Annotated in this window: 52 protein-coding genes and 1 riboswitch (1 of these 53 running past the window's edge); of the genes, 29 read left to right on the forward strand and 23 right to left on the reverse strand. The window is 59.3% G+C overall.

The genetic code is table 11. The features are described from left to right. Window positions 1-253 carry the 5' portion of a homoprotocatechuate degradation operon regulator HpaR gene (gene hpaR, locus PH5382_RS04320; RefSeq protein WP_058333132.1) on the reverse strand. The gene continues 182 nt to the left of window position 1, outside the view, so the window shows 253 of its 435 coding nt (coding positions 1-253); the start codon lies at window positions 251-253; its stop codon lies beyond the left edge, outside the window. A 117-nt stretch (window positions 254-370) separates the two neighbouring features. Here hpaR and PH5382_RS04325 point away from each other — a divergent pair, with 117 nt between their 5' ends. The 12 genes from PH5382_RS04325 to PH5382_RS04380 all read left to right on the forward strand — a co-directional run bounded on the left by PH5382_RS04325 (window position 371) and on the right by PH5382_RS04380 (window position 12411). Beyond that, the gene (locus PH5382_RS04325; protein WP_058333133.1) at window positions 371-766 is read left to right on the forward strand and encodes a 5-carboxymethyl-2-hydroxymuconate Delta-isomerase; all 396 of its coding nucleotides are present in this window, start codon (window positions 371-373) and stop codon (window positions 764-766) included. Beyond that, on the forward strand, window positions 763-2274 hold the full coding sequence (gene hpaE / locus PH5382_RS04330) for a 5-carboxymethyl-2-hydroxymuconate semialdehyde dehydrogenase (protein WP_058333134.1): 1512 nt from the start codon (window positions 763-765) through the stop codon (window positions 2272-2274). The genes PH5382_RS04325 and hpaE overlap by 4 nt, the downstream gene beginning before the upstream one ends. 45 nt (window positions 2275-2319) lie before the next feature. Next, window positions 2320-3300, forward strand: coding sequence for a 3,4-dihydroxyphenylacetate 2,3-dioxygenase (gene hpaD, locus PH5382_RS04335; protein WP_058333135.1), 981 nt, complete (start codon window positions 2320-2322; stop codon window positions 3298-3300). Window positions 3301-3376: 76 nt separating this feature from the next. Continuing rightward, a complete protein-coding gene (locus PH5382_RS04340) occupies window positions 3377-4789 on the forward strand; it encodes a pyridoxal phosphate-dependent decarboxylase family protein (RefSeq protein WP_058333136.1) in 1413 nt (470 codons plus the stop codon). Then, window positions 4789-5655, forward strand: coding sequence for a fumarylacetoacetate hydrolase family protein (locus PH5382_RS04345; protein WP_058333137.1), 867 nt, complete (start codon window positions 4789-4791; stop codon window positions 5653-5655). The genes PH5382_RS04340 and PH5382_RS04345 overlap by 1 nt, the downstream gene beginning before the upstream one ends. After that, the gene (gene hpaH, locus PH5382_RS04350; protein ID WP_058333138.1) at window positions 5652-6452 is read left to right on the forward strand and encodes a 2-oxo-hept-4-ene-1,7-dioate hydratase; all 801 of its coding nucleotides are present in this window, start codon (window positions 5652-5654) and stop codon (window positions 6450-6452) included. Before PH5382_RS04345 ends, hpaH begins: the two co-directional genes overlap by 4 nt. A gap of 13 nt (window positions 6453-6465) precedes the next feature. Continuing rightward, entirely contained in the window at window positions 6466-7236 is a 771-nt protein-coding gene (locus PH5382_RS04355; RefSeq protein ID WP_058333139.1) for an HpcH/HpaI aldolase family protein, read from the forward strand. A gap of 133 nt (window positions 7237-7369) precedes the next feature. Continuing rightward, window positions 7370-8545 carry a substrate-binding domain-containing protein gene (locus PH5382_RS04360; protein ID WP_058333140.1) on the forward strand — a complete coding sequence of 392 codons (1176 nt, stop codon included), beginning with the start codon at window positions 7370-7372 and terminating at the stop codon, window positions 8543-8545. Between the two features lie 190 nt (window positions 8546-8735). Further along, entirely contained in the window at window positions 8736-9512 is a 777-nt protein-coding gene (locus PH5382_RS04365; RefSeq protein WP_058333327.1) for an ABC transporter ATP-binding protein, read from the forward strand. After that, complete coding sequence (locus tag PH5382_RS04370) at window positions 9505-10230, forward strand: ABC transporter ATP-binding protein (RefSeq protein ID WP_058333141.1); 726 nt, start codon at window positions 9505-9507, stop codon at window positions 10228-10230. The genes PH5382_RS04365 and PH5382_RS04370 overlap by 8 nt, the downstream gene beginning before the upstream one ends. An 82-nt stretch (window positions 10231-10312) precedes the next feature. After that, window positions 10313-11344, forward strand: a complete 1032-nt coding sequence (locus tag PH5382_RS04375; RefSeq protein WP_058333142.1) for a branched-chain amino acid ABC transporter permease — start codon at window positions 10313-10315, stop codon at window positions 11342-11344. Further along, window positions 11341-12411, forward strand: coding sequence for a branched-chain amino acid ABC transporter permease (locus tag PH5382_RS04380; RefSeq protein WP_058333143.1), 1071 nt, complete (start codon window positions 11341-11343; stop codon window positions 12409-12411). Before PH5382_RS04375 ends, PH5382_RS04380 begins: the two co-directional genes overlap by 4 nt. 239 nt (window positions 12412-12650) lie before the next feature. Here PH5382_RS04380 and PH5382_RS04385 read toward each other — a convergent pair whose 3' ends face one another. The 4 genes from PH5382_RS04385 to PH5382_RS04400 all read right to left on the reverse strand — a co-directional run bounded on the left by PH5382_RS04385 (window position 12651) and on the right by PH5382_RS04400 (window position 17371). Continuing rightward, window positions 12651-14303, reverse strand: a complete 1653-nt coding sequence (locus tag PH5382_RS04385) for a DUF4139 domain-containing protein (RefSeq protein WP_058333144.1) — start codon at window positions 14301-14303, stop codon at window positions 12651-12653. Between the two features lie 287 nt (window positions 14304-14590). Continuing rightward, window positions 14591-14968 (reverse strand): hypothetical protein, encoded by a 378-nt coding sequence (locus PH5382_RS04390; RefSeq protein WP_058333145.1) that lies wholly within the window; start codon window positions 14966-14968, stop codon window positions 14591-14593. A gap of 128 nt (window positions 14969-15096) precedes the next feature. After that, window positions 15097-16119 carry an aspartate-semialdehyde dehydrogenase gene (locus tag PH5382_RS04395; protein ID WP_058333146.1) on the reverse strand — a complete coding sequence of 341 codons (1023 nt, stop codon included), beginning with the start codon at window positions 16117-16119 and terminating at the stop codon, window positions 15097-15099. Window positions 16120-16198: 79 nt separating this feature from the next. Then, on the reverse strand, window positions 16199-17371 hold the full coding sequence (locus PH5382_RS04400) for an MFS transporter (RefSeq protein ID WP_058333147.1): 1173 nt from the start codon (window positions 17369-17371) through the stop codon (window positions 16199-16201). A 224-nt stretch (window positions 17372-17595) separates the two neighbouring features. Here PH5382_RS04400 and PH5382_RS04405 point away from each other — a divergent pair, with 224 nt between their 5' ends. Further along, a complete protein-coding gene (locus tag PH5382_RS04405; protein ID WP_058333148.1) occupies window positions 17596-18753 on the forward strand; it encodes a DUF3095 domain-containing protein in 1158 nt (385 codons plus the stop codon). Between the two features lie 4 nt (window positions 18754-18757). On the opposite strand, the gene PH5382_RS04410 is transcribed toward PH5382_RS04405, so the two are convergent. Further along, window positions 18758-19408 carry a carbonic anhydrase gene (locus PH5382_RS04410; protein WP_058333149.1) on the reverse strand — a complete coding sequence of 217 codons (651 nt, stop codon included), beginning with the start codon at window positions 19406-19408 and terminating at the stop codon, window positions 18758-18760. Window positions 19409-19606: 198 nt separating this feature from the next. Here PH5382_RS04410 and PH5382_RS04415 point away from each other — a divergent pair, with 198 nt between their 5' ends. From PH5382_RS04415 to PH5382_RS04425, 3 genes are all read left to right on the forward strand, one after another. After that, a complete protein-coding gene (locus PH5382_RS04415) occupies window positions 19607-19945 on the forward strand; it encodes a hypothetical protein (protein ID WP_058333150.1) in 339 nt (112 codons plus the stop codon). Window positions 19946-20147: 202 nt separating this feature from the next. Then, window positions 20148-21551: a leucyl aminopeptidase family protein gene (locus tag PH5382_RS04420; RefSeq protein ID WP_058333151.1), complete on the forward strand. Its 1404-nt coding sequence runs from the start codon at window positions 20148-20150 to the stop codon at window positions 21549-21551. An 8-nt stretch (window positions 21552-21559) separates the two neighbouring features. Beyond that, window positions 21560-22387 carry a C40 family peptidase gene (locus tag PH5382_RS04425; RefSeq protein WP_058333152.1) on the forward strand — a complete coding sequence of 276 codons (828 nt, stop codon included), beginning with the start codon at window positions 21560-21562 and terminating at the stop codon, window positions 22385-22387. Between the two features lie 49 nt (window positions 22388-22436). Here the strand turns inward: PH5382_RS04425 and PH5382_RS04430 are convergent, their stop codons facing one another. The 4 genes from PH5382_RS04430 to PH5382_RS04445 form a co-directional block, all read right to left on the reverse strand. Beyond that, window positions 22437-22781 (reverse strand): DUF2794 domain-containing protein, encoded by a 345-nt coding sequence (locus PH5382_RS04430; RefSeq protein ID WP_058333153.1) that lies wholly within the window; start codon window positions 22779-22781, stop codon window positions 22437-22439. 58 nt (window positions 22782-22839) lie between these two features. After that, window positions 22840-23289, reverse strand: coding sequence for a YqfO family protein (locus tag PH5382_RS04435; protein WP_058333154.1), 450 nt, complete (start codon window positions 23287-23289; stop codon window positions 22840-22842). Beyond that, entirely contained in the window at window positions 23282-23983 is a 702-nt protein-coding gene (locus tag PH5382_RS04440) for an ArsR/SmtB family transcription factor (RefSeq protein ID WP_058333155.1), read from the reverse strand. Before PH5382_RS04440 ends, PH5382_RS04435 begins: the two co-directional genes overlap by 8 nt. An 88-nt stretch (window positions 23984-24071) precedes the next feature. Then, the gene (locus PH5382_RS04445; protein WP_058333328.1) at window positions 24072-25811 is read right to left on the reverse strand and encodes a Y-family DNA polymerase; all 1740 of its coding nucleotides are present in this window, start codon (window positions 25809-25811) and stop codon (window positions 24072-24074) included. A 146-nt stretch (window positions 25812-25957) separates the two neighbouring features. Here PH5382_RS04445 and PH5382_RS04450 point away from each other — a divergent pair, with 146 nt between their 5' ends. Further along, on the forward strand, window positions 25958-26446 hold the full coding sequence (locus PH5382_RS04450; RefSeq protein WP_156414832.1) for a c-type cytochrome: 489 nt from the start codon (window positions 25958-25960) through the stop codon (window positions 26444-26446). A 123-nt stretch (window positions 26447-26569) separates the two neighbouring features. On the opposite strand, the gene PH5382_RS04455 is transcribed toward PH5382_RS04450, so the two are convergent. From PH5382_RS04455 to PH5382_RS04470, 3 genes are all read right to left on the reverse strand, one after another. Then, on the reverse strand, window positions 26570-27652 hold the full coding sequence (locus tag PH5382_RS04455) for an FAD-binding oxidoreductase (protein WP_058333157.1): 1083 nt from the start codon (window positions 27650-27652) through the stop codon (window positions 26570-26572). Between the two features lie 5 nt (window positions 27653-27657). Next, on the reverse strand, window positions 27658-28890 hold the full coding sequence (locus PH5382_RS04460; RefSeq protein WP_058333158.1) for an aromatic ring-hydroxylating oxygenase subunit alpha: 1233 nt from the start codon (window positions 28888-28890) through the stop codon (window positions 27658-27660). A 119-nt stretch (window positions 28891-29009) separates the two neighbouring features. Next, window positions 29010-29209: riboswitch (cobalamin riboswitch) on the reverse strand. 186 nt (window positions 29210-29395) lie between these two features. Further along, on the reverse strand, window positions 29396-30019 hold the full coding sequence (locus PH5382_RS04470; RefSeq protein ID WP_058333160.1) for a TetR/AcrR family transcriptional regulator: 624 nt from the start codon (window positions 30017-30019) through the stop codon (window positions 29396-29398). Between the two features lie 482 nt (window positions 30020-30501). Here PH5382_RS04470 and PH5382_RS04475 point away from each other — a divergent pair, with 482 nt between their 5' ends. From PH5382_RS04475 to PH5382_RS04510, 8 genes are all read left to right on the forward strand, one after another. Continuing rightward, complete coding sequence (locus PH5382_RS04475) at window positions 30502-31431, forward strand: AEC family transporter (RefSeq protein ID WP_058333329.1); 930 nt, start codon at window positions 30502-30504, stop codon at window positions 31429-31431. Between the two features lie 133 nt (window positions 31432-31564). Beyond that, window positions 31565-32398: an S-formylglutathione hydrolase gene (fghA, locus tag PH5382_RS04480; RefSeq protein WP_058333161.1), complete on the forward strand. Its 834-nt coding sequence runs from the start codon at window positions 31565-31567 to the stop codon at window positions 32396-32398. Between the two features lie 27 nt (window positions 32399-32425). Beyond that, window positions 32426-33910, forward strand: a complete 1485-nt coding sequence (sthA, locus tag PH5382_RS04485; RefSeq protein ID WP_058333162.1) for a Si-specific NAD(P)(+) transhydrogenase — start codon at window positions 32426-32428, stop codon at window positions 33908-33910. Beyond that, window positions 33907-34365: a YaiI/YqxD family protein gene (locus PH5382_RS04490; protein ID WP_058333163.1), complete on the forward strand. Its 459-nt coding sequence runs from the start codon at window positions 33907-33909 to the stop codon at window positions 34363-34365. Before sthA ends, PH5382_RS04490 begins: the two co-directional genes overlap by 4 nt. A gap of 210 nt (window positions 34366-34575) precedes the next feature. Further along, the gene (locus PH5382_RS04495; protein WP_058333164.1) at window positions 34576-35538 is read left to right on the forward strand and encodes a DMT family transporter; all 963 of its coding nucleotides are present in this window, start codon (window positions 34576-34578) and stop codon (window positions 35536-35538) included. Between the two features lie 13 nt (window positions 35539-35551). Further along, window positions 35552-36172 carry an HAD family hydrolase gene (locus PH5382_RS04500; RefSeq protein ID WP_058333165.1) on the forward strand — a complete coding sequence of 207 codons (621 nt, stop codon included), beginning with the start codon at window positions 35552-35554 and terminating at the stop codon, window positions 36170-36172. Continuing rightward, a complete protein-coding gene (locus PH5382_RS04505) occupies window positions 36169-37086 on the forward strand; it encodes an ornithine cyclodeaminase family protein (RefSeq protein ID WP_058333166.1) in 918 nt (305 codons plus the stop codon). The genes PH5382_RS04500 and PH5382_RS04505 overlap by 4 nt, the downstream gene beginning before the upstream one ends. After that, on the forward strand, window positions 37083-38030 hold the full coding sequence (locus PH5382_RS04510; RefSeq protein ID WP_058333330.1) for an alpha/beta fold hydrolase: 948 nt from the start codon (window positions 37083-37085) through the stop codon (window positions 38028-38030). The genes PH5382_RS04505 and PH5382_RS04510 overlap by 4 nt, the downstream gene beginning before the upstream one ends. Before the next feature lie 123 nt (window positions 38031-38153). On the opposite strand, the gene PH5382_RS04515 is transcribed toward PH5382_RS04510, so the two are convergent. Then, a complete protein-coding gene (locus PH5382_RS04515) occupies window positions 38154-39398 on the reverse strand; it encodes an MFS transporter (RefSeq protein WP_058333167.1) in 1245 nt (414 codons plus the stop codon). Between the two features lie 233 nt (window positions 39399-39631). Here PH5382_RS04515 and zapE point away from each other — a divergent pair, with 233 nt between their 5' ends. After that, complete coding sequence (gene zapE / locus PH5382_RS04520) at window positions 39632-40708, forward strand: cell division protein ZapE (RefSeq protein WP_058333168.1); 1077 nt, start codon at window positions 39632-39634, stop codon at window positions 40706-40708. A 208-nt stretch (window positions 40709-40916) separates the two neighbouring features. On the opposite strand, the gene PH5382_RS04525 is transcribed toward zapE, so the two are convergent. The 4 genes from PH5382_RS04525 to PH5382_RS04540 form a co-directional block, all read right to left on the reverse strand. Beyond that, the gene (locus PH5382_RS04525; protein ID WP_058333169.1) at window positions 40917-42191 is read right to left on the reverse strand and encodes a bifunctional folylpolyglutamate synthase/dihydrofolate synthase; all 1275 of its coding nucleotides are present in this window, start codon (window positions 42189-42191) and stop codon (window positions 40917-40919) included. Window positions 42192-42281: 90 nt separating this feature from the next. Continuing rightward, complete coding sequence (accD, locus tag PH5382_RS04530; RefSeq protein ID WP_058333170.1) at window positions 42282-43226, reverse strand: acetyl-CoA carboxylase, carboxyltransferase subunit beta; 945 nt, start codon at window positions 43224-43226, stop codon at window positions 42282-42284. A gap of 61 nt (window positions 43227-43287) precedes the next feature. Then, window positions 43288-44178, reverse strand: coding sequence for a CPBP family intramembrane glutamic endopeptidase (locus PH5382_RS04535; protein WP_058333171.1), 891 nt, complete (start codon window positions 44176-44178; stop codon window positions 43288-43290). Beyond that, the gene (locus PH5382_RS04540; RefSeq protein ID WP_082645566.1) at window positions 44168-47356 is read right to left on the reverse strand and encodes an ABC transporter transmembrane domain-containing protein; all 3189 of its coding nucleotides are present in this window, start codon (window positions 47354-47356) and stop codon (window positions 44168-44170) included. Before PH5382_RS04540 ends, PH5382_RS04535 begins: the two co-directional genes overlap by 11 nt. A gap of 245 nt (window positions 47357-47601) precedes the next feature. Between PH5382_RS04540 and PH5382_RS04545 the strand changes: the two genes are divergently transcribed. From PH5382_RS04545 to PH5382_RS04555, 3 genes are all read left to right on the forward strand, one after another. Then, a complete protein-coding gene (locus PH5382_RS04545; RefSeq protein WP_156414833.1) occupies window positions 47602-48534 on the forward strand; it encodes a hypothetical protein in 933 nt (310 codons plus the stop codon). 160 nt (window positions 48535-48694) lie between these two features. After that, entirely contained in the window at window positions 48695-49456 is a 762-nt protein-coding gene (locus PH5382_RS04550; protein WP_058333173.1) for a DUF6478 family protein, read from the forward strand. Window positions 49457-49495: 39 nt separating this feature from the next. Continuing rightward, a complete protein-coding gene (locus PH5382_RS04555; RefSeq protein WP_058333174.1) occupies window positions 49496-49876 on the forward strand; it encodes a hypothetical protein in 381 nt (126 codons plus the stop codon). A gap of 56 nt (window positions 49877-49932) precedes the next feature. Here the strand turns inward: PH5382_RS04555 and PH5382_RS04560 are convergent, their stop codons facing one another. The 5 genes from PH5382_RS04560 to gpmI all read right to left on the reverse strand — a co-directional run bounded on the left by PH5382_RS04560 (window position 49933) and on the right by gpmI (window position 56411). After that, window positions 49933-50997, reverse strand: coding sequence for a bifunctional transcriptional activator/DNA repair enzyme AdaA (locus PH5382_RS04560; protein ID WP_058333175.1), 1065 nt, complete (start codon window positions 50995-50997; stop codon window positions 49933-49935). A 109-nt stretch (window positions 50998-51106) separates the two neighbouring features. Then, window positions 51107-52192, reverse strand: coding sequence for a ribosome small subunit-dependent GTPase A (gene rsgA, locus PH5382_RS04565; RefSeq protein ID WP_058333176.1), 1086 nt, complete (start codon window positions 52190-52192; stop codon window positions 51107-51109). 205 nt (window positions 52193-52397) lie between these two features. Further along, window positions 52398-53735, reverse strand: coding sequence for a S41 family peptidase (locus PH5382_RS04570; protein WP_058333177.1), 1338 nt, complete (start codon window positions 53733-53735; stop codon window positions 52398-52400). A gap of 7 nt (window positions 53736-53742) precedes the next feature. Then, complete coding sequence (locus tag PH5382_RS04575; protein WP_058333178.1) at window positions 53743-54897, reverse strand: murein hydrolase activator EnvC family protein; 1155 nt, start codon at window positions 54895-54897, stop codon at window positions 53743-53745. Then, window positions 54894-56411, reverse strand: coding sequence for a 2,3-bisphosphoglycerate-independent phosphoglycerate mutase (gene gpmI, locus PH5382_RS04580; RefSeq protein ID WP_058333179.1), 1518 nt, complete (start codon window positions 56409-56411; stop codon window positions 54894-54896). Before gpmI ends, PH5382_RS04575 begins: the two co-directional genes overlap by 4 nt. Window positions 56412-56460 lie beyond the last annotated feature (49 nt).

A 56460-nucleotide genomic window follows, 5' to 3' on the forward strand; every position in this document is an offset into this window, starting at 1 on the left:
TGCGATTGATCAGCCCCTTTTCATCCAGCTTTTGCAGGATGCGGGTCAGGCTGGGCAGCAGCAGGCAGGCCTCTTCGGCGATCTGCGTCGGGTCAATACCACCGTTCTCCTGCACCACCCGCAGAACCCGCCATTGTTGCTCTGTCAGGTTAGCATCGCTCAGCAGGTTTCGAATCGGTCCCATCACGCGTTCGCGGGCGCGCAAAAGTGCGATTGGCAGTGATCGGGAGGTGGATGGCAAAGTCTTTGTCATCCGTATTTATCACCCAATATCCACGGCAAAGGCAATTGCCGCTTGGCTTTTTCTACAATTTGACAGCCACATGAATTATTGCTACACATGTTAAGTAAATAAAGGGAGCCGTGCGTCATGCCGCATTTCACACTGGATTATTCGGCCAATGTAGAAACCCATACCGATATCTCGGGCCTGTGTGACTGCCTGCGCCTGGCTGCGATTGAAACCGGTGTTTTCCCATTGGCGGGGATCCGGGTGCGGGCCTTTGCCGCCAACCATGTGTCGATCGCCGATGGCGATCCCAAACATGGCTACATCGACATCTCCGTGCGCCTGCGGGCCGGCCGTGACCTGGAAACCCGCAAGGCCGCAACGCAAGCAATCTTTGACGCGGTGCGCAACTATCTGGCACCCGCCATGGACGCGCACTCCCTCGCGCTGTCCCTCGAGATGCGCGACATCGACCCAGCGCTTTCTCCTAAATGCGGCACAATCCGCGACCATATGCAAAAGGTGGACCAGCCATGAGCGATCTCAACCAAAACATCGAGACCCTGAAATCCCATCTGGCGCGGTTTCAGGACCGGGGTATTGAAAACCTGATTGATGGCTCCTCCTGCCCCGCAATAGACGGCCAAACCTTTGCCACCACATCGCCAGTGGATGAAAGCCATATCGCCCATGTGGCGCGCAGTGGCGCCGCCGATATCGATGCCGCCGCCCGCGCCGCCCGCGCCGCCTTTCCCGCCTGGCGCGATATGCCCGCGCTGGAGCGCAAGAAGATCCTGAACCGCATTGCTGATCTGATCGTTGAGCGCGCCGAAGAGATCGCCCTGTGCGAATGCTGGGACACCGGTCAGGCGCTGCGGTTCATGTCCAAGGCCGCCCTGCGTGGAGCCGAGAATTTCCGCTTTTTTGCCGACAAGGCTACATCCGCCCGCGATGGCCAGCAGCTGCAATCGCCAACGCTGATGAACGTCACCACCCGCGTACCAATCGGTCCAGTGGGCATCATCACGCCCTGGAACACACCCTTTATGCTGTCGACCTGGAAGATCGCCCCTGCTCTGGCGGCGGGCTGTACCGTGGTGCATAAACCGGCTGAATTCAGCCCACTTACTGCCCGTATTCTGGCCGAAATCGCCCATGAGGCCGGTCTGCCAGACGGAGTCTGGAACTTGGTCAACGGCATGGGCGAGGACGCAGGTAAGGCCCTTACCGAACATTCTGATATCAAGGCCATCGCCTTTGTCGGTGAAAGCAGTACCGGGTCACGGATCATGGCGCAGGGCGCGCCAACATTGAAACGGGTACATTTCGAATTGGGCGGCAAAAACCCGGTGATCGTCTTTGACGATGCCGATCTTGACCGCGCCCTGGATGCGGCGATCTTCATGATCTACTCATTGAATGGCGAGCGCTGCACCTCGTCGTCGCGGCTGCTGGTGCAAGACAGCATCGCCGATGCGTTTGAGGCCAAGCTGGTCGAGCGGGTGAACAACATCCGCGTCGGCCACCCACTGGATCCCAACACCGAAATGGGACCGCTAATCCACAAGGTGCATTTCGACAAGGTGACATCTTATTTCGACACTGCCCGCGAAGATGGCGCGGTGATCGCCGCAGGTGGCACGCGTCATGGCGATACCGGCTGGTTCGTACGTCCCACCCTGTTCACCCAGGCGCAAAACGATATGCGCGTCGCCCAGGAAGAGATCTTTGGCCCGGTGCTGACCTCGATCCGGTTCAGTGATGAGCAAGAGGCTCTAACATTGGCCAATGCGACCGATTATGGTCTCACAGCCTATCTCTGGACCAATGATCTGAGCCGCGCCATGCGTCTTACCAACAGCATTGAAGCCGGGATGATCTGGGTGAATTCGGAAAACGTGCGTCACCTGCCGACCCCCTTTGGTGGGGTCAAAGCCTCGGGTATTGGGCGCGATGGCGGCGACTGGTCGTTTGAATTCTACATGGAACAAAAACACATCGGCTTTGCCATTGGCCAACACAAGATCCCGCGTCTCGGCGCCTGATCGCTGAGCAAACACTGGAAACGCGCGCCCTTCGGAGGAAAGACAATGCCCGTACCTGCCCCTAATCTTTATCCTGCCTTCAACATCGTTCGCTTGTCCCATGTGGAATATGGGGTTACCGACCTTGCGGCGAGCCGCGCCTTTTATGTCGACACCCTTGGCCTGCAAGTCACGCACGAGGATGAAAACCGCATCTATCTGCGCGCCATGGAAGAACGTGGCCACCACTGCATTGTTTTGGTCCAGGTCGGCAAAGCCGAGGTCGGCGTGCTGGGGTTCAAGCTTTATGACGAGCCAGATCTCGACAAGGCGGCGGAGTTTTTTGCTGCCAAGGGCCTGCCCATCGAGTGGGTCGACCGCCCCCACATGGGGCGCACTCTGCGCACCCGTGACCCCTGGGGGATCCCACTGGAGTTCTACGTCAAGATGGATCGGTTGGAGCCGATCCATCAGAAATACAGGCTCTATAATGGGGTAAAACCGCTGCGCATCGATCATTTCAATATGTTCAGCGCCGATGTGGATGCCTCTGTCGCCTTTTACAACGAGATTGGATTTCGGGTCACCGAATACACAGAGGACGACGAAAGCGGCAAGGTCTGGGCGGCCTGGATGCACCGCAAGGGTGGCGTGCATGACGTGGCCTTTACCAATGGCTTTGGCCCACGCCTGCACCACACGGCATTCTGGGTGCCGACACCGCTGAATATCATTGATCTGCTCGACCTGATGTCCACCACTGGCTACGTAGACAATATTGAGCGCGGCCCCGGACGGCACGGAATTTCCAATGCATTTTTTCTCTATGTGCGTGACCCGGATGGCCACCGGATCGAGATCTACTGCTCGGATTACCAAACCGTTGACCCAGACCTTGAAGCGATCAAGTGGTCGCTCAAAGATCCGCAACGCCAGACCCTGTGGGGCGAGCCGGCACCGCGCAGCTGGTTCGAGGAAGGCTCCACCTTTGAAGGCGCCGAGCCACAGCAAAGCGCGCTCACAGCACAGCCGATCATTGCACCCTGACACATACAAGCTCGGCCCTCCCTAAAGGAGGATCGAGCGCGGCCCGAGCCGAGCTCGGGGCAAGGAGAGACAAGATATGAAATGGGATGAATTTTCCGACTGGGGCCGCCGGATTGCTGACTGGACGCAGGACTATCACCAGACCGTTGGTGAACGCCCGGTGCGCGCCAACACAGAACCGGGTGATATCCTGAACGCCCTGCCCGCCACGCCCCCCGAGGGCGGGACCGGTATGGAGGCGATCTTTGCCGATTTTGAAGAGATTGTGATGCCAGGTATCACCCATTGGCAACACCCACGCTTCTTTGCCTATTTCAACTCCAACGCTGCCGCTCCATCGGTGCTGGCTGAATTCCTTGCGTCCGCCATCGCGCCGCAGTGCATGCTGTGGCAGACTTCTCCGGCGGCGACCGAAATGGAAACCCGGATGATGGACTGGCTGCGTCAGGCGCTGGATCTACCCAGCGAATTCCAAGGCGTCATTCAGGACAGCGCATCATCAGCTACTTTGGCAGCGGTGCTGACCATGCGGGAAAAAGCGCTGAACTGGCAGGGCAACCAACAGGGACTGTTTGCGCAGAAACCACTGCGGATCTATTGTTCTTCAGAGGTGCATACCTCGGTGGATCGCGCCATCTGGGTGGCCGGTATCGGCCAGCAAAACCTGGTGCGCGTCCCCATCAAAGGCGACTGGCGCGGCATGGACCCCGCCGCACTGCGGGCAGCCATTGAGGCCGATCTCGCCGCCGGATTGCAGCCTGCCGGGGTGATCCTATGTGTTGGTGGCACCGGCACCGGCGCCACCGATCCGGTGGAGGACTGCCTGCAAATCGCCCAAGAATACGGACTCTATTCCCATGTCGATGCGGCCTGGGCAGGCTCTGCCATGATCTGCCCGGAATACCGCCATTACTGGCCCGGGATCGAAGGCGCAGACAGCATCGTTTTCAACCCGCATAAATGGCTGGGTGTGCAGTTCGACTGCTCCGCCCATTTCCTGAAGAACCCCGATGATCTAGTGCAAACGCTGGCGATCAGTCCCGAATATCTGAAGACCCACGGCAAGGATGGCATCATCAACTATTCCGAATGGTCGGTGCCGCTGGGTCGTCGTTTCCGCGCGCTCAAGATCTGGTTTTTGATCCGCACCTACGGGCTGGAAGGGCTGCGCGCGCGCCTGCGCAATCACATCAACTGGTCCAACCAGCTACATGAAAAACTCAAGTTAGAGCCTGATTTTGAGATCATAACCCCGCCCATGTGGTCGCTCTGGACCTTTCGCTATGCCCCCAAGGGCGCAACTGACCTGGACGATCTAAATCTGCGACTGGTCAACGCCATCAATGATGATGGCCGTATTTATCTGACCCAGACCCGCGTCGATGGCGATCTGGTGATCCGCTTTCAGGCCGGACAGTTTGAAACCACCGAAGATGATGTGATGATGGCCCATACCGTCATCACCGAAATAGCAAGAGGGCTTTCCTGATGCGCTTTGCCACCTATACCGCCGCAGGCGAAACCTTCTATGGTGCCGTCACAGAGGCGGGCATGATCGCCCTGTCGCCCCTGTTCCCGGAATGGTCGACACTGCGCGATGTGATCGCCGCACAAGGGCTCTCCAGCCTCGAAGGTTCTGCACAGGGTATGGCTGTCACCCATAGGGATTTCACCTATCAGATCCCGGTGCCCAACCCGGAAAAGATCCTCTGTGTTGGGGTGAATTTTCCTGATCGCAACGCGGAATACAAAGACGGCACAGCGCAGCCGAAACACATGTCGTTGTTTCCGCGCTTTGCGCGATCCTTTACCGGGGCGGAAAGCTCGCTGGTACGCCCGCCGGAAAACCACACGCTGGACTACGAGGGCGAGGTCGCCATTGTCATCGGCAAAGGTGGACGGCGTATCAAAGCGGAAGACGCTTATGAGCATATCGCGGCACTGACCCTGTGCAATGAAGGCACCATCCGCGACTGGGTGCGTCATGCCAAATTCAACGTCACGCAAGGCAAAAACTGGGACAATTCCGGCGCCATTGGTCCCTGGCTAGTGCCCTTCACCGATGCGGCGCAACTGGATGACGCTCGCATTGTCACACGGGTCAATGGCGAGGTCCGGCAGGATGATGTTCTCAGCCGCATGATGTTCCCGATCCGCGAAGAAATCGCCTATATTTCTACCTTCACCACGCTGGTGCCCGGCGACGTGATCATCACCGGCACGCCAACAGGTGCGGGCGCGCGGTTCGATCCGCCGAAATATCTGGTGCCCGGCGATGTGGTCGAAGTCGAAGTCGAAGGTATCGGGATCCTACGCAATACAGTCGCGGACGAGTTTGATGGGGGCCCCGCATGACCCCCGATCAGCACCAATCCGCCGCCGAAATGCTGCTGCAGGCCGAAGCCACAGGCCAGCAATGCGGGCTGCTCTCACTCGCCTATCCCGGCATGACATTGGAAGATGCCTATGCAGTACAACAGGCTCTAATACAGCTGAAATTGGCCTCGGGGCGTCGCAAGGTTGGCTGGAAGATCGGTCTGACCAGCCGCGCCATGCAGCAGGCGCTCAACATCACCACCCCGGATAGTGGCGTGCTGCTGGATGACATGGTGTTTGAAAACGGCGCCACTGTGCCCGCAGGCCGGTTTATCCAACCCCGCATCGAAGCTGAGATCGCCTTTGTGATGAAAGCGCCTCTTGCCGGGGCCGACTGCACGCGCGAAGACGTCATTGCCGCGACCGGTTTTGTGGCACCCTCTCTGGAAATTCTGGATACCCGCATTCTGCGCGCCGATCCCGAAACCAGGCAGGCCCGGATCATCACCGATACCATCAGCGACAATGCCGCAAATGCTGGCATCGTTCTGGGCGAAGCGCGCCACTCAACTGACGCGCACGACCTGCGTTGGGTCGGAGCTATTGTCGCCCGCAACAACGTAGTCGAGGAAACCGGACTGGGTGCAGGTGTGCTGAATGATCCGGTGACCTCTGTGCTATGGCTGGCACGCCGCATGGCCGAATATGGACAAGTGATCGAAGCTGGGGATATCGTCCTATCAGGGTCCTTTATCCGGCCCATTGAGTGCCCTTCCGGCAGCGAGATAAAGGCCGATTTCGGAGCCTTTGGCTCCGTTGCCATTTCATTTGAATAGAAAGCCGATTGCCATGCCCGCGCCCAAAAACACCTTCAAAACCGCTCTCGCCAACGGTGAACGTCAAATCGGCTGCTGGATGAGCTTTGCCGAAGGCTCGGTGGCCGAGATCATGGGCACCGCCGGATTTGACTGGCTGGTGATTGACGGCGAGCATGGCCCAAATGATATTCGCTCAATCCGCGATCAGCTGATGGCGCTGGCCGCATCCCCGAGCCACCCTGTCGTGCGCCTGCCAATTGGCGAGACCTGGATGGTGAAACAGGCGCTGGATGCCGGGGCGCAAAACATCCTGATCCCGATGGTGGAAACTGCCGAACAGGCGCGCGAGATGGTACGCGCCTGTCAATATCCGCCCCATGGCACCCGTGGCGTTGGTGCCACAGCAGCACGGGCAACCATGTTTGGCTCAGTATCTGACTATATCCAGACTGCCGATCAGGAAATCTGCCTGCTGTTGCAGGTGGAAAACCGCGCAGGTATTGAAAACCTTGATGAGATCCTTGCAGTTGAAGGCGTTGATGGGGTTTTCATTGGCCCCGCCGATCTGTCGACAGACATGGGCCATCAGGGCAACGCCGCCCATCCCGAGGTCCGCGCCGTCATTGCTGATGCTATTACCCGGATCAAGGCGGCCGGCAAGGCACCGGGTATTCTGGGCGTCAGCGATGAAGCCACCCAAGCCTATTTCGATATGGGGGCACAGTTCCTTGCTGTTGGCCTCGACGTGATGATCTTGGCACAAAACGCGCGCCACCTTGCTGCGACGTGGAAAGAAAAGTAGTCCCCTTACGGGGGAGTTGCGCGACGTACGTATTTCCCTGCAATTGACCAAAATATGAGGCCGCCGTTAGCCTGAAGGCACAGGAGCGTGACTGCGCCAGCCATGAATTGGCGCGCCCTCAGGGAGGAACGACATGAAACGTACTTTGCTCGCAGGAATGGTTTCTGCACTGGCGCTGGCTTCAGCCGCCGCCGCAGATATCAAGATTGCCCATATCTATGGCAAGACCGGCCCGTTTGAGGCCTATGCCAAACAGTCCCATGACGGGCTGATGCTGGGGCTGGAATATGCCACCGGAGGCACCATGGAGATCAACGGCGAAAAGATCGTCGTGATCGAAAAAGACACACAGCTAAAGCCGGAAAACGGCAAGGCGCTGCTTGAAGAAGCCTACGGTGACGACGAAGTTGATCTGGCCATTGGACCGGTCAGCTCGGGCGTGGCCCTGGCGATGCTTCCGGTTGCTGAAGAATATGAAAAAATCCTGATCGTCGAGCCCGCCGTGGCCGACAGCATCACTGGCGCCAACTGGAACCGCTATATCTTCCGCACTTCGCGCAACTCGTCGCAGGATGCGGTTTCCAGCGCCATTGCGCTGGCCGGTGACAATGTCAAAATCGCCACGCTGGCGCAGGACTACGCCTTTGGACGGGACGGCATTGCCGCCTTCCGCGAAGCCCTCGCCGCCAAGGGGATTGAGCTGGTCCACGAAGAATACGCCCCCACCGACACCACCGATTTCACCGCAGCCGGAGAGCGTATTTTCAATGCGATGAAAGATCTTGACGGTGAGAAAAAGCTCTTTGTGATCTGGGCAGGCGGTGGCAACCCGCTGGGCAAGATTCACGCTATGGATCCAAGCCGCTTTGGCATCGAATTTGCCGGTGTCGGCAATATCCTCGCCGCGCTGAAAGGCTTCAAGGACTATGAAGGCATGGAAGGTGGGACCTATTACTACTATGAGCTGCCCGACAACCCGGTGAACGACTGGTTGGTGAAAACCCATTTTGAGCGCTTTGACGGGCCGCCTGACTTCTTCACCGCTGGCGGCATGACCGCAGGTATCGCAGCAGTTGAAGCGATCAAAAAGGCGGGCTCCACCGACACTGAAGCACTGATCAGCACGATGGAAGGCATGGAGTGGGAAACTCCCAAAGGCACCATGCAGTTCCGCGCTGAAGATCACCAGGCACTGCAGCCAATGTATCACTTCAAACTGACTGTGCAGGACGGTGTGGAGTGGGCCGTGCCAGAACTGGTGCGCGAGCTGAGCATCGACGAGATGCCGGTGCCAATCCGCAATCAGTAACCCTGTTTGCACTCACAAATTATGGCCCGGGGACAGCTTTCCTGGGCCATAACTACAAGCTCCCCCTGGCTGCACCAATGCTGGCTGCAGAGCCACTCTTGCCCCGGTCCATCCCGCCACAAATGGCCAGCGAGCCGTCGTATCACCCTCGGCACCTTAGTGTTCCTGCGGCTGAAGATCAGAGATCATGATGACAGAACCAATCCTAAAAACCACCGGTCTGACAGTCCGTTTTGGCGGCCACGTGGCGGTTGATGCGGTCACTTGCGCCTTTAACGCCGGAGAGCTCACCGCGATTGTCGGCCCCAATGGCGCGGGCAAAACAACCTATTTCAACCTGATTTCCGGCCAGATCCCAGCCTCGGCTGGGCAAGTGCATCTGCGTGGCGCAGACATCAGCCGCGCCTCAGTCTCAAGCCGCACCAAGGCGGGCATCGGCCGCGCGTTTCAGCTGACCAACCTGTTTCCTGGCCTCACTGTATTGGAAAACCTGCGTCTGGTGGTGCAGGCGAAACAGGGTCGTGGTTTTAACCTCTGGTCGATGGTGTCGCGGCATCAGGATCTGACGGATGAGGCCGAAGCAATTCTCGCCCGCGTGCGCCTGCTGGATCAGCGCGATCAGGTGGTTTCGGAACTGTCGCATGGCAACCAGCGCAAGCTCGAAGTCGCACTGCTGATCGCACAGGACCCCGATGTCTATATGTTTGACGAACCAACGGCCGGCATGAGCGTCGATGAGGCCCCCGTGGTGCTTGACCTGATTGCCGAGCTGAAAGAGCAACAGGACCGCAGTATCCTGCTGGTCGAACACAAGATGGATGTCATCCGCACCCTCGCCGATCGCATCATCGTTTTGCACAATGGTGCCCTTGCCGCCGATGGTCCTCCGGCAGAAGTTATGGCTTCGGATGTGGTACAAGAGGCCTATATGGGGCGCGGACTCGAAGGGATCCTGGCTGATGTCTGATACTGCACTTCTGACGCTAGAAGGCGTTTACACCAACATCGCTCAGTATCACATTCTGCAGGGAGTCGATCTGGTGGTACCGCGTGGCGGTGTCACCATGCTGCTGGGACGCAATGGCGTCGGCAAGACCACGACCCTGCGCAGCATCATCGGCCACTGGCGTGCCCATCAGGGGCGTATTCTGTTTGACGGGCAGGACATCACCAAACTGGCCACCCCGGCCATTGCCCGGCTCGGCATAGGTTTCGTGCCCGAAGACATGGGTATCTTTGCCGACCTCACGGTTGAGGAAAACATGGTGCTGGCCGCCGTGTCTGGCCCGATCCATTCCGCCCGGCTCGACTGGATCTTCACCGCCTTCCCGCCACTCAAGACCTTTTGGAAATCACACGCGGGAAATCTGTCGGGCGGGCAGAAACAGATGCTGTCGATTGCCCGCGCCATGGTCGAAGAGCGCAAGCTTTATCTGATCGATGAACCCACCAAGGGCCTTGCCCCCGCGATCATCTCCACCATGGCCAAGGCTCTGAAAGACCTGAAAGATCAGGGATCATCAGTACTGTTGGTCGAACAGAATTTCGCCGTCGCAAAGGCGCTGGGAGACAGTGCCAATGTGATGGACGATGGCCGCATGATCTGGTCCGGCGAGATGGCAGAACTGGGGCGCGATGCTGCCCTGCAAGAAAGGCTCATGGGCCTCAGCATGGAGGCACATTGATGGCCCTTGCAGCCCCCCGGCTACGCTTCGCCCTTTGGCTCTCTAGTGGAGCAAAACCCCACAGACTACTGGAGGCCGCCACATGAGCGCCGCACCTGAACATGCCCCGACAATGGCGCAGGCCACCCTGGCCGAGCGGATCGGCCCCTTTATGCCGGTTCTGCTGGTGCCGCTGCTGGCCCTTGCGGGTTTTGTCGCCATCATGAATCCCGCCAGCTGGCTCACTCTGACGGTCTCGGGCCTCGCTATGGGCATGATGATTTTTCTCATGGCCTCGGGCCTGACACTGGTTTTTGGCCTGATGGATGTCATCAACTTTGGCCATGGCGCCTTTGTCTCGGTCGGCGCCTTTGTTGGCATCACTGTGTTGATGGGGCTGGGGCATCTGACCGAGGCCCCCTCGCTGATGCTAAACCTCGGCGCCGTCCTTCTGGCGGTGATTGGCGCCATGCTGGCTACAGGGGCCATGGGCTGGGCCTTTGAAAAAATCATCGTCGCGCCGGTCTACGGCCATCACCTGAAACAAATCCTCGTCACCATGGGCGGGCTGATCGTGGTCGAACAGTTGATCATCGTTCTTTGGGGTCCGGAAGAAATCTATTTCAACCGCCCCGAAGCCCTGAAAGGCGCGATCACCTTTGCCGGGGCCGCAATCGAGAAATACCGCCTGGTTGCCGTTGTGGTCGGATTGGCGGTCTTTGCCGCCATGCGCTGGGTGCTGCGCCGGACCAAGATCGGCCTTATCGTGCGTGCAGGCGTGGAAAACGGTGAAATGGTCGAGGCCCTTGGCTATCGTCTCAAACTGGTCTTTGTCGGCGTCTTTATCGCGGGCTCCGCACTGGCCGGTCTTGGTGGTGTCATGTGGGCGCTCTACCAAGAGGTCATCACCGCCCATATGGGCAACCACGCGATGATCCTGATCTTTATCGTGGTGATCATCGGTGGGCTTGGCTCGGTCGAGGGCTGCTTTATCGGCGCCCTCCTGGTGGGGCTGATGCAGAACTACATCGCCTTTATCGAGCCCAAAGCAGCCCTGATTTCCAATATCGCTCTGATGGTCACCATTCTGATGTGGCGTCCCATGGGCATGATTCCGGTGGTAAAAGCAAAATGATCCGCTCCCTTCTGTCTGGCGATATGCCACGTTCGCTGCCTCTGGCACTGATCCTTGGTGGCATCCTGCTCTGTCTCGCCCTAGCACCGTTCCTGTTTCCCGGTGTGCGCACAGTGGATACGGCAGCGCGGATCTGCATTTTCATCGTGCTGGTCGCCAGCTATGATTTACTGCTGGGATATGGCGGCATCGTCAGTTTTGCCCATACCATGTTCTTTGGCATCGGCGCTTATGGCGTCGCGCTCACCTCTACCCATATGGGCCGCGGCTTTGACGCGATCGCGATCGGAGCTCTTGCTGGCGCCACCCTGGCCGCTGCTCTGGCGCTGCTGATCGGGCTGTTTTCGCTCAGGGTGCGGGCGATCTTTTTTGCCATGATCACCCTGGCAGTTGCCTCGGCCGTAGCGGTGCTGGTCAGTCAGCTTTCAGGTCTCACGGGTGGTGAAGACGGGCTGACCTTCAAAACCCCGCGCACGCTGGGACCGGCCTTCAAATTCGGCAAAGAGGTGTTTGACGGCACCCTGTTCGGCGTCAAACTCAATGGCAAGCTACTCGCCTACTACTTTGTTTTCACCGGCGCACTGGTGTTGTTTTTGGCTCTGCTACGGGTGGTGAACTCTCCGTTTGGCAGGGTGCTGCAAGCGATCCGCGAGAACGATTTTCGCGCCGAATCCATTGGCTACCGTGTGGTTTACTATCGTGTCGCCGCGACCTGCCTTTCGGCGGCTATTGCCGCACTGGCGGGATCACTTTACGCAGTCTGGCTACGCTATGTCGGTCCCGATACCGTACTATCGATGGAGCTGATGGTCGATATCCTGCTGATGGTGGTGATCGGCGGAATGGGCACGCTCTATGGTGCGATGATCGGTGCAACCCTGTTTGTCTTGGCGCAGAACTACCTGCAAAACCTGATGGGTGCGGCCTCCGGCCTTGTCGAAGGCCTGCCCCTCCTGCCAGAGCTGCTCAGCGCCGATCGCTGGCTCCTATGGCTCGGTGTGCTGTTCATTCTCAGCGTCTACTTCTTTCCGACCGGTGTCGTGGGCCGCTTGCGAGGGGATCGGTAGGGTCACGACTCGTGTCAAGGGCCGCAAATGCAGCCGTGCGAACAGCGCGGTTTACCCTTGACGCGCCCACCTTCAAGACAATCGTAAAAGGCCATCACGGCAGACCTGTCCCTGATGGCCTTCTCAACAAAGATCTGTCTTTCTGTCTTGGCGCCGCGCAGCGGCGCCGGGCCCAACGAAAATTCGGGGATCTTTGATCCACTGATTTTGGGCGGGAGCCCCCCGTTTGACTGGTGACCTCAGCGCAGCAGTTTGCCCTCGGGCCAGCTCATTTTGGTATCCAGGCGGATCACGCGATCCTCTCCAGGGGCCAGGTCGAACTCCCAGGCCAGGATTCCACGTTGACGATCAACATTTTCCTCGTTGGGAGCGGGCCGCGCGCTCCAGGTGATCTCCAACTCTTCCTGCTCGGTATAGGGAACCCGATCGATCAGGCGCACTGGCCAATTTTTGCCCGTCAGGTTCTCCACGGAAATCTCAACTGTTTCCTCTTGCTGGTTGCTCCGCGAAATCATCCCGCGTTCACCTTCGCTTTTTTGCAGCACATCGCGTGTAAGGCGTAAGCCCCGGATGGCCCCAAAGCCCAGCTCAGCCTCCTGCCCCGCTGCAAGCCCTGCGAAGGAACTAAATGTGACCAGTTTGCCATCGACAAAATGTGGCACCCAATCGGCGGCCAACAGATCCTCGGCAAAGGTATTGGTGAATTTGGCCACCCGATACGCAGTCTCATCGCGCGCAGGTACCGCAACTGCTGTGACCTCGACCCCGGTTTCCAAACTGTCCATATCCAGTCGCAAAATATCTGCGCCCGATGCAATCGTGACCGGATGTTCAAAATGATAGGTCACCCCCGGCCCGCTGGTATCGGCGCCCCAGCTTGCCCCTGCAGCGTCTTCCATGATGACCGGTTCCGCCATCGGTGCCGGAACTGCGGCTTCGGCATAGTCCCCCAGCGCAAGCGTGCGTTGTTTGGCTTGCGGGCGCGGATCAGTAATGCGGCGCAACACTGGTGACAAATGCGAGGGCGCGCCCTGTTCTCCCGGTTGCTGGGTCGAGATCGTCAGATCCACCGCCTCCCAGTTCTCACCTGTCTGCTGTGTCACCCCAAAGGCGCGCTGCAGCGAAACCTTGGCATCCGCACCTGTGGTCAGGTGCCATTCATAATTCGGCTCCGAATAGACCTCACCTTCGGAGAAATACCGCAGCACCAAGGCCCCTGCACCGGCCTCGGGCACATCCACCTCAATCGCCAGATAGAGCCGATCCTGATCTTCGCGGGCAATCGCCTCCAAGGTTTGCCGCGCGGCAGCCAGTTCCTTTTCCAACGCCTCCAGCCGGTCTTCTATGTTGCGTGCACGGGTCTGGGCCGCCAGCGCCTGCTTGCCTGCCGTGTCGGCTTCGGCTGAAATCATCCGGGCAATATCGCGCAGGGTATCGGGTCCTGCATCGGCCAGACCTTCGTTGCTGCCCAGCTGTTCCAGAAAGCCAATCGCCGTCCTGGCCGCAGCGGCCTCACTGCGGGACTGAGCCGCCTCATCCTGCACCGCTTGGATACGGGTTTCGATCTCTTTGATCGTCATCTCGGCAGCAATCACCTCGGGATCATTCCCGTCGCGGGGCGGCACGCCGTCTTCGCGAAACAGCAGCGCTGTCTGATCGGCTCCGGTCAGGTCGATCTGCAGCGTCGAAAGATCCGCAGTTCGTGGAATATTGCTCAAAATCAAACGGTGGTGACCCGCAGGCAGATCAAGATCCGCACGGCGGGTGATTTCTGCCGCCTGCGGAAACACTGTGACTTCGGCGACCCGACTGGTGACCGCAATATCATCGGCCCAGACAAAAGACGCCGCAGAACTGGCCAGGATGGAAAGAAGGGAAAGGGAAAGGCGCATATGAAATCTCAATCTGATGATAGAAGGCTTTGATTTTGGAAGCAGGGAGAGAACCCGGCTTTTGGACCAGCTCAATAACACTCATAGTAGAGGGTGTAGTCTCCGGCAAAAGCAAGAGTTGCCACAGGATGCCGGACAGGCAATTACCAGCCGAACGCGCAGATACGGGTCGAAATCTGGCGCCTGAAAAAACAAAAACGGCGCCATTCTGGCACCGTTTTGATCCACTGCGGCGCAACCAAAATCAGGTCGGCCAAAGGTACTATCTCAATCTTTGAAACGCAGGTTCAGTGCTGCGCCGCATCCATGTTTGCCACCAGGCGGGTTGGGGCTTTGCGCACCGGCAATACCCGCTTGAAACGCTGTTCCAGATCTTTGGAAGGGAAACCCAGAAAGCCGCAGGTGCAGATTTTGACATGGCTCTGGGCATCAAACAGATGCATATGGCCTTTGGCCCGCTTCATGTAAAAGCCCTTGTCCTGCAGTCCGCTGCGCAGCTCTGACCAGGTCTTGGCGCTTTGGAAATTTGGCGTCAGCAGAATACGCAGCTGGATTGCCATTTCGGTGTCCATACGGCGCTGGTCGCTGGCGCTGGACCAAGCCGTCTGCTGCATGGCGGCCTCACCGGTCGTCTGTGTTTCGCGTTCAAAGTCCTTCGAATACATAGCTCACGTTCCCTTTTCAAATCCCACTCTCAGGATATTGGGTTTTGTGGCCAGATTTGGGCAGCCCTGCAAAAGAATGAGGGCCGCCTCTTGCGAAGCAGCCCTCCTATCCAAAAGTGTAAAAAGCTTTAGCCTTTTTTGAGCACTTCGCGGCCCAGAAGTTCGGCAATTTGTACAGCGTTCAGGGCAGCGCCCTTACGCAGGTTGTCGCTGACGCACCACAGGTTGAGACCGTTATCAAGCGTGGAATCCTGACGTATCCGGCTGATAAAAGTGGCAAAATCACCAACGCATTCAACCGGCGTCACATAGCCGCCGTCTTCGCGTTTATCGATCACCATGATGCCGGGCGCCTCGCGCAGGATGTCGCGGGCCTCGTCTTCGTCGAGATGGTCTTCTGTTTCAATATTGATCGATTCAGAGTGACCAACAAAGACCGGAACCCGCACGCAGGTGGCCGTTACCTTGATCGAAGTGTCGATAATTTTCTTGGTTTCGGCGACCATTTTCCACTCTTCCTTGGTGGAGCCGTCGTCCAGAAAGACGTCAATGTGCGGAATCACATTGAAGGCGATCTGCTTGGGGTACACCGTCGGCGGCACTTCTTTGGTCGGGTTGTAGATGGCTTTGGTCTGCTCCCACAGCTCATCGATCGCATCCTTGCCCGAGCCGGAAACCGACTGGTAGGTCGAAACCACAACGCGCTTGATCTTGGCCCGGTCATGCAAAGGCTTCAGCGCCACAACCATCTGCGCAGTGGAGCAGTTGGGGTTGGCGATGATATTTTTCTTGGCATAGCCGTGAATCGCCTCAGGGTTCACCTCAGGCACGATCAGCGGGATATCGGGGTCGTAGCGGTAGAGCGACGAGTTATCGATCACCACACAGCCTGCCTTGGCGGCCTTTGGCGCGTAGATCTTGGTCGCGTCAGATCCCACGGCAAACAGCGCCATGTCCCAGCCGGTAAAATCAAAGGTGTCGAGATCCTGGGTCTTCAACGTTTTGTCGCCGAACGTCACCTCGGTTCCCAGCGATTTACGGCTGGCCAGAACGGCAACCTCATCCGCAGGAAACTGGCGCTCTGCCAGGATGTTCAACATTTCGTGGCCCACATTGCCTGTGGCGCCAACGACGACGACGCGATAACCCATTTTGTTTCTCCAGTATCACCCGGCCTTATGGCCGGCTGGGGTCTCTTATAGGCAAATCCCCTGTAAATAAAGGGGCTGCTCAGTCCAGGCTGTCGCGGCTGAACAGATAAACCACACAGCCAAGCGCCAAAGCCAGCGCAAAGAAGCCAAAAATGGCCAGATAGGGCGCAGCGGGGTCACCTCCGGCCATGCTGCCATGCAGCCTTCCTGAGGCAAACTGCATGATTCCCACGCCACCAATGCCAAAGAAGTTGAGCAGGGTCACACCACGTCCCACCAGATGCGGCGGCACAAAAGCACGGCCATGGGCGATCACCACCGGGAAAGAGCCGCCAAGAAACCCGACAACCGCCATCACCGCAATCGGCATCCAGACGGGCGCGCCTGTCACCGCGACCAGCCCAAGCATTGCCAGAACTCCCAGCGCATTGCCGCCAAAGATCACCCATTTGCGGCTGCCAAAGATCCGATCCAATGGCCCGTATACAAATGTCCCCACCACCATGGCCGTGCCCATAACCAGGGTCGCCAGGCCGATCTGGTTGGTATCCATGCCATAGACATCACTCAGATAGGGTCCAATCCACAGCCCCCGCAGCGCGCCAGATGGCGCATAGCAGACAAACATCAGGGGAAAGATCGCCCAGAGCGTCGGCATTTTCAGCAGATCCAGCACCGACCCGCGCTGCCCACCTTCGGGTTTTTCGGGATCCTTGACGGTAAAAAAGATCCCCAGAGCCACCAGTGTTGAGGCCACCGCCAGGCCCAAAAGTGTACCACGCCAGCCAAACAGATCCACCGCCAACGCCGTCGGATAAGAAGCCACAAGATTACCCACCGAGCCCATGCCCAGCATCAAGGCCGCCAGAGTGGCAAAACGTGCCACCGGATACTGGCGCGCAAAGATATAGTAAGAGGCCATCAGAACCGGCGAACAGCCGATCCCGATAAAGAACATAGCCATGCTGACATGAAAGGGGCTGGTGGCCAGGGCAAACACCCCGGCACCGCCCGCGCCACCCAGCAGCAGCAGCCACGACGCCGTCTGGCGCGGCCCGATATGGTCCAGAGCCCAGCCCACCGGCAGCTGCATCGCCGCAAATGACAAAAACCACATGCCCGACGCAAAGGCGAGATCATCCGGGGCAGCGCCAATATCTTGGCCCAGAACACCCGCCAACACGGCCAGAAAAGCCCGGAAAAACTGGCTCAGCACGTAGGCCAGACACAGCATGATCAATCCTGCCTGCATCAGTTGCCCTCCCCTTTGGATTTTTATTGTCTTTTTTGTTTGCACAGCCACAGTTCATGAGATGCTCATGAACTGTCACATGTCCGCGACGCGAGCTTGCATATCTGGCATCGGGGTACAATTGTTTTACGGAACAGGATGGGTAACGCTGCGTAAACAATTCTGCGCAACCCCCTCGCGGCAAACGGCTGCAAAGCCGGATATCGCCTGACCAAAGGGACACGATGACACAAACTGCAACCTCCGAGGTGTTTTACCAAAGCCTGCCGCAGCAACCGGATTTCGTCGGGCTGGCCAGCCCGGAAAACTATACGCCCCTGCCCGATGACTGGCTGATTTGCTGCAGCGATATCGTTGATTCCACCGGCCTGATCGCGGCGGGCAAATACAAGACTGTCAACATGATCGGCGCTTCGGTGATCGCCGCCATGCAGAACGCATTGGATGGCGCTGGGTTTCCCTATGTCTTCGGCGGTGACGGCACTTCTTTTGCGGTGCCGTCTCAGCAGGCAGATCTGGCCCGCATTACGCTGGCACGGCTGCGTCACTGGGTGCAGCAGGAATTCGGCATTACCCTGCGCGTCGCCGCAGTGCCTCTGACCGAGATCCGAGCGCAGGGCCTGGATGTTGCCGTGGCGCGCTTTGCCGTCTCTGCCAATGCCGATTATGCAATGTTCGCCGGTGGCGGCATCAGCTGGGCAGAGGCCCAGATGAAACAAGGCCGTATCGCAATTGCCGATTGTGCCGAAGAGACGCCACCGGATCTGACCGGGCTGTCTTGCCGCTGGAACACGATCCCGGCCCGCAACGGTTTGATTCTTTCACTGGTCATTCAGTCGGATCCAGCAACGAATCCGGCACGGTTCACTGCACTCTGCGCCAGGATCCTGGCCTTGGCAGACGGTCTCGACCGCAGAGGCCATCCTGTCCCTCTTGAAGGCCCGGGCATCGCGCCTCTGCCCGATGGGCTAGATATCGAGATCCGCCTGACCCGTGGCACAGCTCCCCTGTTCTGGAAGCGAGCATATACATGGGCCTCTGCGGGATTTGCCAGCTGGCTGTTTCGTCACAATCGCACCATGGGGCAGTTTGATACCGCCCATTATATGCAGGTGATGGGAGCCAATTCGGACTATCGCAAATTCGACGATGGACTGAAGATGACACTGGACTGCACGCCTGAGATCCGCGACCGGATCGCCACTATTTTACAAGAGGCAGAAGCCAAGGGAGAGGTCCGGTTCGGTCTGCATGAGCAGGATGCGGCGCGACTCACCTGCATCGTGCCCTCCGCCAGCCGCGATGATCACGTGCATTTTGTGGATGGCGCCGCGGGGGGGTATACCCGCGCCGCCTCCGAAATGGCTAAAATGCCAACTTAACACATCAGACCTTCTGGAAGCGCACCGCCTCGGGGTCATAGCATTCCAGCCCGCCTTCTCCGATATCTGTCCACAGCCCGTGCAAGCTAAGCGTCCCCTCATTTACGGCATCCGAAATGAAGGGGAATGTCATCAGGTTTTCCAGAGAGGCAACAACCGCCTGCCGCTCAAACTGGCGGGCCTGATCGATCGGGTCAGCGATATCCGCGACACTCTCGAACTTGGGCTTCAGGATATCCATCCAACGTCCGACGAAACTGGATTTCTCTTCCAGAGCCGGCGCATTTCCTTTGCACATGTCGATACAGCCCTGCACACCGCCACATTGCGAATGCCCCAAGACAATAAGGTGCGCTACTTTCAATGCAGTAACGGCATATTCGATCGCCGCCGAGGTGCCATGGTGATCCCCGTCAGGAGCATAGGGCGGCACCAAATTGGCGATATTGCGGTGAATAAAGAACTCTCCCTGGTCGGCGCCAAAGATCGAGGTCACATGCACGCGACTGTCGCAACAGGAGATCACCATGGCCCGGGGGCGCTGCCCTTCGGTCGCAAGACGGCGGTACCAGCCTTGGTTTTCGGCGTATGAGGTCGCCTTCCAACCGTGATAACGGGTGATCAAATAGGTGGGTAGAGGTTTGGCAAATTCCATGAGTGGCATCCCCTGAGTTAAGTTCTGGCGGTGCTGATACCCTGCATTGTTAGCAAATTCGAGAGATTTGCACAGTCTGGCGGAAACCTTTTGACAACCAGTGGCGGTCAAATTGGCTTCGTGCCGTGGGGGCATATAGAATTTAGGGTGAATGTGGTGGCTAATATACTCACTGTTATGCGAACAGAAAACGTCCGGATGGATCCGGACAAACTGAGCGAATTATACGCTCAACTAGGCGAAGCTGGTGCCGAAGACGTTGTCTGCCGCGCCATCGAAGAGCTGGCCGTGCGACTGACGCATTGCGAGCGGCTCTGGCGGCAGGACAACATGCCGGATCTGCGCAAGAACGCGCGATCCCTGATTGCCATTTCCGACCAGATCGGCATGAGCACGATGGCGCAGATTGCGCGGGATGTGACCGTCTCGATCGACAGCGAGGATCCACCTGCGGTGGCTGCTATTCTATTCCGCCTGCTGCGCGTTGGGGAGCGCTCACTGACGGCGGTCTGGGATCAGCAGGATCTGTCGGTCTAAATCTTGCGAAACTCCTTTTTTCAAAGGAGATAGCACTCAAAAAATTCTCAATGGTGCCCCCTTGTGGGGCAACATTTGTTTTGTGCAAAGAGTCCGAAGCCCGGATCTGCAAATTCTCTTTGCGGATTGATCAAGCAGGGCTTGCAGGCAGCTGGGGCGCGGATACTCTAGTGGCACCTCGTGCCTCACCGGAGTTTCCTTTATGACCCCTCGCTTTGCTGCAGTTTCACCCTCAACGATCCCACTTGTTCTGATAGCGCAGGATCAACTGGAGGCCTGGCTAAGCGACCAACCACAGCCCTTGCAGGCCTGGGTCAGGCTGAACGGATTCACCGCAGCCTGCGGTCAGGCGCTGCTCATTCCCGATGCCGCAGGGCGCGCGACTCAGGCGCTTGCCGGATATGGCACTGCAGCCCAGCGCAGCCGCAAGCGGTTCGTTCTGGCAGCTGTGGCCGAAAAGCTGCCAGCCGGGTGCTATCAGCTGCAATTTGACGCAAATGCCTTGGAGACTCCTCTCTCTGACGAAGCTCTGGCGACAGAATGTCTGGGCTGGTTGCTGCATCACTACCAGTTTGAACGCTACAAATCCGGCAAGGCCCGTTCTGCCGAACTGGTGGCACCTGAGAGCGTTGATGCCAGGGCAATCGAATCGCTGGCTGCTGCCGAATGTCTGACCCGCGATCTGATCAACACGCCTGCTGCGGACATGGGTCCGGACCAGCTGGAACAGGCAGTACACGATCTGGCAGCAGAATTTGACGCCTCCGTCGGAGTCACCATCGGCGAAGACCTGTTGGACGCAAACCTTCCGTTGGTTCACACTGTTGGCCGCGCCTCGGACCGCGCACCGCGCCTGATCGACATGCAATGGGGTAGCACCGGCCCCAAACTCGCCCTGGTGGGCAAGGGGGTCTGTTTTGATACCGGCGGGCTCAACCTCAAACCCGGCGCCAGCATGGGTCTGATGAAAAAGGACATGGGCGGGGCTGCCAATGTGCTGGGACTGGCGCGCATGATCATGGCGGCAAATCTGCCCCTCCAGCTGCGGGTGCTGATTCCGGCCGTAGAAAATGCCGTGGCCGGCAACGCCTTTCGCCCCGGTGATGTACTACCTTCGCGCAAGGGGCTGACGGTGGAAATCAACAATACCGATGCCGAGGGCCGTCTAGTGCTGGCCGACGCGCTGACCCTGGCCGATGAAGGAGCCCCTGACCTGGTGATCTCGATGGCAACTCTGACCGGCGCGGCCCGCGTTGCTGTTGGCCCGGACCTGGCTCCTTTTTACACTGATTTTGATGCCGATGCAGCGGCGCTGTCTACAGCGGCCAGCACACAATCGGATCCTGTCTGGCGCATGCCCTTTCATGCTCCTTACGAAACCATGATCGAGCCGGGCATTGCCGATCTCGACAATGCCCCCTCGGGCGGCTTTGCCGGATCAATCACCGCAGCACTGTTTCTGCGCCGGTTTGTCGGCGACAGCCGCTACATGCATTTTGACATCTACGGCTGGATGCCCAATGCGGCCCCCGCGCGCCCCAAAGGCGGGGCCGCCCAGGGCCCCCGCGCGCTGTTTGCAGCTCTGCCCACCCTGCTGGATCTGTGAGCCCGACGATGAACGATTCTCGCCGGACCGCCGCCAATGCCCGTGTCTGCGCCGCCGATCTGGCCGCGCAGTTCCCCGACCTGAAGCCGGTGTTGGGGACTACTGCACGGATCGCGCTGCCAGTGGTGGACCTGCTGCGCCGCCCCGATGGCCCCCGTGATCGCCAGCTTTTGTGCGGTGAAGCCGTGACTGTCTTTGATAACATTCAGGGATGGGCCTTTGTTCAGGCCGCCAAAGACGCCTATGTCGGCTACCTGCCCACAGATGCGCTTGCTCCAGCACAGGACGCGACCCACTGGGTCAGCGCCGCCGCCAGCCATGCCTATTGCGAGGCGGATTTCAAATCACGCGACCGCTGCGGGCTTAGCTTTGGCAGCCTTGTCCGGGTCACACGCAATGACCCACGCTTTGCCGCCACCGATCAAGGGTTTATCCCGCGGGTGCATCTGTCGCCCATCGGTCAATATGAAGCCGACCCAATAGCCATCGCCGAGCGTTTTCTCGGCACGCCGTACCTTTGGGGCGGCAACAGCCGTTTTGGCATTGATTGTTCCGGGCTGGTGCAGGCGGCATTTCTCGCCTGCGGCATCCCCTGCCCCGGCGACAGCGACCAGCAGGAGGTCGAATGCGGCCTGCGCCTGCCCGTCGATAGCCCCTATCAACGCGGCGATCTTCTGTTCTGGAAAGGGCATGTGGCACTGGTGCGCGATGCCGAGACACTGATCCACGCCAATGCCTATGCCATGGCCGTCGCCATTGAGCCCCTGCAGGCTGCCATCTTCCGCATTGCCGAACAGGGTGACGGGCCCGTCACCGCGCATAAACGCCCAGGTTAGGTTCGCCTCTCCATCCTATGGAGAGGCTATGCACAGCCTCTAGAGCGGTCTAATCTACCGCCCGGATCAGCTTGCGTTCGAGCACCCGTAGCACCGCCTTGAGGTCCGTGCCGCGTTTCAGCACCTGCCCGTCCATGCCCACCACCGAGTACTGCCCCTGACGATTGCGCAGCTTGGGGTTTTTCTCGATCCGATAGAGCGGATATTCGGCGGTGCGACGAAAAATCGAAAACACTGCCAGCTCGCGCAGGCAGGAAATGCCATAATCGCGCCATTCGCCAGCCGCCACCATGCGGCCATATAGTGACATGATCACCGACATCTCGCGCCGGTCAAAGGCCACCTGTTGCGGGATTGGTCCCCCCTGCGAGGGCTGCATCTGGTCAAAGCTCATAGTCAAACGTCGCGCCAAAGCCTGCCGAGATCAAGGGGTTTGCGAAAATTGTGAGGCTTCAGCGATGCGCGGCAGGCACCCAATCGGCGGATTTTTGGTTCCAGAATCGATTGGGGTTGTCTTCATCCATCCCCCGCACGTGGCAGCTGCGCTGCGCCGGGATCAACTGGATCACCGGCTCTTCATAGGGGTGAGCGTGGTAGATCGCCGTGATCAGTGATTGCAGGGCGGCGCCCGATTTGGCCACAAATACCTGCAGCTCAACGCAGGCGACCTCTACCGCGACCTCCGTTGCCGCATTGCGCGCCCCCGGACGCGACCGGAACTGCTGCACCCCGGCGCAGGTGGTAAAAGCGACCTGATCATAATCTCCCCAGCCCAGAGGCTCTACCGCCAGCATCGCCATCAGCACCCGACCTGCGGCCTGCTGTGGCACCTGTACCAGCACACGCGTTCCCTGTTGCAGCGTAAACCGGGACGCAGCAGTGACTGTGTTGTCTTCACCCATCGATCAGCTCCTGGCTGCGCAGTCCCAGAATCTCTTCCAGCGCGCGGCTTCCCGGCCCCGTCAGAACCAATCCGCGCTTATGAGCGTTGCGTTTCACCCAAGCCCGCTCAAAGGCATGGGTCAGGATCTGCCGCCCCAAAGCCCCCGCGACATGCAGGCGGCGTTCCGTCCAATCCATGCAGGGGCGCGCAAAGGGCTGACGACTATCGGCCACCGAGGGGTTTTGCGGCAGGCTCACGCCCAGGTTATGCCAGGCCGCATCGGCGCAGGCGCGAAAGCCGCCGTTTTCCTCGACCAGCATACCGCGCTCAAGGAACCGCGTGGTCATCGCCACCGCCAATGGCCCGGCCAGATGATCATAGCAGCTGCGCACCTGGGCAATCTCGCCGGCCTTGCGCCGCTGAGCCTGATGCAGATGGCTGCTGGGCGCGATCGCAGCAAGCTGTTCCAGCACCCCGGCGACCTCGGCGTTGGCAAGTCGGTGAAAAACACAACGGTCTCTTTTTTCTGCCAGAACCAGCCCGGCATTTTGTAACATGCGCAGATGCGCCGTCGCGGTCTGGGCGGTGATCCCGGCGGCCGAAGCCAGCTCCTTGTTGGTGAAAGAGCGCCCCTCCATCAGCTCACAGAGCATCCGGGTGCGGCTGGCATCACTCAAGGCCTGACCAATGATATCAAAACGTGGTGTTGTCATGCAGTGACGTTAGCGTGCAAAGACCCGCCTGCCCAAAGAATTCCCTTCGTCACAGGGCGAAGTATCATCTGACCGCAAACGAAGCCCATCAGGCAAAGGATCCCTGACAAAACCACCCCGGCGACAGAGCACCCCCATGAGCAAAAAACAGCCAGAGCCGCGCGCCAGAACCGGTCACCACCACCCAGTAGTCGCGCACGCCACTGCGCCAATTCGGATCCTCCAGCCACCATTGCGGTGCGATCCGTTCCGGCCCCTGTGCTTCGGCCAGATCCCAGTCCCGCCCGCGCCAGCGAAACCTTGCGGGCAGGCGCGGATGCAGTGGCGCATGTACCAGTTCCGGCTGCCACAACAACAGCGGGCGCGGATGCGGCGCCACCGGCCAGTCTGTTGCGGGCTCCGACCAGGCTGCTGACAGCACCTTGGCGGTTTTTTCAGGAATATGGGTGTCGACCGGGTGCAGCCGGGTGATCTGATCAAGACCAACCCGCGCGCCCAGACGCCCGACAAGATCCTCCAGCGCGCTTTCATCGCCGCCTCTGCGTGCCTCGGCAGCGGCCCCCGCCTGCAATGGCCCCGCCTGAGTGCGGGCATGGATCGGCTCGACCAGCAGCGCCTCAAGGCGCAGCATTTCAATGCCATAGCCCGCATCAATCTCTTCCAGCTTCATCTCCAGCAGGGGCAGGATACGGGCCGGATCCCGGCTGGGCCGCGCCAGGGTGAGACTGAGCATCTGCACATCCTGATCCACCCGGTGCGCCTCCAGGCGCAGCGCGCGCAGACCCTTACCGCGGTCTTCCAGCCGGGCACAAAGCCGGGGAAGCATTCGCTCCAGCCCCGCCAGCACGTCCTCCTTCAGCCCGATCGGTTCCGGCAGGCTGAGGCGGGCGGCAAAATGATCCTGTACGCGCTGTGGCGAGACCGGTTCAGGGGCTGCGCCCATGGCCTGATCCAGTCTCAGTACTAAACCGCGCCCAAAGCGGCGCGCCAGGCTGGCGCGGGGTTGCCCCAGCAGATCCCCAATCCGCCTAAGCCCCAACCGGTTGAGCTGCGCCACGGTCGCGGCCTCTAGCCGCAGAGCCGCCACCGGCAGCGAAGCCAGCGCGCCATAGTTTTGTCCCGGTGGGGCGATGCGGGCAATATCCGGTGGCAGGGCAGCCGTCTGCGGCGCCAGACCGCCCCGGGTCCAGTGGCGCTGTTTCCCCTTCTGGATCAGCACCTGATTACGCGGATGGCCCTTTTGCACATAGCCCAGACTGCTGCTCTTTGGCTGAACCGGGACGGCGGCACGGGCGCGGGTGGCACGTGCCTCCTGATCGATGGCAGCGCCAGACCGGCTTGGTTCCGGTGCGGCCCCGGCAAACCGCGCCAGGGCCCAGGCGGCTCCCAGGCTATCCGCCAGCCCCATCTGCAGGCTTAGCCCCATCGCGCCACAATCCGCCTCGATCCGGGCGAGCAGGGCTTCTTCGCCGCCAAAAAGATGTGCACAGCCCGTCAGATCAAGCACCAGGCCATCAGAGCCATCTTCTGCAACCCAGGGCGAAAACTGCCCGGACCAGCGCCGCAAGGCGGCCAGAAACCCGGTCTCTGCCGACAGGTTTCGACTGCGCACGATAAGCTGCGCACAGATGGCATGAGCATCGCGCAGCCCTTGACCACGGTGCAGCCCCGCATCTTCGGCAACCTGATTTAACGCAGAAATAACCTGTCTGTTCGACACTTCCTCCACAATTGCCAAGGGCCCGGTCAAACCACCCCGCGCATCCCGCAGCACCCGCTCGGCGCCAAGCCGCGGAAACCAGAGGGATAAGATGCGGCGATGAGACATGGTGGAGCACAGGTTACGAGAAAAAAAACGGGTCTGATTATGGAGAAACAACAGATGATTCAGCACATGTTCCTTATTTGTTCCAATCTTTCGATTCGGTCAATCCCCGGCTTTTCACCAGTTTCCCTGTCAAAAAGGTCCAAGCTATGAGCCTTCGAAAAATAACCCCCTGGCGGTCAGCTCTGCTCTTTGCAGCCCTGGTGCTGACACTTGGGATCTTTGGCGTTGGCCTGCAGGCCAGCGGCCAGATCACCGACAAACATGTCAAAGACCGCGTGACGCTGATGACCAGTCAAAAGGCCGCCCTCACTCTGCTGAGCGATATGGTGGCGGGGCGCACGGTATTTGATGCCCCCCGGGCAAAGGCTGCACGGCGCACACTCATCGGCACCACAGGCCGCATTGCCAAACGGTTCAAGAAACAGCGCATGGACCCCAATTCACATGCCCGCACCGAGATCTGGCAGCACTGGGATGATTTCGAACACCGCGCAGAGACCGCGCGACAAAGTGCAAAGCAGATCAACAGCAAGTCCCTATCGGGACTGCGCCGCACCGTCCCCGCAATGATGCAGGCCTGTTTCAGCTGCCACCAGACCTATCGCAGCACGCCCAATGCATTTGTCACGCACTAGGTTGCTTAAACCACTCGTCTCTTTCCCAGCAGCTGATCTCAGCAGCTTCTGTCCACGACCATCCACAGGCAGGTTCTAAATCAGCCCCCCGGAAGACGTCCTGTCATGCCGGAGGGAAAGCAATCAGACCTCGACTGCCAGTTTTCCAATGGGGTGTGAACAGCAAGCCAGGATATATCCCGCCTCAATGTCATCCTCCGAGATGCCGCCATTGTGCACCATATGCACCTCACCGGCGGTCTTTTTCACCTTGCAAGTGCCACAGACCCCAAAGGTGCAGCCGGAAGGGATATTGAGCCCCGAAGCACGCGCCGCCGCCAGAACCGTATCGGTTTCGGAACATTTGGCAGTCACCCCGGACAGGGCAAAACTGATTTCCGCACTGCTGTCATCATCCAGAACCACATCATCAAGATCCGGCTGGTCTGCCGCGCTTTCGACCGGCGCGCCAAAGCTTTCCTGATGATACTTCTCCATATCAAAGCCCAGCCCCGCCAGCGCATCGCGCACCGCCTGCATGAAGGGCTCAGGGCCGCAGCAATAGACTTCACGCTCCAGATAGTCCGGGGCCATCAGCCCCAGCATCAACTGGTTGAAGAGACCCTGGTAGCCACTCCAAGGACGATAGAGATCCGGCTCTTCGATCACGAATTTGAGATCCAACCCCGGCATCCGGCTGGCCATATGTTCCAGGCGCTGGCGAAAAATGATCTCGGACGGGCGCTTGGCACAGTTGATAAAAACCACATCCAGATCTTGGCCTTCATCCCACATGCAGGTGGTCATCGACATCATCGGGGTGATGCCGGAGCCGGCAGAGATGAGCAGGAATTTACCGGCAGAACTGTTTGCATTGGTGAACAGGCCCGCAGGCCCCAGCGCCTTGACCCGCATGCCCGGCCGCAGGCTGTCCAGCATCCAGCGGGTGCCGATACTGTCTGCCTGCGCCTTGGCGGTTATGGTGATCGACCGAGGCCGCGACGGCGAGGAGGAAATCGTATAGGTGCGATGCACAACACCACCCGACTGTACCGGCGCCGGGATCTCCAGCGTCAGGAACTGACCCGGCTGGTAGTCGAACAAGGCCCCAGAAGGCGCACGGAACGAAAAGCTCGCCGTATCGGGCATTTCAGGCACCACAGATACGCATTCCAGCATTTCGCTGTCCTGCCAGGCGCTACGTTTGTTTGTCTCCAGATCTTTCATCGGGCTCACTCCGCGGCTTGCGCTGCGGGCGCCAGACGTGCCGCAAGGGTTTCACAATACCAGTCAGAAAACTGCGCCACGCCGCTTTCCTGAATGGGGGAATAGGGGCCGGGGGCATAGGCTGGCGAAAGAATGCCCTGCTGATTGTCCTCGACCACGCGGCGATCTTCGTCATTGGTGGCCATCCAGACCTCGGTCAGGCGGCTGACATCATAATCGCGCCCCTCGACCGCATCTTTGTGCACCAGCCATTTTGTGCTCACCTCGGTCTCGGTCGCACTGATCGGAGTGACGCGAAACACCAGCGCGTGATCCGGCAGAAAGTGGTTCCAAGTGGTCGGGTAGTGGAATTTCAGCAGGGTGCCCGCATCGTCGAAGGGCACCCGCCCCAGCCAGCGGGCTACGGCGGGTTTGCCGTCCATCGTGTAGCTCTTTGCGCCCTCCTTCAGCGGCATCCGGGCCACACGATACTGGCCATCCGCGCTCAGATGAAATTCCGAGGGCAGCCCCGCCGCCTGACAACGGTCGAAATGCGCCTGCAGATGAGGCGGCGTCACGCCACCTTCACCGATGCCGGTGACGCTGGGATCTTCTGGGAACGACCGGCACAGCGCCGGATGGTTTCCACCGCAATGATAGCATTCGCGGTTATTTTCCCAGACCAGTTTCCAGTTGCCCTTCTCGATGATGGTGCTTTCAAAAGCGATCCTGGCATTGCCCAGATCGTGCGGCTCCAGATAGGGGCGCAACTGATCGGCAAAGACGTCAAAATCAGGAGCCTCATCTGCCAGACAGATATAGACCAGTCCGGCAACTTCTCGGCAGTGCACGGGTTTTAACCCATGCTGGCTGGGATCGAACTCCGGCCCCATGTCGCGCGCCCACAAAAGCGATCCGTCCAGCTCATAGGTCCACTGGTGGTAGGGGCAGACCAGTTTGGGATTATTGCCCTTTTTCGATTTACACAGCACCGACCCCCGATGGCGGCAACTGTTGTGAAAGACGCGAATCTGGCCGTCGCTGCCACGCACCAGGATCACACCGTAGGCCCCAACCTGATGGGTGACATAGCTGCCGGGCTTTTCCAGTTCGCAGGCGGGAATGGCAAACAGCCAATCGCGATAATGGATCATCTCAAGATCCGCCTGAAACACATCCGGGTCGACATAAAACCCCTGTTCCAGAGAATACCCCGACCGGCGTCGCGTCAGCATTTCGTTGATTTTGCTCTTGATCATTCGACTGGCTCTCACACCGCATCTGAGCGGCTTGGCTGGAGCAGATGACAAAAGGACGCCGGCAGGTCGCGCCGATGGAGGACAGGCAACCCGTTTGCTGCGCCCCGACCGCCACCCGCGGTTTGACATAGAGGCAAGGCTGGTTTCCGGACTTTCAAAGGGAGGTCAATGACCGGATGCAGCGCCTTCCCGAGGGTCCTCACCCCAGTGGCAATGCTGCGCCCTTACCCGATGTTACCGTTGCGGGGGCAGTGCCGGTCTCTCACCGGCTTCCCAATTCTCCACCCCTTGAGGTGGCACCTTGCTTGGCCCTGAACCTAGCCAGTTTACGCAGGCAGGATCGCTTGATTGCGACTAGGATAAACGAAGAAAAGACATGCAGGAAAATTGCGAAAATTAGTCTCTGATACAGGTAAAAGAGTGAGAAATAGCCGAATTTCATCACAGCGCAGCCCGGAAACGACCCCTCTCCTTCCAGACACGTCTGGCAAGCTGACCTACCGTTTCAATCGCAGGTCGCGTAGCGGGCCAGAAAGGTTTCGACAGCGCCATCAATGACTCTGTTCCGTTCTGTTTCGCTAAAGTTGGCATCAATCTTGAACAACAGGCGCGGCACCAGATCCACGTGGCAAAGCTCGGCAAACTGATCCGCCGCAAGGTCGAAATCCTGGACGCGCAGCTCTCCCTTGGCCGTCGCCTTGATCAGGTAATCCCTGATCTTGCCACGGACCAACATGGGACCGCTTTCATAGAACTGCCGACCCAGATCCGGGAAACGATCTGCCTCGGCGACGCAGATGCGAAACATCCGGATGCCAAATTCGGACAGGCTGATCGCCAGAATATGCTGAGCCGCTGCCCGCAGAACCTCCCGGGGGCTGCAACAGGCAGATGTCAGATCCATCGGCGCATCTGCCTGGCGGGCACATTCACTGCGGGCCACTTCCATGAACAACAAGCGTTTGTCGGAGAAATAGCTATAAAGCGTGGCCTTGGAGACCCCGGCTGCACGGGCAATATCATCGACGCTGGCACCCTCGAACCCATCCGCCATGAAGACCTCGCGTGCGCCCTCAAGAACCTGATCGAATTTGCGACCGGTGCGCAGAATGCTGGCTTGCTCGTTCATGAGGTTCCTCGAAACGCTGGCGGCAGTAGGCCCCTACTCTAGCCGAGAATGTGCCGGTTCAACAACTCTCTCATCGCGGGGTTTGCATCACTAGCCGTTGATCGCGTGTATTTTTCATTGTCTTTGTCATTGTCTCTCGTTGCAGGCCTGTACCTGACTGAAGCCCTGTAGCCCCGTGTGCAATCAGGCGGGCGGGCCCGGCGCCGTACTATCGCACGGCGTGCGCCCAGATCACGCCAAACCCGCGCCTTTGCAACACGCGTGAAAATTGGAAACGACATGTCCATGGAAACGACATGTTCAAATGGCCAGTCTAATTGCTAGTGTCACCGCCGCGCGTCAGCGCGGCGCCGGGCCCAACGGGAGGAAGGCATCTAAGATGCCCAAACGACGGGCGGGAGCACCCGGCTCAAAAACCTCGACGCATGCGCAAACCACAATCCGATCTTGCCTTTTCACCCAGAGCCGCTACCAATCTGGAAATGGTCGATATTTTCTTCAGAACCCTGCCCTTCTTCGCAATCATCGGCCTTGGATACTGGGCCGGGCGCACGCGGTTTTTCACCGAAGAGGCCACGGCCTATCTGACCAAATTTGTGTTTTTCTTCCCGCTTTCGGCGATGATCTTCCGCTTTGCCGCCAACTTATCTTTTGCCGAGATTTTCGACCCGCGCTTGGTACTGGGCTATCTAGGTGGAACACTGGCGGTCTATCTGCTGGTTACGCTTGTCGCGATCCTGCGCGGGCTGGACATGCCCACTGCTGCGGTCGAGGCGCAATGTGCCGCGATCGGCAATGTCGGCTTTCTGGGGCTGCCAATGATGGCCATGCTCTTTGGCGAGGCCTCCATCGGGCCGATGATGGTCGTGCTGAGCGTTGATCTCGTGGTGTTTTCATCGCTTATCGTGATCCTGATCAATCTCGGCAGAGGGTCGGGATTGGGTCTTGCCACCCTGCGTCTGGTCGCTCTGGGACTGCTGCGCAACCCGATGATCCTAGCAATTTGTGCCGGGCTGATCTGGTCTGCCGCCGAAGTGCCGATCCCGGTGCCGATGAACGACTTCCTGTCAATTTTGGGCGGCGCAGCTACACCGGGTGCACTGTTTGCCATCGGGGCATCGCTGGCCTCTAAATCCGCCGAACGTATGCAAATCGCGCTTTGGCTCAGCTTTGCCAAACTGGTACTGCATCCCGCCTTTGTCGCCGTAAGCCTGCTCTTCCTGCTGCCTGTCGCGCCGTTTTCTGCAACGGTTGCCATTGCCGCTGCGGCCCTGCCGGTAGCGGGCAATGTCTACATGCTGGCGCAGCACTACGGTGTTGCACCGCATCGCGCCTCGGCGGCGATTCTGGTCTCGACCATCATCTCCATTCTGACCGTTCCCATGGTGATTTCCTGGGTTTCCACACTCTGATTGCACGCTGCGTCAGGCAATTCAGCTTTTTGTAACGCGATTGCCGCAAAAACAGATCCAGCTGCCGCGCCTCCACTGGACCCGCGCGCCGCCGACAGGTAGCGATAAGGCAACCATATTTAGGAGCCTCACCATGGAAACCGTCTCGGAAAACAAAGCCTTTGGTGGCCAGCAGGGTGTCTACCGTCACAAAAGCGCCGTCACCAATTGCGATATGACCTTTGGCCTGTTCCTGCCCGAAGAAGCACAGGATGGCCCAGTGCCTGTCCTGTGGTATCTCTCTGGCCTGACCTGCAACCATGAAAACGCCATGACCAAGGCAGGCGCCCAATCCTGGTGCGCCGAGCAGGGCATTGCCATTGTCTTTCCCGACACCTCGCCGCGCGGCGAAGGCGTCGCCGATGACGCCGCCTATGATTTGGGCCAAGGCGCTGGTTTCTACGTGAACGCGACGCAAGCCCCCTGGGCGCCGCACTTCCAGATGTGGGACTATGTGGCCGAAGAGCTACCTGCCCTGCTCGGCGAGAATTTCGCCATTGACCTCAACCGCCAGGCCATCACCGGCCATTCCATGGGTGGTCATGGAGCCCTGACCCTGGCGATGAACCTGCCCGGGCGCTTTCGCTCAGTGTCGGCCTTTGCGCCAATCTGCAATCCCACAGGTGCCGACTGGGGCCGCAAGCAGCTTTCGGCCTACCTTGGCGATGACGAAACCAACTGGGCCAAACATGACGCATCGCTCCTGATGCGCGAAAAAGGCTTTGACGGCCCTATTCTGGTCGATACCGGCACCACCGACCAGTTCATCGACCTGCTACGCCCCGAAGCGCTGGCAGCAGCCGTGGCGGAAAAGCGTCAGGAGGCCATCCTGCGCCTGCAGCCGGGCTATGATCACAGCTATTTCTTTGTGTCCAGCTTCATGGAAGATCACGTCACCTTCCACGCCGAAGCTCTGTATCGGGACTAAGTCATGACAACTCCTACAACCTCGACCATGACAGATTTCGACTACGACTATGATCTTGTCATCATCGGATCCGGCCCCTCGGGGCGGACCGCTGCCATTCAGGCCGGCAAACTGAAACGCCGGGTCCTGGTCATTGACCGGGCAGACCGGCTGGGCGGTGTTTCGGTACATACCGGAACCGTGCCGTCCAAAACCCTGCGTGAAACCGTGCTCAACCTTTCTGGTTGGCGCGAGCGCAGCTTTTATGGCCGTTCCTACCGGGTGAAAGACCAGATCGCCGCCGAAGACCTGAAGGCCCGGCTGCATATGACGCTGGATCACGAGGTCGACGTGCTGGAACACCAGTTCAACCGCAACCACGTGGAATGGCTGGCGGGTCTGGCCAAATTCATCGGCCCCAACGAGGTCGAGGTCGCCACCGAGGCCGGCGACACCACCCGGATCACCGGCGAGAAATTCCTCATCGCAACCGGGACACGCACGTACCGGCCAGACGATGTACCTTTCAACGGCAAAACCGTTGTCGACGGCGATGAGTTCCTCGATATGGCCTCGATCCCGCGCTCCCTGATTGTGGTTGGCGCCGGCGTCATCGGCGTGGAATATGCCACCATGTTTTCGACCCTGGATGTACGCGTCACCCTGATCGAACCCCGCGATAGCTTTCTGGACTTCATCGACAGCACCCTCATTCAGGACTTCACCCATCAGATCCGCGAAAACGGCGTTGATCTGCGCCTTGGTGCCGCCATCGACAAGATCGAAGACGCCGGCAGCCATATCGAGGTTTCACTGAACAACGGCCGCCACGTGCGCGGGGAAATGCTGCTGTTTGCGGCCGGGCGCATGGGCAACACCGATGGGCTGAACCTCAAATCTGTTGGGTTGGAAACCGATCATCGCGGGCGCCTCAGCGTCGAGCGCAAAACCTATCAGACTGCGGTGCCGCATATCTACGCCACCGGCGATGTGATCGGGCATCCCTCACTGGCCTCGACCTCCTTGCAGCAGGGCCGCGTCGCCGCCTGTCACGCGCTGGAGACCCCAACCCTGCCGGAAAGCCCTTGGTACCCCTATGGCATCTATTCGGTCCCGGAAATGTCCACCTGCGGCATGTCCGAGGAGGAGCTGCAGGAGCGTGGCATCCATTATGAAATCGGCGTTGCCCGTTTCCGCGAGACCTCGCGCGGCCATATCATGGGGCTGGAACACGGCATGCTGAAAATGCTCATCAGCCTCAAGACCCGCCGGGTTCTGGGCGTGCAGATCGTCGGCGAAGGCGCAACCGAACTCATCCACATTGGCCAGGCGGTGATGAACCTGCAGGGCACCGTGGACTACTTTGTGCAGAACACCTTCAACTACCCGACCCTGGCCGAAGCCTACAAAATTGCCGGGTTGGACGCCTTTAACCGGATGCCGATCCCGGATGAATTCAAGGCGAAAAAACCGACCACGAAGGCTAAGGCCGAACCCGCCAAAGACAGCGCTAGCAAAAAGGCCGCCAAGTGAGCGCGCTGTATATCGATGCGGATGCCTGCCCGGTCAAAGAAGAGGCCGAGCGGGTGGCCACCCGCCATAAGATCAAGATGTATGTGGTCTCCAACGGTGGCTTGCGCCCCTCGCGTAACCCGCTGGTGGAAAATGTGATCGTCGATCAGGGGGCAGATGTCGCCGACATGTGGATCGCGGACCGCTGTGGTGCGGGCGATGTTGTGGTGACAGGCGATATACCCCTGGCCGCCAAATGTATCGAGGCCGGTGCCCAGGTGCTGCGCCACAACGGTGAGCGTTTCACCCCGGCCAATATCGGCCAGCAGCTGGCGATGCGCGATCTGATGGCAGATCTGCGCGCCGCAAACCCGCTTGGCGCAGGCGGCTCTGGCAAAGGGTTCACAAAAGCAGACCGCTCCCGCTTTCTGGACTCGCTAGAACGCGAAATCCGCGCCGCGAAAGCCCACGGCTAAATCACCACTTCGCCAGGCTGATCAGGGGTCACAGGCTGAATGAGGCGTGTTTGAAGGGCAAAATGCTCCCTCAAACCGCTTCTCAGCAAAAACCAAAACCTCTGCCACCAGAGGCACGGCAAAATCTTTTCTACGCCTTCCCACCTCCACCCATTGCCCCAGCCCAATATTTGCGCGATGCATCGGGGTGTATTTCAACGGGAGGCATTGATGAGCGACACCATGAAGGTCAGCCTCCTCGGGCTGTTTGCCGCCGCAGGGTCTGCCATCTGCTTCTCCATCATCGACGTCATCGTCAAGTTTTTATCCGGCGACTATCCACTATATCAGGTGGTACTGCTGCGCTCGCTGGTGGCAATGCCGATCCTGCTGTTGATCATCGTGCCGCTTGAAGGCGGTTATCACGTGTTGCGCACCCGCCAGCCCAAACTGCACCTGATCCGCTGTTGTGCTGTGCTCTTTGCCAATATCTGCTTTTACACCGGGCTGGCCGTTATGCCGATTGCCGATGCCGTGGCGATTGCCTTTGCCACGCCGCTGATCGTCACCACATTATCGGTGTTCCTGCTAGGTGAGCGCCCCGGCCCTTGGCGCTGGAGTGCGGTGGCTGTGGGCTTTCTCGGGGTGCTGATCATCATGCGTCCCGGTCCCGGCAGTTTTCAGGCTGCAGCCCTGCTGCCGTTTTTTGGCGCCTGTGGCTATGCCACGCTGCATGTGCTCACCCGGCGTGCAGGCGGGGCCGACAGTGCGGCCGCCCTGTCGTTTTACCCATCAATGGCATTCCTCATTGTCAGTGCTTTGGTGGGGATCACCACGGGCGATGGCCGCTTTGCCGCTGGCGACAATGCTGCGGTGGATTTCATCCTGCGCGCCTGGGTCTGGCCCGCACCCGGTGATTGGTGGCTATTCGTCGCCCTTGGGCTGACGGCCTCGATCGGGGGCTATATGGTGAGCCTTGCCTATCGATTATGCGAAGCCGGGCTGGTCGCACCCTTTGAGTATATCGCCATGCCCATGGCGGTGCTCTGGGGTATATTGGTCTTTCAGGAATGGCCTGATCTGCAGGTCTGGCTGGGATCAGCCTTGATCATTGGCGCCGGTCTTGTTTCTGTCTGGCGAGAGACCCGCAACAATCGCCCCGTCAACCGTCCCAGACCCCGTTCTACAGGCTAGGAAGATCCGCACCATGAGCATTCAAGCAGTCGTCTATGATATCGGAAATGTGCTGATCGAATGGGATCCGGAGCGCTTCTATGATACTCGCTTTGGTGCTGAAAGGCGCAAACGTCTGTTTACCGAGGTCCCCCTGCACGAGATGAACCTTGGCCTGGATCGCGGCGATCCCTTTCGTGAATCGGTCTATGCGCTGGCCGATCAGCACCCAGAGTGGCGCGAAGAAATTCGTCACTGGCATGACAGCTGGCTGGATTTCGCCCATACCGACATTCCGCAATCCGTCCGGATCCTACGCCGCCTGCGGGCAAAAGGCGTGCCGGTCTTTGCCCTCAGCAACTTTGGCATTGGCACCTTCGAGGTCGCGCTAGGGGCCTATCCGTTTCTGGGGGAGTTCGACCAAGCCTATATTTCAGGGCACTTGGGCTGCATCAAACCGGATGCTGAAATCTACCGGCATCTGGAACAGGGGGCAGGCCTGTCCGCAGACCGGCTGCTGTTTGCCGATGATCGCCCGGAAAATATCGAAGCCGCCGCCGCACGCGGTTGGCAGACCCATCTTTTCACCACCCCCGAAGGCTGGGCCGCGCGCCTGGTCGACGCCGGGCTGCTAACCCCCGAGGAGGCCGCATGAGCATTCCCTTTATCACCTTTGAACAGGGCGAGGCCCTGCTGGATTGGGTCGAATTCACCGAAGCACTGGCGCAGGGGCACAGCCTGCCCAAGGCAGAAATCGGCGACACTTTCCTGTACCGCGATCCTGATACCCTACTCAGCCGCTCTGCCTGGATTGATGGCATGGGACTGGCAGTGAAAACTGCCAATATCTTTCCGCGCAACCACGATGCAGGCAAGCCAATGATCAATGGCTCGGTCTGTCTCTATTCAGATCTCGACGGCACGCTTGAGGCACTGGTGGATTTTCATCTGGTGACCAAGTGGAAAACCGCAGGTGACAGCCTGCTGGGCGCGCGGCGCCTTGCCAATCCAGACAGTCGCGAGATCCTGATCGTCGGCGCCGGCACCGTGGCAGGTTCTTTGATCGAGGCCTTTGGCACGGCTTATCCGTCGGCGCAGATCCGGGTCTGGAACCGTACCACCTCCAAGGCTGCAGAATTGGCGACTGCCTACCCAGGCACCAAGGTCGCAGATGATCTGCAGGCTGCCGTTGGCGCGGCAGATATCATCATAACTTCCACCATGTCGTCAAATCCGGTGGTTCTGGGCGACTGGCTGCGCCCCGGCCAGCACCTGAACCTGATTGGTGCCTATCGCCCTGACATGCGCGAAACCGACGACGCCTCGCTGACACGGTCGCAAATCTATTGCGACAGTCGCGATACCACGCTGGACCATATCGGCGAATTCAAGATCCCATTGGCCGAGGGCGTGATACAACCCAGCGACGTGTTGGCGGATTTCTATGCTCTGGATCAGTTTCCCAGCTATGATCCCACGGCCATCACCCTGTTCAAGAACGGTGGCGGTGCTCATCTCGACCTGATGACCAGCCACCATATTCTGGAGAAATGGAAAGCCAGCGCATGACCTGGCTGCTTCTGATCCCATTGTGCCTTGCCGTCATTGTCATCGCGCCACTGCTGCGCGAGCTGCGGCGCAGGACAATGGGACCAGAGGCGCGCACGCTGGCGCCCGGGGAGTTTGCCCCGCTGTCACGCGGCGTGACCCATTACCGGTGGATCGGCCCCCGGCGCGGCCCCATTGCGGTTTGTGTGCACGGGCTGACTACGCCCTCTTTTGTTTGGGGCGGGCAAGAGCAGGGATTGGCAGCAGGACTGGCAGAGCGCGGTTTTCGCGTGCTCTGCTATGATCTTTACGGGCGCGGGTTTTCCGACCGTCCCGACGGGCTGCAGGACCGGACTTTTTTTGTCGACCAGCTACAAGAGCTGCTCGACCATCAGGACGTCCGGGGGGATTTTTTTCTGATCGGCTATTCGATGGGCGGCGCCATTGCCACCGCCTATGCCTCTGCGCATCCAGACCGGGTGCGCGAATTGGTGCTGCTGGCCGCCGCAGGTCTGAAGACCAATCCCGGCAGACTTGCCACCTTCATCCGCAGCCAACGCCCGCTTGGCGACTGGCTGATGATGGCGCTCTATCCCCGGCTGCACATCCGCGGCACCGAAGCGGAACGCAGCCTGCCATCATCCGTTCCCAACATTGTCGACCTGCAGCAGGCCGAGTTGAAATACAAAGGCTTTGTCCCCGCCGTCCTGTCATCGCTACGCGGTATCCTGAACGAGGATATGGGCCCAGATCTGCGCCATATCCACCGCCAGGGTGTCCCCATTCTGGCCATCTGGGGAGAGGCAGACGATGTCGTTCCTGTCAGCTCCGTCGGGCGGCTGACCGAACAGGCGCGCTCTGCCAGACAAGAGGTGATCAGCGATGCGGGCCATGGCCTGCCCTACACCCATACCAAAGAGGTGCTCGCGATCCTAGACGCCAACCACCGCCGCGGCCTTGAGTGACGGTGCGAAGAGTGATGGCGCGAAACAGCGCGGCCTGACGTTGAGCCATCCCCCCCAACAGGTCGCATAGGCGCACAAGTCACGTCACAGCAAAAAGCTTCCACGGCTGAGGTCAGGCTATGTTCAGGCCGCCGCAGCCTGCGGTGACGGCTCCCGTACCGGCAGATGCACCACCGCGCTGAAGGCACCAACCGCGACACCGATCCACCAGACAAAGGTGTAATCACCATAGGCGTCATACATCCGCCCGCCCAGCCAGACGCCCAGAAAGCCGCCCAGCTGATGACTGAAGAACACAATACCATAAAGCGTGCCCATATAGCGCAGCCCGTAAAGATGCGCGATCAGGCCGGATGTCAGCGGCACCGTTGCCAGCCAGAGCGAGCCCATGACCACGGAAAAGATGATCACGCTTGTTGGGGTGATCGGCATCAGAATAAACATCGACGCGACCACTGTGCGGGCGGCATAGATCGCCGCCAGCAGGTATTTCTTGCTGTAGCGATTGCCCAGCCAACCAGCGAACAGCGTACCACCCACATTGGCCGCCCCGATCAGCGCAATAGACAGCGCCCCCAGTGCCGAGGTCGAGGTGATACCGATACTATAAAGCGCCCCGCCCGGCAGGATCGGCCCGCACATCTCGGTGACAAAGGCGGGGAAATGCGCCGTTATGAAAGCCAGTTGATACCCACAGGAGAAAAAGCCCAGAAAGATCAGCGTAAAGGACGGGTCCCTGAAGGCCTGCTTGAGGATCTGCCCCATGCTCGCCTCAAGTTCTGCCTTGCTGGCGGGGGCAGCGGGCGCGCGCATCAGCGGCAGGGTCAGGATCAGGGCAAGGACTGCGCCGGCAAAGACCATAAAGACCGACTGCCAGCTCATCATCGACAGCAGGAATTCCGCAGTCGGCGCCCCCACGATCTGCCCTGCAGACCCGGCGGCCGTGACAATCGCCAGCGACATTGACCGGTTCGCATCCGAACTGGCCCGTCCTACCACTGCCAGCACCACGCCAAACCCGGTACCCGCGATGCCAAAACCCACCAGCCATTCATAGGCTTGCATCTCAAACGGCGTCGTAGCCCCTGCGCTCAGCACCAGCCCGGCGGCATAGATGATAGCACCCAGAATGATAGCCTTGCGGTCGCCAAGTTTCTCTGCCAGCGCGCCAAAGATTGGCTGACCAATGCCCCAGGCCAGATTCTGGATCGCAATCGCCAGCGAAAACTCTGCCCGCAGCCAGCCGAATTCCTCGGCGATTGGGATCTGAAACACCCCAAATGAGGCCCGCACGGCAAAGCTCGCCATGATAATAACGCAGCCGACAATCAGCACGGGGGTGAACAGAGGTGTGGCGGTGCGAGGCATGCGTATTTCTCCAAACAAGAGCACCAAGCCTCAGGCAGAAATTAGCCGCGGTCAAATCAAGAATTTTGCTTGCATAGTTAAGAGTATTTGATGTGACAAATTCATCCTCGCAATAACGTTGTGTTACAGCTCAGCTTTCTTCGTAACCAGAAAGCAGCGCGCAAATCCTCGAATGGGGCTTAAACATCACAGCCCGACTTTTCATCGAAGCCCTTGCAGGTTAAGCCTCTGTCATGACCGATCTCAGCACGCTTTACACCCAAAAGATTGCCACAGGCGATCTGCGCCCCGACCCTGCACAGCAGGCGGTTCTGCCGCAGTTCGATCGGATATCGACTGGGCTAAAGGCCGAGCCAGTAAAACGCGGGTTGTTCCGGCGTGCCAGCCCGCCACCAGCGCCCAAGGGGCTGTATCTTTGGGGCGGCGTCGGCCGCGGAAAATCCATGCTGATGGATCTGTTTGTCGACAGTCTGGGCGATATCCCTGCGCGCCGGGTGCACTTTCATGCCTTCATGCAAGAGATCCACACCAAGATGCATGAGGCCCGCGAACAAGGTGTGCAAGACGCCCTCGCGCCGGTCGCCGCCGAGGTTGCCGCCACTGTCAGGGTGTTGGCCTTTGATGAAATGCAGATCACCGACATTACCGATGCGATGATCGTGGGCCGCCTGTTTGAGGCTCTGTTTGCCGCCGATGTCTGCGTGATCACCACCTCAAACCGGCTGCCGGACGAGTTGTATAAAAACGGCCTCAACCGGCAACTGTTCTTACCGTTCATCGATCTCATCAAAGAGAAGATGGAAGTCTGGGAAATGGTCAGCCCCGTAGACTATCGCCAGGACCGTCTAAAGGGCAGCGAGGTCTATTTCGCCCCGGCAGACGCGGCGGCGCGGGCCAGTGTTCAGTCGATTTGGGAAGACCTGTCCGGGGGTGACGCCCAGCCTTTGACACTGGAAGTGAAAGGCCGTGAAGTCACCCTGCCCGCCTTTCGAAATGGTGTTGCCCGTGCTGCGTTCTTTGACCTGTGTGGCAAGATGCTGGGGCCGGGCGACTATCTCGCCATTGCCGAAGAAGTAAAAGTATTGGTTCTGGAAGACATCCCCCGGCTGTCGCGCAGTAACTTCAACGAAGCCAAGCGTTTTGTCACCCTGATCGATGCGCTTTACGAAGCACAGGTACGGCTGATCTGTTCTGCCGCCGCCCAACCCGAATTTCTATATGTCGAAGGCGATGGGGCCTTTGAATTTGAACGGACTGCCAGTCGTCTAAGAGAGATGCAGGACAAGAATTGGGGCCAGGACAGCATCTAGTCTGTTCTGCGCCAAGCGATACAGCCAAAACATAGTAGGGGCGCTGCCGTCTGTGTTTGCGACACATTCAATCGGGGTATGTCCAGCCAGATGAAATCCAGCCACGCCGCGTCAGCGGCGCCGGGCCCAACGGGTGAGAAACATTCTGCAAGAATGTTGCGAGATGGGCGGGAGCCACTACTTGCCTGACTCAGCTTGCCGGACCTAATCAGCCGTTTTCGCGCAGGATATGACCCGCAAGATACAGCGAGCCACAGATCAGCACGCGCGCCGAAGGGTCTTTGGCGAGGATCGCCGCAAGCGCCTGAGCCGGACTGTCAGCCGTTGAGGCCGCAATGCCCACCGATGACGCTGCCGCCTCCGTCTCTTCAGCGCTGAGCGTGTTGACCTCATCCGGGATCGACACGGCTGTCAGGCTTTCGACCTGGGTCGCCAATGGCGCCATATAGCCGCTGACATCTTTAGTATTGAGCATCCCGCAGATGAGATGGGTCGGACGTTTGGGCAGGCTGGCAAGAACCTCAGCGAGAGCGAGCCCTGCTGCTGCATTATGCCCGCCGTCCAGCCAGAGCTCACCGTCACCAATCGCGCTGACCAGTGGTCCGGTTTTCAGCCGCTGCATGCGGGCGGGCCATTCGGCGCCTGTCATGGCGGCCTCGCAGGCCACCTCATCCGCACCCAAATAGCGCAGAACCGCCAGCGCGGCACCAGCATTCTGAACCTGGTGTGCACCCAGCAGGGCTGGCAGGGGCAGATCCAGCAAACCGCGCTCGTCCTGGAAAACCAAACGTCCCCGCTCTTGGCTCACGTGCCACTGTTGACCATAGGCAATCAGCGGCGCACCCAGACGCGCGGCAGTGGCCTCGATCACTTCCATCGCTTCGTCGGGTTGCGGGCCGACAACCACGGGCACGCCGCGCTTGATGATCCCGGCCTTCTCAGTCGCAATCTTTGCCAGTGTGTCGCCAAGGAACTGCTCATGATCAATGGAGATCGGAGTGATCACCGTGATTTCCGGGCGCGCGACCACATTGGTCGCATCCAGCCGCCCGCCAAGCCCCACCTCGAGCAGGGTGTAATCCGCCGGGGTTCGGGCAAAGGCGAGCAGCCCTGCGACCGTGGTGATCTCGAAGTAGGTGATATTTTCGCCGCCATTGGTGGCGTAGCATTCATCCAGAATCTCCGTCAGCTGCGCCTCGGAGATCAGCTCACCTGCGAGCCGGATCCGTTCATGAAAGCGCGCCAGATGCGGCGAGGTATAGGCATGCACGGATTTGCCCCACCCCTCGATCCCGGCGCGGATCATGGCCTGGGTTGATCCTTTGCCATTGGTGCCTGCGATATGGATCACCGGCGGCAGCGTTTCCTGCGGATTGTCCAGGCGTTCCAGCAAGCGCCAGACCCGATCCAGCGTCAGATCAATAATCTTTGGGTGCAGTGCCAGCATTCGGGCGAGAATGGCATCGGATGTAGACTGGGTCATGGTGTTGGCTCACTCGCGGGCAGGAAATGAACATTGAAACGCAAACGGCCCGCCCTGGTCAGGCGGGCCGATCAGTACAGGCTAAAGGGATCAGCTTTCCGCTGCGGCGGCTTCTGCGGCATCCTTGGCGTCATTCGCGGCCTCTTCACTCGCATCCGGAGCGGGCAGGTCGCCAACGATCTGCGGTGGCAGCCCCATCAGCATACGGATGATGGTGATCAATTCACCACGCATCTTGGTGCGCGAAATTACCCGGTCCAGCATACCGTGATCCAGCAGGTATTCCGCGCGCTGAAAGCCTTCGGGGAGCTTTTCGCGGATGGTCTGTTCAATCACGCGGGGACCGGCAAAACAGATCAACGCGTTGGGTTCAGAGATATGCACATCCCCCAGCATCGCGTAGGACGCGGTGACGCCCCCGGTTGTCGGATGGGTCAGCACAACGATATAGGGCAGATTGGCCTCTTTCAGCATCTGCACGGCCACGGTTGTCCGGGGCATCTGCATCAGCGACAGAATACCTTCCTGCATGCGCGCGCCACCCGCAGCCGAGAACAGCACCAGCGGGCGTCCCAGTTTCACGGCTTCTTCTGCGGCGGCAACGATAGCATTGCCGACATACATGCCCATGGAACCACCCATGAAAGAGAAGTCCTGAGCGGCGGCAATGATTGGTGTGCGACCGATTTCACCGGCAGCCACCAGCATAGCCTCTTTTTCATCAGTCTTTTTCTGCGCCGCCTTCATGCGGTCGGGATATTTCTTCTGATCACGGAACTTCAGCGGATCCGCAATCGGTTCTGGCACCGAAACCTCGGTAAAAACGCCACCGTCAAACAGCGCGGCAAACCGGTCGCGCGGCGTGATATGCATGTGATGGCCGCAATTGGTGCAGACATTCTGATTTTCGCTCAGCTCGCGGTGAAACAGCATGGTGCCGCACTCAGAGCATTTCTGCCACAGGTTCTCGGGCACTTCGCGGCGCGAAAAGATCGAGTTGATCCGCGGGCGGACGTAGTTGGTGATCCAGTTCATATCATGCCTCTATCGGGGGCCGGTTTGATCCCCAGATAAGGCGCATTGATTGGAATTGCAATCAGCGGCGTATCGCCAGGCGTGCCACCAGCCAGGAGACCAGCATCATGGCGCAGTCGACCAACATCCAGGGGCGCAGATGTTCAGTGTCAGACATCTCATAGGGGAGCAGATACAGCCCCAGACCAGAAAGGCTGCTGGGAGAGGCAAACACAAGCAGAGCCACTATATTGTTGAAAAAATGCACCGCGATAGCAGGCCCCAGCGTGCCCGCCCGCGCGGTGAGATCCGCCATCAACAGACCAAAAGCCATGGCCCAGAGACAAATCAGGACAGCATTTTCGCCCGCCTCGATCGGCATGTAATGTGCCAAACCAAACAGCAGTGAAGGGGCCACAAGCCAAAGCAACGGTGAGCGAAAGCGGGCCGCCAGAGCCTGTTGCAGGTAGCCCCGAAAAACGATCTCTTCGGCGCCGGTCTGGATGAGAACCGCTGCCAGTGACAGAGGCAAAAGCCCCAGCCAGTGCCCAAATTCCAGATTGGGAACCAGCGGCAGGCCTAGGGAATAGGGCGGCAGCAACAGCACTGCAAAAGCCAACACCAACAAGAACGAAAAGACCCTGCGGAACTGGCGAACCAACAGCCCCATCGGCCCAATCACGCTCTGCAAAGAGCGCTGCTGAAACCATCGTGCCGCCAATGCCACCCCGAGCACCAGAAAGGCGAAACTAGCCAGCAACACCAGCATCGCTGGCGGATTTCCACCATCAATCAACCCCTCTATCCAGGCCCCCTCCGCCAGATTCAACACCAGCAGGAATGTTACACTGGTCAGAGCATAGCTCACCGCTGCAATCAGCCCGACGCCCAACAAAAGCCGCCAGATTTGCGGTTTGGGCCGGGCCGGTGCAACGAGCGCCTCGTGGGCGCCATAGGCAAGGTTATCTACCATTTTTGGCGTCATGTTTGGGGTCCGCCTTTTGCTGCGTATTCCCGGCGACCTCATCAAAGGTAGCGCCTTCAGGCAAGCCCGCCTCGCCCGCAGAAGCAGGCTCAAAATCAGATAATGGATCGGGTGCGGCATCATGCACGGAATCGCGCATCGATCCGCTTAGGGACACCAAATGACCCGCCACCGTTTCCAACAATTGCATGGCGACCCCGGCATCGCTTTCGATCACCGCGCGATATTCTTCGGCTCCGATGCGCAAGAACAGACAGTCCTCGGCAGCACGCAGATCCAGCTCGCGTGGCTGGCGCAGGATCACTGCCAGATCACCGATCAACCGCCCCGGCTCCACCACTGATATGGGCTGCTCTCCCGGAGCGACCCCAGACCAGAACAGTTCTGCGCGCCCCTTCAGGCAAAGATAGACCGCATCCCCCATTTCACCTCGGGCAAAGACCAGATCCCCCTGTGCCACGGGATGCCATTGCGCCGAAAACGCCAAAAGCCGCTGGTTGCGCGCATCCAGTCGCGCAAAAAGCTCTGCGCGGGCGATTTCCTCGAATTTCTGACGAAAATCCTCAGCGGCCAGGTCTTCGGGGCTGCCGCTGGAGCGGCGGTCCACCCCATCGATACGCCCGTCCCGGATCTCGACAAACAGGTCATAGCGTTCGGGATGGGCGAATTCTTCCTCCATAAAGATCATGGTCGTGGTCGGCATCAGGTCACGCAGGCGGTCGCGGGTGCGCAGTCGGCTTTCGGAATCATGACTGGCCAAAGCGCGATCCAGAATCAACACATCCGGCCGCTTGATGGCCGCCCGCGTAAAGGCTGCGCGCTCACGAAACAATGGATCCAACAGCGCGCCACCGAGACCGGTTGGCAGGTCATAAAGGATCAACGCCAGACGTTTTTTCAATCCGTAAGCTGCCAAAACCTCTGCAACCAGCGCCTCGACCTGATTGCCCTTTTCCCCGGCCCGCGTCGATATCTTTCCATAGAGCGCGTTTTCCAGAACCGACAGGCGTGGAAAGAAGCCCTCTGGTGTGAGCGGACGGAACAATCCTTCGGAGCGGGCCGTCAGGGTAGCGGCACTGGCGGCGCGAATGCGCAGGATGCGTCGCTTGAAATCTTCTGGAAAACCGGGGCCGATCTGTTCTGCGGACAACAGAAAGGGCACTGTCATCAGCACCGCGCGGGCCTCATCCGGGAGCTCTGCCTCCCCCTTTTCACTATAAAGTTCAGCGGCCTTGCACAGGCGGCAATACAGATCTTCGTCAATGCCAAGACGCTGAAACAAAGGGTGGTCGAAATCTTCGCGGCCGAAAGTTTTGATCAGGGTTTCCGCCACTCCAAGGCCGATGCCCAGGGTTTCCGCGCTAAGGTGTTGCTCGCGGATCACCTGATGAAACAGGCTGCCCGGCAACATCAGCTCCTCTGGAAGGATCTCTCGCGCGGGCGAGGCGAAGAGAATATTGCCCGCCAGCGGCATCGCTGGATTAAAAACCTCCGGTTCAAAATGGTAGACCACGCCGTCCAGCCCTGCCCGGCGCAGACGTTTTCGGATCAATGGCCGCAGCCGAATGATATGGTCTTTCAACGCCTGATGGTTGCCCTCCGGCAGTTTGGCACGCAGGGTCCGCTGGAATATTTGCTCATCAACTCCCATGGCTTCGACCAGTTGAAACCACCAATCGCGCAAATCCCCTTCGGAGCCCAGCCCCGCAAGGGCCGGGTTGACCCAATCTGCGGTCAAAAGATCAGGGCTGTTGCCGGTCCGCCGAGCCTCGTCCATCTGGCGCAGCGCATCATCCGACGGGTCAGCCAGACTGGGCGTGCTGCGCAATGGCATCAGGATATTGTCCCCAAGCGAGCCCGAAAACAAATAGGGCTGCGCAGAGGCATACCCAACCCGCGCGGCAAGGACCCCCTGATGCAGCGCTTCCAGCCGGTGCCCCGCCAGTGTGATCGAACCACGGCTGGGCAGCACCTCTCGGGTCAGCAACTGCCCCAGGGCAGCACGTTCGGCGTCGTTGCTGCTTTTGACCGCGACCCGTGCGCGTGCGGGGATGGTGAGCGACAGATCCTCTAGGATCATATTGCCATCGGCATCACGCAGCGAGACATTGCGAAACACCAGATCCCCGCGCAGGTGCGGCAGAGTTGTGGGCGCCCCGTCCAGCAGATTGGCATCAATCATTCCCTTGGGAGCAAAGCGACTGGTCATCACTTTCCAGCGCAGCCCCATGTCCTGCACCTGATTGTAATAGGTCAAAAGCTCTTTCCAGGGCGCCGAAAGGTCCTTGTAGGCAGCCAGCCCCGCCACCAATGCGCCGACCGTGATCTCTCCCCTGATCGCCAGAACACCACCTGCCGAGTAATAGACAAAGGGTGTCATATGCCCGATCAGATTGTTGAGGAATTTCATGAAGTATTTCTTGTTGTAGATCCGGCGGCGGATCTCGAACAGACGTCCCAACCGGTCAGAAATCTGCGCCAGACGATACCGCCAGCCGCCGTTGCCACGCAGATCGGATATCCCGGCGGCGGTCTCGCCTATCTCTGCGGCCAGGGCGCGCACTTCCTGGATCCGGTCCTTGTTCAGCAGGTTGATCTGGCGCTGCAACATCGGTATCAGCCAGGCCTGTAGCGGGATCAGCGCAATTGAAACTAGCCCAAACCAGACGCTTTGTGCAAACAGGAAGGCCACGATGGTCAGCATCTGTCCCGCCTGAAACACCGGCTGCGCCAGCGCATCCCCCATCAACCCGCCCATCGGCTCACTTTCGGACGTGATCATCGACACCAGCTCACCCTGGCTGGTGGTGCGAAAGTAGGGTTTCGGAAACCGGATCATCCGGTTGATCAGACTATAGCGCAGGCGCCGCAACAGGCGCTCTGCCACCACACCTTTGGCCGTATTGAGCCGCATCTTCAGCAGTCCCGCCAGAACCACCGCAGCCAGAAAGGCAAAACACAGCACCAAGAGGTAGTCCACCTGAGACATCTCTGTGCCCAGGACCACGACCTGAGGCTCTGCTGCACCAATGGCGTCATTGATGATCCGCTTGGGCAGCTCCAACGACGCATAAAGAAACGGAAAGGTCAGCAGGGTCAGCGCCAAAAGGCCAAGTTGCTGACGCTTGGAATAACGCCAGATAAATGAAAACAGCGTTGGAGGCATGGCCGGTCCTTGTGGCATAAAAGCTGCATGGTGAGGTCTTGGCCACGGTGGTGCCACGGTGGTGGTTGCCGAAACCGGCAGGAATCGAGTCACTGTGCAAAAACCTCGCGACGGTATGCACTGAAACGGGCAAAGACAAGGTAATCCAGTTCACGCTCGTTCACACTTGCTCTGACCGTTCAACAGAATTATTGCGCTGGCAACAACGACAGCCCCCAAAGAGCGGGGCGATGGAGGGCGGCCCTGTGGCCATGAAATCAAGCGGTTTGGCACTGAAAGCAGAAACGTCCCTGTTGCAGCAATGCGACGCCCCCCCGGATCCGGCTGCGTCTCTCTCGGTCGCAGGCCCGGCCACGCGCTTTGCCCACGGGCTGCGTTTGGGCGCCTTGGTCGGACTCATCGGTCTTGCTGGCTGTACGCAATCGTCTAACTCGGGATTTTCCTTTGCGGCCCAGAGCGGGCAATATGACTCCGATCTTGCAGCCGCCGGAAAATCCCGGGCAGAATTTTCAAATGGCTCTGTCATTCTGGTTGCCCCGCCCGGTCACTGCATCGACACCTCGATGTTGCGACAGGATGCCGAGGGCGGCTTTGCGCTGTTGCCACGTTGCAACCTTTTGCAAGGCAGCAGCTGGTTTGGCAGAAACCGTGCGGCTGTCATCACCGCCACCATCGGCAAGGCCACCAGCCCCGGAGCCCCCAGAACCGCCGATATTGCGCGGACCGCTCAAGGCGCCAAACTGCTGTATTATGACGACAAGGGTGTTTTGCCATTGGTGCGGCTGAACTGGCCCGGTCACAGCACCGCAGGCGGCTCGGGTGCCAGCCCAGAACACTGGCGCGGTGCCTTTGTGTTGAATGATCATCTTGTCCTGCTGGCGCTCTACGCGCCTGAAGGCAGCAATCTGTTGGGACGCGCTGGGGCTGATCTGCTTACGGAAATGACCCTGCGCAGCCTGAAAGCAAGCACAGCCACCATCGGTGCAGCCACCATCGACACCGGCGCAAATCTCCCCCCTTCCGCGCCTGCTGCGGCGGCAAAACCTGACACGGATCTGCGCCCCAAGACGCGGCCAGAAGCGCGAAACGCTAATTCCCAAAGGCACAGCAGTGAAAAACCAGCCGTCTCCGGCGAAAAACTCTCGTGGCGAGAGCGGATTGCCGGTTTATTTCAGTGACCCGACCCGGCTAGATTGGCCATAGTTTCGGCGGCGTCAGCTCCGGTTGTTTTCGGAACACGCACAACAAAGCGCTCCGGGCTATGTTTTTGGCCAGGATCAGTTGAACAATGCGCCGAGGCAGAAGGCCCGGGCAAGACAAAGGTAGCAAAAACGCGATATGGGCGGTTTTCTAAACAAGCTGTTTCACCGGGGCAGTCTGCGTCGCTGGCACCGCGACGCGGCCCGGGCGAGCACCACCTCGCTGCCGATGCTGCGCCAGCAGCGCAATCAGGCCCGGCTTCTGCGCAACCAGCTGAACCGTCTGATCCACATTGCCGATGGCCGTCTTGCCCTGCCACATATCGGATCGTCCTTCTTTCCGCGGCCGCATGGCACCGACTGGTCCTGGCGTCCCGAACTGTGGCGCGGCCCCCTGCCTGTTCCCGGCCTGTCCTCGGTCCCGTCAAAATCGCAACTGGGCGAAGAAATCACCCTGTTCCACGATTGCGATATATCAGAACTGACCCTGCGCCAGTTGCGCAACAGCCGCGAAGAAGACCTGGCGCCCTTTGGTTTACGAATGGATGTCTTCCAGTTTGACGGCTCTTTCCTGTCACTGGTCATCGACCTGCCGACCAGCGCCTGCGACGGCCTGACCCGACAACATCTCCTGCGTGTCGATTGCATTATTGAAACCGAAAAACCGATCGAGGTCTTTGCCCGTCTCAATATTCGCCACGGTCCCAATACAGAGCAACTGGTCCGTGAGTTTCCACTGGGTGAGAAAAATGTATCGGTTGAATATGATCTGGCCTATTCCAACCTGAACGAAAAGCGCATCGAAAAGATATGGCTCGACCTGATTTTTGAAGCCCCCGACATGAACCAGGTCATTCTGCGTGACCTGACCTTTGCCCGCCACCGTCGCGCCAATATCTGACCCTACCACAAACTGAACCCCAATGATGAGTGAACCGAGATGAGCGATTTGACCGTCACCAAAATACGTTTCGGCAATGGCACCTGGGAAGGGGTGGTCCAGAACGCCAAAGAAAGCGGTCTGGCCCCAGATATTCAGGTGATGTTTCAGGACCAGCCACTGGACGGGGTCGCGATCAGCGAAGGCAGTGCGGCCGATGAGTGGCTGTTGCGGATCACTGTACCTGCCCATGCCATTGCCGATGGGGTACAGACTTTTGTCATCACCGAGGGCGGCAGCAGTGATCAGAAACTCGCAAGCTTTTCCCTGATCGCAGGCGAGGCCGCTGCCGACGACATGCGCGCCGAAATCGAACTGCTGCGCGCTGAGCTCGACATGCTGAAACGCGCGTTTCGCCGTCATTGTCTGGAAACGACTTAACTCTCGAAACCACCTGAAGTCGGCCCCCACCAGACTGCCCACCGCTTGGTTGTGAGCTAGGCCAGCATTTTGTCCCGGTAGCTGGTTTCAATCTCGATCAGGCGCTGCTTGCGCCACAATCCTCCGCCATAGCCGGTCAGACTGCCATCGGCAGACAGGACACGGTGACAGGGAATGACCACAGCAATCTGGTTGCTGCCATTGGCCCGCGCCACTGCGCGCGTTGCTGTCGGGCGGCCCATGTCGCGGGCAATCTGCGAATAGCTGCGCGTCTCTCCAGCCGGGATTTCCAGCAGATAGCGCCAGACATCGCGCTCAAAGGCGGTGCCATGCAGCGCCAGCGGCGTATCAAAACGCGCTGCTGATCCTGCAAAGTAGCGTGACAGTTCATCGGCGATCCGCTGGGTCGGTGCCGGTCGCCCAAAGCCGATACCGCCGGGCTGTGCTTTTTGCAGACGGATCATCTCGCGCGGCAGCGCCTTGCGATCAGCGAATTCCAACAAGTGCAGCTGATGCTGGCAGCTGATGGCGATCATCGCCCCTAGTGGGGTGTCGATCCAATCTGCCAGAAGCAGCGCATCTTTGCGAAAACTTCCCGGCGACATTCCAACAAGGCGAGCAAAGGCGGCCCGAAAGGCCGACGGGCTGTCAAATCCCGCATCAATCTGTGCCGCGATCACCGGCTCTCCCGCTGAAAGCGCGGTAAAGCCCTCGCGCAGGCGGCGTTGTCGCGCCATTTCCAGAAAGGTCATGCCAAAATGGCGCTTAAAAGCGCGCCGCACGGTGGACAGATCATAGCCCAGCTCCACCAGATCCCCTTCGCGCCAGCGGTGTGTCGGACGCGCCTCAAGCGCGTCAATCAAGGGCTGTACCATGGGGTCATCGCCCGCAGCGGCCTTGAGCGGCTTGCAGCGTTTGCAGGCACGAAACCCCGCCTCGATGCATTCACCGGGGCTGGCAAAGAACTGGCAGTTTTCGAACTTGGGATTGCGGGCCGGGCAGCTTAGACGACAGAAAATGCCGGTGGAAGACACGCCAACATAGGCGCGCCCTTCATAAGCCGCATCGCGGCTACAGAGCGCTTGGTACAGGGTTTGGGAATCAGGCAGGTCAAACATCATTGCAACAGACTAGCCAATCCAAATGCCCTGGGTCGCCGGTTTCCGGGCGTTAATGTCAAAACATCCGCGAGAAACCACGGCCGCCTGCCGTTCTTGACAAGAACCTGGATCATCGTCCTGTTTTTTTATTGCGCTTCTGGACCGCGCGAATGGTCTTTTGCAGGGCTTTCCCACTGGTTTTACGATCTGCCAGCGAGGCGGTATTGAACCTCTCTTCTGCAGCCAACTTGTTCCAACGCTCCAGCCGGGCCTGTTGAACCTCTCCACGTTTGATCGCCGCTGAGATCGCGCAGCCTGGCTCGCTTTCATGTTTGCAGTTGCGGAATTTGCACTGGCTTGCCAGCTCTGCCAGATCCTCGAACAGATCGGCAATGCCGCTTTCGGCTTCGGCCATCTGCAACTCGCGCATGCCGGGCGTGTCCATCACGGCGCAGCCATTTGGCAAAAAGCGCATATGCCGATAGCGCGTGGTATGGCGCCCCCTGGCATCATCTTCGCGGATTTCGCCGGTCTCGGCGGTCTCCTTGCCAAACAGCGCATTGACCAGAGTAGATTTGCCCACCCCTGACGATCCCAGAAAGACCAGCGTCTGACCCGGCTTGCACCAAGGTGCGAGCTGCGCGCGCGCCGCATCACTTTTGGCATTGATCAGCAGCACAGGCACCCGCGCCGAAATAGTCTTGGCCTGTTCCACATAGGGAGTGGGGTCGTCACAGAGGTCGGGTTTGGTGAGCAGGATTACCGGTTCCACCTCGGCCTCAAAGGCCAGGGCGATATAGCGTTCGAGCCGGGCGAGGTTGAAATCAAGGTTGCAAGACGTGACGATAAAGCTCGTGTCCGCATTGGCCGCAATCAGCTGGATACTGCGGTCATGCCCAGGCGCACGGCGTTTGAACAGGCTTTTACGCTCCAGCACCCGGCTGGCGGTGGGCAGCACCCGATTTAGCAGCAGCCAATCCCCAACAGCCGCCTGCATCTTGGGGGGCAACAGCATATCAATACTCTCACCCTGAACCCGCAGACCGCTGCGATGCGCCTCGACCACGCGCACCGGAGGTGTTTCTTCCAGGTCGTCATCAATCACCTGTTGGGCAAAGAAGGGCTGCCAGCCAAGCTTTTCCAGCGCGCTCAACTCCTGTTGCGGCGCATCAGAGCCACCAGCAGGTGACAGAAATTGGGAATAGTCCCGGGTCATTTTGGCTCTGCTTTCATCAATCCGCCGCCACCGGGCGGCATTTGCGCCCTAAGAAACACAAATGACAGCGTGACTAAAGCCCTCTGTGCAGGTGACAGCGCAGCATCCGGCAGGGGTACAAGGCCAAAGACCGCCCCTTTCGGAGCGGTCCTTGTATTGTTTTGCGGTTTAAACCAGGGAATCCTCCCCTGGAGACCCTGGCCAGTTATTGTTTTGGCCCCAGAGCAACCAGACCTTTGAGAATATCGATGGCATAGGCCAGCTGGTAATCCTGCTCGCGCAGTTCCGCAGCTTTCTCGGCCTTGGTGCGGTCCTCTTCGATCTGGCGGATTTCATCCTCGGTCAGGCTGTCATTGTTGAGACTGCCGCGCAGGTCCGCCTCAGAGCGGGTACGACGTGCATTGCTCTCTTCTTCGGCCTCGGCTTCAGGTTTGCGACGGGGCTGCTCAACAACGATGTCTGGCGAAACACCCAGAGCCTGGATCGAGCGGCCCGAGGGTGTGTAATAGCGCGCCGTGGTCAGGCGCATCGCGCCTTCACCGCGCAGTGGCATCACGGTCTGGACCGAGCCTTTGCCAAAGCTCTTGGTGCCGACAACGATGGCGCGACGATGATCCTGCAGTGCACCAGCCACGATTTCCGACGCCGAGGCCGAACCGCCATTGATCAGAACAACGATGGGCTTGCCACCGGACAAATCACCGGGAATGGCGTTGAAGCGTTCGCCGTCTTCAGGGTTGCGACCGCGGGTCGAAACGATCTCACCACTGTCGAGGAAGCTGTCAGCCACCTTGATCGCCTGCGTCAGCAAACCACCGGGGTTGTTGCGCAGATCCAGCACGATACCGTTCACGTTTTCCATGCCACCGGCCTCTTCGACCTGCTTTTTCAAGCCGGATTCAAGATTAGGCGTAGTCTGATCGTTGAAGGTGGTGATCCGCAACACAACTGTGTCGCCTTCGGTGCGAGCACGGACTGCCGTCAGCTTGATCGTGTCGCGAATGATCGAAACGTCAAAGGGCTCGCCCTCGCCTTCGCGCACCACGGTGATCACGATCTCGGATCCAACCGGACCGCGCATCAAATCCACGGCTTCGTCCAGCGACAGGCCAAGGACGCTTTCGCCATCCACATGGGTGATGAAATCACCCGCTTCCATGCCTGCTTCATCTGCCGGGGTGCCATCGATGGGCGAGACAACTTTGACAAAGCCCTCTTCTTGAGTGACCTCGATGCCAAGGCCGCCAAATTCACCACGGGTCTGCACCCGCATGCTGGCGGCATCATCCGGCGACAGATAGCTGGAATGGGGATCAAGCGAAGCCAGCATGCCGCCGATCGCCGCTTCGATCAGCTCTTTTTCGTCAACGTCTTCGACGTATTGGGCGCGGATGCGCTCAAAGATGTCCCCAAACAGGTCAAGCTGTTCGTAGACTGTCGTTTCGCGTGCCGTTTCCTGTGCCAGCAAAGGCCCGGCCACATAGGTTGTTGCAACAATGCCGGCCAGCGTGCCGCCGATAGCGGCCATGGCAAATTTTCTCATGAGACCTTCATCCACCTTTTCCGGTGTCGAACCATGTTTCAGGATCCACCGGGCTGTTGTCCATTCTGACTTCTATATAGAGCGTTTCTGTTCGGTCTGTGCCACCCCCTTCACCACTAAGTGACAAAATGGCACCAGCCTGCGGCGAATTTCCTCCCATCAGGCCGACCGGGGTGCCGCCGGGGATTACTTCACCCGCGTTGCCGTAAACCTCTGCCAGCCCTGACAGAATAAATAGGGTGTCAGGCTGCGGTTCAAGAATCACCACATTGCCCAGATCCAAGAGTGGACCGCGATAGCGAATTGTCGCCGCCGTTGGCGAGATCACAAGTGCGCGCGGACGCGCCGCGATCAGCACGCCGGGCCGAGCAATGCCAGCCGCATCGCGCTGGCCAAACCGGCGCAGCATCAGGCCCTTGACCGGCAGATCGATGTCGCCGCGCAGGGCTGTGACATCCGCTGTGGTGGGGGCAATAGCTCCGCCAGCGATTTCCGCCAGCCCACTGGCAAAGCCCGAAAGGGTCTCGGTCGAGGCAATCAAAAGAGCGGTACGGATCGGATCAGCTGTAAACCGGCGTGGCAGATCGGTCCGGTCAGAAATTGCTTTTGACAGCGCAGTGCGCGCCTCCTGCACCCCACTGAGCCCGTCCTGCAAGGTGCCAGAGGCGCTCTGCTGCAACATGCGCAGGGTCTGCACCTCTTCAAGATCCATGCGCAGAACTTCTGCCCGGGCATAGAGCCCCGGTGTGACCTCAGCCACCATCATCGCAGAGCGTGCAGCCCCCAACGGCCCCGAAGGGTGCAGCATCAAAACCGGCGGCGCCGAGGTTTCAATGGTCTGCAAGATGCCCAGCAGTTCAGAGACCTCATCTTCGCGGGCGTTGAGCTGCGACAAAAGCAACGTTTCGCGCCGCGCAACCCGACGCAGGCCTTCGCGCATCGCCCCTAGCCCCGCCTCATAGGCGCGTACCGTCTGGGTCAGGGCCTTGACCCGATCACGCGCGCTTTCTGCGGCCTCCAGCTGCAGCGTTGCTGCTTCCAACTCCTGAGCTGCGGCGCGCGCAGCCTCGGCGGGTTGTTGCTGGGCCATCAGCTGCAAGGGCGCGAGCGTCAGTGCCAGCAGCAACGGCAACAGCAACAACCCGGGGGCAGTTCTTATCATGAAAGAAGGCTCTCTCCGGTCATCTCGTCGGGTTTGGGCAGATCCATCAAGTCTAGCAGGGTTGGGGCCAGATCCGCCAGACGGCCATTGCGCAAACTGGCATCTTTGGGGCCACCCACCAGCACCAGCGGCACCAGATTAGTGGTATGAGCCGTATGTGCGCCACCGGTTTCGGGATCGACCATTAACTCGCAATTGCCGTGGTCCGCAGTAACCAGCATGGCACCGCCGACTTCTTTCAAGGCTGCGACCACCTTTGCCAGCCCCTGATCCACCGCTTCGCAGGCTTTGATTGCAGCTTGGATATCGCCGGTATGGCCGACCATGTCGGGGTTGGCGTAATTGGTGACGATCAGATCATAACCTGCCTTGATGGCGCCGACGAATTCTTCGGTCACTTCCGGCGCGCTCATCTCCGGTTGCAGATCATAGGTCGCAACCTTAGGCGATTTCGGCATCGCGCGGTCTTCGCCAACCTCAGGCTCTTCTTTGCCACCGTTGAGAAAGAAGGTCACATGCGGGTATTTCTCGGTCTCGGCCAAACGGAACTGGCGCTTGCCCTGTTTGGCAACCCATTCGCCAAGCGTGTTGACCAGCTGCGCCTTGGGATAGACCGTGGACATATAGGCGTTGTGGCCCTTGGAATATTCCACCATGCCCAAAAGGGCCGCCAGTTTGGGGCGTGGGCCGGTGTCGAAATCGGCAAAATCCGGCTCGCCAATGGCACGCAGGATCTCGCGCGCGCGGTCCGCCCGGAAGTTGAGGCAGAAGAACCCGTCGCCATCACGCACACCCTCGTAGCCGCGAATGACGCTGGCCCCGATGAATTCATCCGTTTCCGACTGGTTATAGGCATGGGTCACCGCGTCATGGGCATCCGCCACAGGACGGCCTTCGCCTTTGATCATCGCATCATAGGCCTCGCTCACGCGCTCCCAGCGGTTGTCGCGATCCATGGCAAAATAGCGGCCTGTCACTGTTGCCACCTTGGCACCACGCGGCAGCCCTTCTTTCAGCTGTTCAAAATAGCCATAGGCCGATTTGGGTGCCACATCCCGACCATCTGTGATGGCATGTAGCCAGACAGGTACGCCGGCATCTGTGATTGCGCGGATCGCCGCCAGAATGTGACTGATATGCCCATGCACGCCCCCATCCGAAACCAGCCCCATAAGATGCGCCGCACCGCCGGTTTCTTTGAGCTTGGCGATAAACGCCTGCAGAGTTGCATTCTGCGCAAATGAGCCATCTTCGATCGCCAGATCAATCTGCCCCAGATCCATCGCCACCACCCGGCCAGCGCCGATATTGGTATGACCCACCTCGGAATTGCCCATCTGCCCCGTTGGCAGGCCAACGTCTGGCCCATGGGTAATCAGGCGCGCCTGAGGCCCCGCCGCCATCAAGGCATCAAAGGTTGGCGTATTGGCCAGGTAGGGCGCGTTGGCTTCGCCGGGTGCCGCACTGCCCCAGCCATCAAGAATGCAAAGGACGACGGGTTTGGGCGTGGACATGTCAAAGCTCCGGGGCGTGCAATAGTGAAGACGTTGCCAGCGTTGTAGC

Origin of the sequence: Phaeobacter sp. CECT 5382 (assembly GCF_001457775.1) — a bacterium.
Lineage (GTDB): Bacteria > Pseudomonadota > Alphaproteobacteria > Rhodobacterales > Rhodobacteraceae > Pseudophaeobacter.

What these genes read in the sequence shown, in the direction of transcription:
- PH5382_RS04510 (WP_058333330.1), top strand. Translation starts at nt 37,083, where the DNA reads ATGACCTGGCTGCTTCTGATCCCATTGTGCCTTGCCGTCATTGTCATC.
- PH5382_RS04355 (WP_058333139.1), top strand. Translation starts at nt 6,466, where the DNA reads ATGCCCGCGCCCAAAAACACCTTCAAAACCGCTCTCGCCAACGGTGAA.
- PH5382_RS04430 (WP_058333153.1), bottom strand. Translation starts at nt 22,781, where the DNA reads ATGAGCTTTGACCAGATGCAGCCCTCGCAGGGGGGACCAATCCCGCAA.
- hpaH (WP_058333138.1), top strand. Translation starts at nt 5,652, where the DNA reads ATGACCCCCGATCAGCACCAATCCGCCGCCGAAATGCTGCTGCAGGCC.
- hpaE (WP_058333134.1), top strand. Translation starts at nt 763, where the DNA reads ATGAGCGATCTCAACCAAAACATCGAGACCCTGAAATCCCATCTGGCG.
- PH5382_RS04460 (WP_058333158.1), bottom strand. Translation starts at nt 28,890, where the DNA reads ATGATCAAGAGCAAAATCAACGAAATGCTGACGCGACGCCGGTCGGGG.
- PH5382_RS04400 (WP_058333147.1), bottom strand. Translation starts at nt 17,371, where the DNA reads ATGCAGGCAGGATTGATCATGCTGTGTCTGGCCTACGTGCTGAGCCAG.
- gpmI (WP_058333179.1), bottom strand. Translation starts at nt 56,411, where the DNA reads ATGTCCACGCCCAAACCCGTCGTCCTTTGCATTCTTGATGGCTGGGGC.
- PH5382_RS04455 (WP_058333157.1), bottom strand. Translation starts at nt 27,652, where the DNA reads ATGAAAGATCTGGAGACAAACAAACGTAGCGCCTGGCAGGACAGCGAA.
- PH5382_RS04535 (WP_058333171.1), bottom strand. Translation starts at nt 44,178, where the DNA reads ATGGTAGATAACCTTGCCTATGGCGCCCACGAGGCGCTCGTTGCACCG.
- PH5382_RS04340 (WP_058333136.1), top strand. Translation starts at nt 3,377, where the DNA reads ATGAAATGGGATGAATTTTCCGACTGGGGCCGCCGGATTGCTGACTGG.
- PH5382_RS04555 (WP_058333174.1), top strand. Translation starts at nt 49,496, where the DNA reads ATGAGCGATTTGACCGTCACCAAAATACGTTTCGGCAATGGCACCTGG.
- PH5382_RS04420 (WP_058333151.1), top strand. Translation starts at nt 20,148, where the DNA reads ATGACCCCTCGCTTTGCTGCAGTTTCACCCTCAACGATCCCACTTGTT.
- PH5382_RS04570 (WP_058333177.1), bottom strand. Translation starts at nt 53,735, where the DNA reads ATGAGAAAATTTGCCATGGCCGCTATCGGCGGCACGCTGGCCGGCATT.
- PH5382_RS04515 (WP_058333167.1), bottom strand. Translation starts at nt 39,398, where the DNA reads ATGCCTCGCACCGCCACACCTCTGTTCACCCCCGTGCTGATTGTCGGC.
- PH5382_RS04575 (WP_058333178.1), bottom strand. Translation starts at nt 54,897, where the DNA reads ATGATAAGAACTGCCCCCGGGTTGTTGCTGTTGCCGTTGCTGCTGGCA.
- PH5382_RS04445 (WP_058333328.1), bottom strand. Translation starts at nt 25,811, where the DNA reads ATGTCTCATCGCCGCATCTTATCCCTCTGGTTTCCGCGGCTTGGCGCC.
- sthA (WP_058333162.1), top strand. Translation starts at nt 32,426, where the DNA reads ATGACAGATTTCGACTACGACTATGATCTTGTCATCATCGGATCCGGC.
- PH5382_RS04505 (WP_058333166.1), top strand. Translation starts at nt 36,169, where the DNA reads ATGAGCATTCCCTTTATCACCTTTGAACAGGGCGAGGCCCTGCTGGAT.
- PH5382_RS04405 (WP_058333148.1), top strand. Translation starts at nt 17,596, where the DNA reads ATGACACAAACTGCAACCTCCGAGGTGTTTTACCAAAGCCTGCCGCAG.
- PH5382_RS04550 (WP_058333173.1), top strand. Translation starts at nt 48,695, where the DNA reads ATGGGCGGTTTTCTAAACAAGCTGTTTCACCGGGGCAGTCTGCGTCGC.
- PH5382_RS04540 (WP_082645566.1), bottom strand. Translation starts at nt 47,356, where the DNA reads ATGCCTCCAACGCTGTTTTCATTTATCTGGCGTTATTCCAAGCGTCAG.
- PH5382_RS04425 (WP_058333152.1), top strand. Translation starts at nt 21,560, where the DNA reads ATGAACGATTCTCGCCGGACCGCCGCCAATGCCCGTGTCTGCGCCGCC.
- PH5382_RS04440 (WP_058333155.1), bottom strand. Translation starts at nt 23,983, where the DNA reads ATGACAACACCACGTTTTGATATCATTGGTCAGGCCTTGAGTGATGCC.
- PH5382_RS04500 (WP_058333165.1), top strand. Translation starts at nt 35,552, where the DNA reads ATGAGCATTCAAGCAGTCGTCTATGATATCGGAAATGTGCTGATCGAA.
- zapE (WP_058333168.1), top strand. Translation starts at nt 39,632, where the DNA reads ATGACCGATCTCAGCACGCTTTACACCCAAAAGATTGCCACAGGCGAT.
- PH5382_RS04410 (WP_058333149.1), bottom strand. Translation starts at nt 19,408, where the DNA reads ATGGAATTTGCCAAACCTCTACCCACCTATTTGATCACCCGTTATCAC.
- PH5382_RS04560 (WP_058333175.1), bottom strand. Translation starts at nt 50,997, where the DNA reads ATGATGTTTGACCTGCCTGATTCCCAAACCCTGTACCAAGCGCTCTGT.
- PH5382_RS04325 (WP_058333133.1), top strand. Translation starts at nt 371, where the DNA reads ATGCCGCATTTCACACTGGATTATTCGGCCAATGTAGAAACCCATACC.
- PH5382_RS04375 (WP_058333142.1), top strand. Translation starts at nt 10,313, where the DNA reads ATGAGCGCCGCACCTGAACATGCCCCGACAATGGCGCAGGCCACCCTG.
- PH5382_RS04345 (WP_058333137.1), top strand. Translation starts at nt 4,789, where the DNA reads ATGCGCTTTGCCACCTATACCGCCGCAGGCGAAACCTTCTATGGTGCC.
- PH5382_RS04525 (WP_058333169.1), bottom strand. Translation starts at nt 42,191, where the DNA reads ATGACCCAGTCTACATCCGATGCCATTCTCGCCCGAATGCTGGCACTG.
- hpaD (WP_058333135.1), top strand. Translation starts at nt 2,320, where the DNA reads ATGCCCGTACCTGCCCCTAATCTTTATCCTGCCTTCAACATCGTTCGC.
- PH5382_RS04385 (WP_058333144.1), bottom strand. Translation starts at nt 14,303, where the DNA reads ATGCGCCTTTCCCTTTCCCTTCTTTCCATCCTGGCCAGTTCTGCGGCG.
- PH5382_RS04450 (WP_156414832.1), top strand. Translation starts at nt 25,958, where the DNA reads ATGAGCCTTCGAAAAATAACCCCCTGGCGGTCAGCTCTGCTCTTTGCA.
- PH5382_RS04390 (WP_058333145.1), bottom strand. Translation starts at nt 14,968, where the DNA reads ATGTATTCGAAGGACTTTGAACGCGAAACACAGACGACCGGTGAGGCC.
- PH5382_RS04495 (WP_058333164.1), top strand. Translation starts at nt 34,576, where the DNA reads ATGAGCGACACCATGAAGGTCAGCCTCCTCGGGCTGTTTGCCGCCGCA.
- PH5382_RS04360 (WP_058333140.1), top strand. Translation starts at nt 7,370, where the DNA reads ATGAAACGTACTTTGCTCGCAGGAATGGTTTCTGCACTGGCGCTGGCT.
- fghA (WP_058333161.1), top strand. Translation starts at nt 31,565, where the DNA reads ATGGAAACCGTCTCGGAAAACAAAGCCTTTGGTGGCCAGCAGGGTGTC.
- PH5382_RS04370 (WP_058333141.1), top strand. Translation starts at nt 9,505, where the DNA reads ATGTCTGATACTGCACTTCTGACGCTAGAAGGCGTTTACACCAACATC.
- PH5382_RS04470 (WP_058333160.1), bottom strand. Translation starts at nt 30,019, where the DNA reads ATGAACGAGCAAGCCAGCATTCTGCGCACCGGTCGCAAATTCGATCAG.
- PH5382_RS04415 (WP_058333150.1), top strand. Translation starts at nt 19,607, where the DNA reads ATGGATCCGGACAAACTGAGCGAATTATACGCTCAACTAGGCGAAGCT.
- PH5382_RS04395 (WP_058333146.1), bottom strand. Translation starts at nt 16,119, where the DNA reads ATGGGTTATCGCGTCGTCGTCGTTGGCGCCACAGGCAATGTGGGCCAC.
- PH5382_RS04365 (WP_058333327.1), top strand. Translation starts at nt 8,736, where the DNA reads ATGACAGAACCAATCCTAAAAACCACCGGTCTGACAGTCCGTTTTGGC.
- PH5382_RS04435 (WP_058333154.1), bottom strand. Translation starts at nt 23,289, where the DNA reads ATGGGTGAAGACAACACAGTCACTGCTGCGTCCCGGTTTACGCTGCAA.
- PH5382_RS04475 (WP_058333329.1), top strand. Translation starts at nt 30,502, where the DNA reads ATGGTCGATATTTTCTTCAGAACCCTGCCCTTCTTCGCAATCATCGGC.
- accD (WP_058333170.1), bottom strand. Translation starts at nt 43,226, where the DNA reads ATGAACTGGATCACCAACTACGTCCGCCCGCGGATCAACTCGATCTTT.
- rsgA (WP_058333176.1), bottom strand. Translation starts at nt 52,192, where the DNA reads ATGACCCGGGACTATTCCCAATTTCTGTCACCTGCTGGTGGCTCTGAT.
- PH5382_RS04380 (WP_058333143.1), top strand. Translation starts at nt 11,341, where the DNA reads ATGATCCGCTCCCTTCTGTCTGGCGATATGCCACGTTCGCTGCCTCTG.